Annotated in this window: 49 protein-coding genes and 5 tRNA genes (1 of these 54 running past the window's edge); 46 read left to right on the top strand and 8 right to left on the bottom strand. The window is 41.1% G+C overall.

The window, feature by feature from the left end; all coding sequences use genetic code 11:
* Window positions 1–173 carry the 5' portion of an adenine nucleotide alpha hydrolase family protein gene (locus CSV79_RS03810; protein WP_099687700.1) on the bottom strand. 502 nt of this gene lie to the left of the window's left edge, so 173 of the gene's 675 nt are visible here — the first part of the coding sequence; its start codon is at window positions 171–173; its stop codon lies beyond the left edge, outside the window.
* A gap of 203 nt (window positions 174–376) precedes the next feature.
* On the opposite strand from CSV79_RS03810, the gene CSV79_RS03815 reads away from it, so the two are divergent.
* The 9 genes from CSV79_RS03815 (at window position 377) to CSV79_RS03855 (ending at window position 7,750) form a co-directional block, all read left to right on the top strand.
* Window positions 377–2,794, top strand: coding sequence for a Na+/H+ antiporter subunit A (locus CSV79_RS03815; RefSeq protein ID WP_233201354.1), 2,418 nt, complete (start codon window positions 377–379; stop codon window positions 2,792–2,794).
* Complete coding sequence (locus CSV79_RS03820) at window positions 2,781–3,206, top strand: Na(+)/H(+) antiporter subunit B (RefSeq protein ID WP_099687701.1); 426 nt, start codon at window positions 2,781–2,783, stop codon at window positions 3,204–3,206. The genes CSV79_RS03815 and CSV79_RS03820 overlap by 14 nt, the downstream gene beginning before the upstream one ends.
* Window positions 3,206–3,538 carry a Na(+)/H(+) antiporter subunit C gene (locus CSV79_RS03825; RefSeq protein ID WP_099687702.1) on the top strand — a complete coding sequence of 111 codons (333 nt, stop codon included), beginning with the start codon at window positions 3,206–3,208 and terminating at the stop codon, window positions 3,536–3,538. The genes CSV79_RS03820 and CSV79_RS03825 overlap by 1 nt, the downstream gene beginning before the upstream one ends.
* Window positions 3,531–5,015 (top strand): Na+/H+ antiporter subunit D, encoded by a 1,485-nt coding sequence (locus CSV79_RS03830; protein WP_099687703.1) that lies wholly within the window; start codon window positions 3,531–3,533, stop codon window positions 5,013–5,015. The genes CSV79_RS03825 and CSV79_RS03830 overlap by 8 nt, the downstream gene beginning before the upstream one ends.
* Before the next feature lie 15 nt (window positions 5,016–5,030).
* Entirely contained in the window at window positions 5,031–5,513 is a 483-nt protein-coding gene (locus CSV79_RS03835) for a Na+/H+ antiporter subunit E (RefSeq protein WP_099687704.1), read from the top strand.
* The gene (locus CSV79_RS03840; RefSeq protein WP_099687705.1) at window positions 5,510–5,794 is read left to right on the top strand and encodes a Na(+)/H(+) antiporter subunit F1; all 285 of its coding nucleotides are present in this window, start codon (window positions 5,510–5,512) and stop codon (window positions 5,792–5,794) included. Before CSV79_RS03835 ends, CSV79_RS03840 begins: the two co-directional genes overlap by 4 nt.
* Complete coding sequence (gene mnhG, locus CSV79_RS03845; RefSeq protein ID WP_099687706.1) at window positions 5,772–6,143, top strand: monovalent cation/H(+) antiporter subunit G; 372 nt, start codon at window positions 5,772–5,774, stop codon at window positions 6,141–6,143. The genes CSV79_RS03840 and mnhG overlap by 23 nt, the downstream gene beginning before the upstream one ends.
* Before the next feature lie 92 nt (window positions 6,144–6,235).
* Window positions 6,236–6,598 (top strand): ArsR/SmtB family transcription factor, encoded by a 363-nt coding sequence (locus CSV79_RS03850; protein ID WP_099687707.1) that lies wholly within the window; start codon window positions 6,236–6,238, stop codon window positions 6,596–6,598.
* Window positions 6,599–6,652: 54 nt separating this feature from the next.
* The gene (locus CSV79_RS03855) at window positions 6,653–7,750 is read left to right on the top strand and encodes a GNAT family N-acetyltransferase (protein WP_099687708.1); all 1,098 of its coding nucleotides are present in this window, start codon (window positions 6,653–6,655) and stop codon (window positions 7,748–7,750) included.
* 34 nt (window positions 7,751–7,784) lie between these two features.
* Here the strand turns inward: CSV79_RS03855 and CSV79_RS16545 are convergent, their stop codons facing one another.
* Window positions 7,785–7,940, bottom strand: coding sequence for a lmo0937 family membrane protein (locus CSV79_RS16545; protein WP_143560535.1), 156 nt, complete (start codon window positions 7,938–7,940; stop codon window positions 7,785–7,787).
* A 109-nt stretch (window positions 7,941–8,049) separates the two neighbouring features.
* Between CSV79_RS16545 and mntR the strand changes: the two genes are divergently transcribed.
* The 5 genes from mntR to CSV79_RS03880 all read left to right on the top strand — a co-directional run bounded on the left by mntR (window position 8,050) and on the right by CSV79_RS03880 (window position 11,206).
* Window positions 8,050–8,457, top strand: coding sequence for a transcriptional regulator MntR (mntR, locus tag CSV79_RS03860; RefSeq protein WP_099687709.1), 408 nt, complete (start codon window positions 8,050–8,052; stop codon window positions 8,455–8,457).
* Between the two features lie 14 nt (window positions 8,458–8,471).
* Window positions 8,472–9,326: a CvfB family protein gene (locus CSV79_RS03865; protein ID WP_099687710.1), complete on the top strand. Its 855-nt coding sequence runs from the start codon at window positions 8,472–8,474 to the stop codon at window positions 9,324–9,326.
* A gap of 64 nt (window positions 9,327–9,390) precedes the next feature.
* Entirely contained in the window at window positions 9,391–10,275 is an 885-nt protein-coding gene (locus CSV79_RS03870) for a DUF1002 domain-containing protein (protein ID WP_099687711.1), read from the top strand.
* A gap of 56 nt (window positions 10,276–10,331) precedes the next feature.
* Window positions 10,332–10,649, top strand: coding sequence for a GNAT family N-acetyltransferase (locus CSV79_RS03875; protein ID WP_099687712.1), 318 nt, complete (start codon window positions 10,332–10,334; stop codon window positions 10,647–10,649).
* Window positions 10,650–10,738: 89 nt separating this feature from the next.
* The gene (locus tag CSV79_RS03880; protein WP_099687713.1) at window positions 10,739–11,206 is read left to right on the top strand and encodes a DUF4064 domain-containing protein; all 468 of its coding nucleotides are present in this window, start codon (window positions 10,739–10,741) and stop codon (window positions 11,204–11,206) included.
* Between the two features lie 39 nt (window positions 11,207–11,245).
* Here CSV79_RS03880 and CSV79_RS03885 read toward each other — a convergent pair whose 3' ends face one another.
* Window positions 11,246–11,743, bottom strand: a complete 498-nt coding sequence (locus tag CSV79_RS03885) for a GNAT family N-acetyltransferase (protein ID WP_099687714.1) — start codon at window positions 11,741–11,743, stop codon at window positions 11,246–11,248.
* 314 nt (window positions 11,744–12,057) lie between these two features.
* Here CSV79_RS03885 and CSV79_RS03890 point away from each other — a divergent pair, with 314 nt between their 5' ends.
* From CSV79_RS03890 to CSV79_RS03910, 5 genes are all read left to right on the top strand, one after another.
* On the top strand, window positions 12,058–12,408 hold the full coding sequence (locus tag CSV79_RS03890; protein ID WP_233201355.1) for a hypothetical protein: 351 nt from the start codon (window positions 12,058–12,060) through the stop codon (window positions 12,406–12,408).
* 210 nt (window positions 12,409–12,618) lie between these two features.
* Window positions 12,619–13,401, top strand: a complete 783-nt coding sequence (locus CSV79_RS03895) for a helix-turn-helix domain-containing protein (RefSeq protein WP_158232459.1) — start codon at window positions 12,619–12,621, stop codon at window positions 13,399–13,401.
* A 57-nt stretch (window positions 13,402–13,458) separates the two neighbouring features.
* The gene (gene yidC / locus CSV79_RS03900; RefSeq protein ID WP_099687717.1) at window positions 13,459–14,265 is read left to right on the top strand and encodes a membrane protein insertase YidC; all 807 of its coding nucleotides are present in this window, start codon (window positions 13,459–13,461) and stop codon (window positions 14,263–14,265) included.
* Window positions 14,266–14,327: 62 nt separating this feature from the next.
* Window positions 14,328–14,576 (top strand): hypothetical protein, encoded by a 249-nt coding sequence (locus tag CSV79_RS03905; protein WP_099687718.1) that lies wholly within the window; start codon window positions 14,328–14,330, stop codon window positions 14,574–14,576.
* Between the two features lie 298 nt (window positions 14,577–14,874).
* Window positions 14,875–15,777: a M15 family metallopeptidase gene (locus CSV79_RS03910; RefSeq protein ID WP_099687719.1), complete on the top strand. Its 903-nt coding sequence runs from the start codon at window positions 14,875–14,877 to the stop codon at window positions 15,775–15,777.
* A gap of 47 nt (window positions 15,778–15,824) precedes the next feature.
* Here CSV79_RS03910 and cls read toward each other — a convergent pair whose 3' ends face one another.
* Window positions 15,825–17,276 carry a cardiolipin synthase gene (gene cls, locus CSV79_RS03915; protein WP_099687720.1) on the bottom strand — a complete coding sequence of 484 codons (1,452 nt, stop codon included), beginning with the start codon at window positions 17,274–17,276 and terminating at the stop codon, window positions 15,825–15,827.
* Between the two features lie 128 nt (window positions 17,277–17,404).
* The gene (locus CSV79_RS03920) at window positions 17,405–18,580 is read right to left on the bottom strand and encodes an MFS transporter (protein ID WP_099687721.1); all 1,176 of its coding nucleotides are present in this window, start codon (window positions 18,578–18,580) and stop codon (window positions 17,405–17,407) included.
* Window positions 18,581–18,913: 333 nt separating this feature from the next.
* Here CSV79_RS03920 and CSV79_RS16730 point away from each other — a divergent pair, with 333 nt between their 5' ends.
* On the top strand, window positions 18,914–19,063 hold the full coding sequence (locus CSV79_RS16730; RefSeq protein ID WP_158232460.1) for an Lmo0850 family protein: 150 nt from the start codon (window positions 18,914–18,916) through the stop codon (window positions 19,061–19,063).
* A gap of 65 nt (window positions 19,064–19,128) precedes the next feature.
* Here the strand turns inward: CSV79_RS16730 and CSV79_RS03925 are convergent, their stop codons facing one another.
* Both CSV79_RS03925 and CSV79_RS03930 read right to left on the bottom strand, forming a co-directional pair.
* Window positions 19,129–19,473 (bottom strand): zinc ribbon domain-containing protein YjdM, encoded by a 345-nt coding sequence (locus CSV79_RS03925; protein WP_099687722.1) that lies wholly within the window; start codon window positions 19,471–19,473, stop codon window positions 19,129–19,131.
* Between the two features lie 73 nt (window positions 19,474–19,546).
* Complete coding sequence (locus CSV79_RS03930; RefSeq protein WP_099687723.1) at window positions 19,547–20,731, bottom strand: FtsW/RodA/SpoVE family cell cycle protein; 1,185 nt, start codon at window positions 20,729–20,731, stop codon at window positions 19,547–19,549.
* A 222-nt stretch (window positions 20,732–20,953) separates the two neighbouring features.
* On the opposite strand from CSV79_RS03930, the gene CSV79_RS03935 reads away from it, so the two are divergent.
* From CSV79_RS03935 to CSV79_RS03960, 6 genes are all read left to right on the top strand, one after another.
* On the top strand, window positions 20,954–22,015 hold the full coding sequence (locus CSV79_RS03935; RefSeq protein ID WP_099687724.1) for a D-alanine--D-alanine ligase: 1,062 nt from the start codon (window positions 20,954–20,956) through the stop codon (window positions 22,013–22,015).
* 14 nt (window positions 22,016–22,029) lie between these two features.
* Window positions 22,030–23,397 (top strand): UDP-N-acetylmuramoyl-tripeptide--D-alanyl-D-alanine ligase, encoded by a 1,368-nt coding sequence (locus CSV79_RS03940; RefSeq protein ID WP_099687725.1) that lies wholly within the window; start codon window positions 22,030–22,032, stop codon window positions 23,395–23,397.
* Complete coding sequence (locus tag CSV79_RS03945; RefSeq protein ID WP_099687726.1) at window positions 23,394–24,086, top strand: alpha/beta hydrolase; 693 nt, start codon at window positions 23,394–23,396, stop codon at window positions 24,084–24,086. Before CSV79_RS03940 ends, CSV79_RS03945 begins: the two co-directional genes overlap by 4 nt.
* Before the next feature lie 428 nt (window positions 24,087–24,514).
* Entirely contained in the window at window positions 24,515–26,029 is a 1,515-nt protein-coding gene (gene cshA / locus CSV79_RS03950; RefSeq protein WP_099687727.1) for a degradosome RNA helicase CshA, read from the top strand.
* Window positions 26,030–26,163: 134 nt separating this feature from the next.
* Complete coding sequence (locus CSV79_RS03955) at window positions 26,164–26,643, top strand: PH domain-containing protein (RefSeq protein ID WP_099687728.1); 480 nt, start codon at window positions 26,164–26,166, stop codon at window positions 26,641–26,643.
* On the top strand, window positions 26,636–28,147 hold the full coding sequence (locus CSV79_RS03960; RefSeq protein WP_099687729.1) for a PH domain-containing protein: 1,512 nt from the start codon (window positions 26,636–26,638) through the stop codon (window positions 28,145–28,147). Before CSV79_RS03955 ends, CSV79_RS03960 begins: the two co-directional genes overlap by 8 nt.
* 310 nt (window positions 28,148–28,457) lie before the next feature.
* On the opposite strand, the gene CSV79_RS03965 is transcribed toward CSV79_RS03960, so the two are convergent.
* Complete coding sequence (locus CSV79_RS03965) at window positions 28,458–29,066, bottom strand: rhomboid family intramembrane serine protease (RefSeq protein ID WP_099687730.1); 609 nt, start codon at window positions 29,064–29,066, stop codon at window positions 28,458–28,460.
* Between the two features lie 68 nt (window positions 29,067–29,134).
* On the opposite strand from CSV79_RS03965, the gene acpS reads away from it, so the two are divergent.
* The 20 genes from acpS to CSV79_RS04065 all read left to right on the top strand — a co-directional run bounded on the left by acpS (window position 29,135) and on the right by CSV79_RS04065 (window position 41,291).
* On the top strand, window positions 29,135–29,491 hold the full coding sequence (gene acpS / locus CSV79_RS03970; protein ID WP_099687731.1) for a holo-ACP synthase: 357 nt from the start codon (window positions 29,135–29,137) through the stop codon (window positions 29,489–29,491).
* Between the two features lie 95 nt (window positions 29,492–29,586).
* The gene (locus CSV79_RS03975) at window positions 29,587–30,636 is read left to right on the top strand and encodes a LolA family protein (RefSeq protein ID WP_099687732.1); all 1,050 of its coding nucleotides are present in this window, start codon (window positions 29,587–29,589) and stop codon (window positions 30,634–30,636) included.
* Window positions 30,637–30,723: 87 nt separating this feature from the next.
* The gene (alr, locus tag CSV79_RS03980; RefSeq protein WP_099687733.1) at window positions 30,724–31,839 is read left to right on the top strand and encodes an alanine racemase; all 1,116 of its coding nucleotides are present in this window, start codon (window positions 30,724–30,726) and stop codon (window positions 31,837–31,839) included.
* A gap of 154 nt (window positions 31,840–31,993) precedes the next feature.
* A complete protein-coding gene (locus tag CSV79_RS17360) occupies window positions 31,994–32,299 on the top strand; it encodes a transcriptional regulator (protein WP_099687734.1) in 306 nt (101 codons plus the stop codon).
* A gap of 4 nt (window positions 32,300–32,303) precedes the next feature.
* Window positions 32,304–32,654: a type II toxin-antitoxin system PemK/MazF family toxin gene (locus CSV79_RS03990; RefSeq protein WP_099687735.1), complete on the top strand. Its 351-nt coding sequence runs from the start codon at window positions 32,304–32,306 to the stop codon at window positions 32,652–32,654.
* 185 nt (window positions 32,655–32,839) lie between these two features.
* Window positions 32,840–33,664 (top strand): RsbT co-antagonist protein RsbRA, encoded by an 825-nt coding sequence (locus CSV79_RS03995; protein WP_099687736.1) that lies wholly within the window; start codon window positions 32,840–32,842, stop codon window positions 33,662–33,664.
* Window positions 33,665–33,668: 4 nt separating this feature from the next.
* The gene (locus CSV79_RS04000) at window positions 33,669–34,031 is read left to right on the top strand and encodes an STAS domain-containing protein (protein WP_099687737.1); all 363 of its coding nucleotides are present in this window, start codon (window positions 33,669–33,671) and stop codon (window positions 34,029–34,031) included.
* 2 nt (window positions 34,032–34,033) lie between these two features.
* A complete protein-coding gene (locus CSV79_RS04005) occupies window positions 34,034–34,435 on the top strand; it encodes an anti-sigma regulatory factor (RefSeq protein ID WP_099687738.1) in 402 nt (133 codons plus the stop codon).
* Between the two features lie 13 nt (window positions 34,436–34,448).
* Entirely contained in the window at window positions 34,449–35,453 is a 1,005-nt protein-coding gene (locus tag CSV79_RS04010) for a PP2C family protein-serine/threonine phosphatase (RefSeq protein ID WP_099687739.1), read from the top strand.
* A gap of 95 nt (window positions 35,454–35,548) precedes the next feature.
* The gene (locus CSV79_RS04015) at window positions 35,549–35,890 is read left to right on the top strand and encodes an STAS domain-containing protein (RefSeq protein WP_099687740.1); all 342 of its coding nucleotides are present in this window, start codon (window positions 35,549–35,551) and stop codon (window positions 35,888–35,890) included.
* Window positions 35,877–36,350, top strand: a complete 474-nt coding sequence (gene rsbW / locus CSV79_RS04020; RefSeq protein ID WP_099687741.1) for an anti-sigma B factor RsbW — start codon at window positions 35,877–35,879, stop codon at window positions 36,348–36,350. Before CSV79_RS04015 ends, rsbW begins: the two co-directional genes overlap by 14 nt.
* Window positions 36,325–37,113, top strand: coding sequence for an RNA polymerase sigma factor SigB (sigB, locus tag CSV79_RS04025; protein ID WP_099687742.1), 789 nt, complete (start codon window positions 36,325–36,327; stop codon window positions 37,111–37,113). Before rsbW ends, sigB begins: the two co-directional genes overlap by 26 nt.
* Complete coding sequence (locus CSV79_RS04030) at window positions 37,110–37,706, top strand: PP2C family serine/threonine-protein phosphatase (RefSeq protein WP_099687743.1); 597 nt, start codon at window positions 37,110–37,112, stop codon at window positions 37,704–37,706. The genes sigB and CSV79_RS04030 overlap by 4 nt, the downstream gene beginning before the upstream one ends.
* 96 nt (window positions 37,707–37,802) lie before the next feature.
* Window positions 37,803–39,959 carry a Tex family protein gene (locus tag CSV79_RS04035; protein WP_369824911.1) on the top strand — a complete coding sequence of 719 codons (2,157 nt, stop codon included), beginning with the start codon at window positions 37,803–37,805 and terminating at the stop codon, window positions 39,957–39,959.
* 15 nt (window positions 39,960–39,974) lie between these two features.
* Window positions 39,975–40,427, top strand: a complete 453-nt coding sequence (locus CSV79_RS04040; protein ID WP_199171865.1) for a SprT family protein — start codon at window positions 39,975–39,977, stop codon at window positions 40,425–40,427.
* Between the two features lie 253 nt (window positions 40,428–40,680).
* A tRNA-Glu gene (locus CSV79_RS04045) sits at window positions 40,681–40,752 on the top strand.
* Between the two features lie 53 nt (window positions 40,753–40,805).
* A tRNA-Gln gene (locus tag CSV79_RS04050) sits at window positions 40,806–40,877 on the top strand.
* Between the two features lie 83 nt (window positions 40,878–40,960).
* Window positions 40,961–41,036: transfer RNA gene (locus CSV79_RS04055), tRNA-Lys, on the top strand.
* A 67-nt stretch (window positions 41,037–41,103) separates the two neighbouring features.
* Window positions 41,104–41,190, top strand: a tRNA-Leu gene (locus CSV79_RS04060).
* A 27-nt stretch (window positions 41,191–41,217) separates the two neighbouring features.
* Window positions 41,218–41,291, top strand: a tRNA-Gly gene (locus CSV79_RS04065).
* Window positions 41,292–41,472: the final 181 nt, after the last annotated feature.

Consider the following 41,472-nt stretch of genomic DNA (forward strand, 5'->3'; position numbering starts at 1 on the left):
GACTTCTCCACATCAAATTCATCAAGTGGTGCTGGGTCCACGGTTAGGATATAGAGTGGACAGTCCATAATTGCTGCGATTTTATATCCTCTTTGAATGAGACGTTCACCATTTGGACCGTAATACACACAAACGAGAATACTCTCGTCCATACGGCTTTTCATTTTGCCCATAATGATTCTTCACCTCTTTGAATTCTATAGTACTCTTATAAAAGAGTAGTTGTTACACGTGATTGCGAACAGTATAGTGACCGCGCATTCTATGCGATTTCTTATAAAGTAGTGTATACTTTCGAGTAGAGAATGTACTCCCTGCTTAGAGTCTCATTATGCATAACGTATAGTGTTCAGTCAAGGGGGTCACAGGAGGTGTAATGTTGATAACCATCTTGCTGGCAATTTTCATTCCATTTATCGCAGCATGCCTGGTACCATTGATACATACGTTTTTGACGGGCCGGCGGATTGGTTGGTTTGTGATCGCGGTACCGTTAATACTATTCATTTTACTTTTTCGGTTAGTACCCTCGCTCTCAGATGGAACTACTTATTTATATACATTTCCATGGATACCTTCAGCAGGTGTCTATTTTTCCACGCATGTAGATGGTTTGAGTATGATTTTCGCGTTGTTAATTACGGGAATTGGTAGTCTTGTTGTCTTGTATTCCATCTATTATCTTTCTGAACGTGAAGCTATTGGTCGCTTTTATACGTATTTATTGCTGTTCATGGGTGCTATGCTCGGTGTAGTCTTATCGGATAACTTGATCGTTTTATATGTGTTTTGGGAATTGACTAGTATTTCTTCGTTCTTGCTGATCGCTTTCTGGTATCACCGTAAACAATCAAGATATGGTGCGAAAAAGTCTATGCTGATCACGGTGACAGGCGGCATTTTCATGTTGGCTGGATTTTTAATGCTTTATAAGATCACAGGAACGTTCAGTTTACAAGAATTGATTGGTATGCGAGAAATAATCGCTGCAGATTCGCTATTCATTCCTGCACTGCTGTGCGTATTGCTCGGTGCATTTACGAAGTCTGCGCAGTTCCCATTCCATATTTGGTTGCCGGACGCGATGGAGGCTCCAACGCCAGTCAGTGCCTATTTACATTCCGCCACGATGGTTAAGGCGGGAATTTACTTAGTAGCTCGCTTTACACCTGTATTTGCGGGGCATGCGTCTTGGTTCTATATTGTTTCCTGTGTCGGGCTGTTGACGATGTTGTGGGGATCCGTCAACGCGGTCAAGCAGACGGATTTGAAAGCGTTGCTGGCATTTTCGACGATTAGTCAACTTGGGATGATTATGAGTATGCTTGGTATCGGATCGCTTGCGTTCGCGTCGTCTGAAAGTACACATATTGCACTTTACACAGCCGCAACGTTTGCGGCATTATTCCATTTGATCAACCATTCCACTTTTAAAGGGTCCTTGTTTATGGTTGTTGGGATTTTGGATCATCAGCTTGGGACACGGAATATTAATCGATTAGGTGGCTTGGCGACTATCATGCCGATTACGTTTACGATTGCATTGATCGGCAGTTTTTCAATGGCGGGATTGCCTCCATTTAATGGGTTTTTAAGTAAAGAACTATTTTTCGAAGCAATGCTATCGTTGCGTGATGCAAACTTGCTAACTATGAATTCACTTGCTTTGTTGTTCCCGATCGTTGCATGGATCGGTAGTATCTTTACATTTATTTATTGTATGGTCATCGTCTTTCAGTCCTTTATGGGGAGAGTCCCTGCACCATTCCCTGGCCAGCGACCTGCTCATGAAGCACCAATTCAGATGTTGATTGCGCCAATCGTGTTAGGTAGTTTGGTGTTATTGATTTTCTTCTTTCCAAATACGCTCGGTACGTATATTTTAGGGCCGGCGATGCTCGCGGTCTATCCGCACTTAGAACAGATGGAAGGCCTAGTGCCGGAAATTTATGCGTGGCACGGCTGGAAACTGCCGATCTTCATGACGCTTGGTGTAGTCATCGCGGGGATTTTGATGTATCGCTTCTTACGTTATTGGAAAGGTGTCTACCGTTTGGGGATTTTGCAATTTACGTTAGATCGTTTTTACAATACATTTTTAATGTGGACTGAACGGATGGCGTCGGTAATTACCAAGTCATATATGACGGGTTCTGTGCGGGATTATGTTGCCTATATCATGTTGTTTTTTCTTGCATTCATTGGGATTGGTCTTATAGGTTTTCAACAGTTCATTTTCGACTTTTCGAATGACGCCCCAGTTGGAAGTAATGAAAGTCTCATTATTTTTGTCATGATGTGTTCAAGTATTGCGATCTTATTTGCTAAATCGCGTATTACAGCGATCATTTTGAATGGTGTTCTTGGCTATTCCATCGCGATATTATTTGTTGTATTCCGTGCACCAGATTTGGCGTTAACACAGATTATTGTGGAAACTGTGACGACGGTATTGTTCTTGTTATGCTTCTACTATTTGCCCGAGTGGCGGTCAGAGCGTCAGTCCGCCTCTGTGAGAGTGCGTAACGGAATTCTTGCTGTCGCTTCAGGCGTAGTGGTTACGGTAGTAGCCCTGTTAGTGCAAGGTCATTCGTTTTACCCTTCCATTTCCACTTATTATGAGACAACATCGCGCGTTCTTGGTGGTTTGAATGTGGTTAACACGATACTCGGGGATTTTCGTGCCTTTGATACGATGCTTGAAGTATTAGTATTGTTTATCGCGGGACTTGGTGTCTACTCACTCGTGAAGCTACGGCGAAAGAAGGGAGTGGATCAACCTGAAGAAAAATGATGTGATTTTACAAACAGTGACCAAAATCGTTTTCTTCATTATTTTGACATTTGGCGTGGAATTATTTTTATCTGGCCACAGCAATCCAGGTGGTGGATTCATCGGCGGATTGGTGCTCTCTTCTGCGTTTGTTCTGTTGTATTTAGTCTATGATATCGAGACGGTCCACCGTGGGACACCTTTTGATTTTAAGCGAGTTGCTGCATTAGGCGTGTTGTTGGCGGTTGGAACTGGGTTATTGTCTTTCGTTTTCAAGTTACCTTTTTTAACACAAGCGACATGGGTAGTTGATCTGCCAGTTTTCGGTGAAACGGAACTTGGAACGATGACGATTTTTGAAGCAGGAGTTGCACTGACCGTACTCGGTGTAGTAGTGACGATTATTTTGGGAATCAGTGAGGATGTGGAGTAATGGAGACATTAATTACCCTTCTGGTTGGTGTGCTTGTGGCGGTAGGGGTCTATTTGCTCCTAGCAAAAGAAATGTTACGGATTATTTTAGGGACAGCGATTCTTTCTCATGCGATCCATTTATTAATATTGACGATGGGTGGTTTGAAGAAAGGGGATGTACCACTTTTACAAGAAGGCGCAGCACAGTATACGGATGCCTTACCGCAAGCTCTTATTCTAACGGCGATTGTTATCAGCTTTGGGGTAACGGCATTTTTATTAGTATTATCTTATCGCGTCTATCAGGAATCTGGTCGAGGACCTGGATTGCGAGGGCCACGGGATGAATAATTTATTAGTGCTACCAATGATCCTGCCTGTTTTGGTAGGTGTCATCTTAGTCTTTATAAAGCCTTATATCCGATTGCAGCGACTAATAAGTGTATTGACGACAATCGCTTCTGCGGCTATCGCAGCTTATTGCTTGGAGCGCATTCATCGTACGGGTATTATGCGCTTGGATTTCGGAGATTGGTTACCGCCACACGGAATTTTGTTCGTAGGTGATTCGTTTGCAGTGCTGCTAGTACTAGTAGCTTGTGTAGTATCAAGTATTATTTTACTTTACGCGTTTGCTACAACTGGACTCGAGGCGGAGACGATGTTTTTCTATCCGTTCTTTCTGTTTTTACTGGCAGGCGTTAATGGTTCGTTTTTGACAGGTGATTTATTTAATCTATTCGTTTGTTTTGAAGTGATGTTACTTGCTTCGTATGTCCTGTTGACGCTTGGTGGACGCAAAACGCAATTGAAAGAAGGCATTACATATGTATTGATCAATGTGCTTGCTTCGTGGTTCTTCTTGCTAGGCATAGCGTATTTATACGGTGCACTTGGAACGTTGAATATGGCGCATATTGCAGTTCGTGTAGCGGAAGTTGGTCAAGGCCCATTGCTGTCGTTGATTGGTATTATATTCCTATTGGTATTTAGTTTAAAAGCGGGCTTGTTGCTGTATTTCTGGCTACCTGGCTCATATTCGGCACCGCCTACAGCAGTAGCTGCTCTATTTGGTGCATTGCTGACGAAAGTTGGTATATATGCGCTTTATCGGATGTTTACACTAATATTTGTCCATGATCCTTTGATTTATAAAATGATTGGCGTACTTGCAGTCGTGACGATGGTTGGCGGTTGCTTAGGAGCCATTGCCTATTCGGATATTCGACAGATCGTTTCGTATAACGTCATCATTTCAGTCGGTTTTGTACTGACGGGCCTTGCGATTGCTACAACTACCTCATTCCAAGGTGCTAGTTATTATTTGATACACGATATGGTCAGTAAAGCCTTGCTGTTTTTATTGGTAGGAACTGTTGTGTATTTGACTGGTCGTTCGAAGGTTAATGAAATCAGTGGACTCATTCGAAATTATCCGCTAGTTGGTTGGCTATTTTTCTTAGCTATGCTGGCAATTGCCGGAATCCCACCGTTAAGTGGTTTTATCGGCAAAGTGTATATGGGTTTAGGGGCTATTGAAACAGGCTCTTACGTTTTATTGGCTGTTGCATTTTTATCTAGTATAGGTGTGTTGTATTCATTACTCCGTATTTTCCTGAATAGTTTTTGGGGAGAAACAACGATCAGTGAAGATGATCAGAAACCATTTAAAAAGGCGATCGGATTACCGCTTGTGTTACTTGCGGTATTGAATGTTGGAATGGGTGTAGGTGCAGAGTTGCTTGCACCGTATATTCAAGATGTAGCGAATACTTTGGCTGATCCGCAACAGTATATCCAAGCAGTTCTCGATGAAGATGTGAAATAGGGAGGAGGAGACAGCATGCCAGTACAGCTTCTGCTGAATTTGTTCATCGCTTTTTTATGGATGACATTGATGGATGAAGACGAACTGAAATTTACGACGTTTTTCATGGGATTCTTAGTTGGGCTTGGCATTATCTTTGCTATGAGCCGTTTTTTCGGAACCCGCTTTTATTTGCGCAGAGTGTACGCTGCGTGTAAACTTCTGCTCATTTTCATACGAGAATTGACCGAGTCTAGTATCGTAGTCATTTCGCAAATTGTACGACCGACATTACGTATCAAACCAGGCATTTTTAAATACGAAACAATTTTGAGTAGTGATGTAGAAGTGACGATGCTGTCTATGTTACTGACATTGACACCAGGATCCGTCGTTATGGAAGTTTCTCCTGAAGGCAATGAACTCTATATCCATGCGATGGACGTTGAGGAATCGCGTGACGGCCTGATCAAGCAATTGAAGAACTTCGAGAAGGCCATTATGGAGGTGACACGATGATTGCAGGTATGCTTATGATTTCTGTAATACTATTTGCGTTGACGATACTAGTAGCCGTTATACGAATCATTTTAGGCCCATCATTGCCTGACCGTGTGGTGGCGTTAGATGTCATTGGCGTGAATTTGATCGCAACAATTGCAGTTGTGTCAGTTATGATGAACACGAAAGCATTTTTGGAAGCGATTTTGATTTTGGGTATTCTGTCTTTTATCGGTACCATTGCATTTTCGAAATTTATTGAGAGGGGGAAAATCGTTGAACGTAGGCGAGATGGGTGAATTTGCAGGAGCTTTGTTAATCTTGACAGGTGCGATTGCGAGTATTATTAGTGTGTTTGGCTTAATTCGTTTACCGGATGTCTATACTCGATCACATGCAGCGACTAAGAGTTCAACACTCGCTGTCCTATTGACTTTGTCGGGTGCATTTGTATTTTTTTTATTCTCGGAAAATTTTATCAGCGTCCGATTATTACTCGGTATCGGTTTTGTCTTTTTGACTGCACCTGTAGCAGGTCATGTAATTATTCGCGCAGCATACCGTTCGAAGGTGAAGCTTGCAGATATTTCAACGGAAGATGAATTATACGAAAAAATTCATGGGGAAAATGCAGATAAAGCGTTATGAACACAATTCAAACAGTTATTTGAATGAATGGTGTTTTCTTGCAAGTTTCTATATAATTACCTTAAATGAAGACGTCGAAATGAGGTGACGAAATGGTTAACCAAGATGCATGTGAAGTGACGATTGTACATGAAGATGTAGTCCGAAAAATTCGGAAAGAGCTCCCGGATGTAGCGGAGATGGTGCAAATATTTAAAGCGTTAGCAGATGAAACTAGACTGCGTATCGCCTATTCCTTAACATTGGAATCTGAAATGTGTGTCTGTGATGTAGCGGCGGTCATTCAATCTTCATCAGCCACTGCTTCCCATCATCTGCGCTATTTGCGTGAACATTCATTGGCCAAGTCAGAAAGACGTGGAAAAATGGTATACTATTCTTTAGCAGATAAGCATGTTGAAGATTTGGTTAAAATTGCGTATGAACATGCGATTGAAGTACAACAAACCACGTAAGTTAATGAGCTAGTAGGGCGCTTGTCGAACGGCAATCACGATGGAGGAATTTTAATGCGATTACAAGAGTGGACGATACAAGAACAAGATTTACTCATCCAGTTTATGACAACGAATTCTTGGCCGTATCATGATATTAGCAAGCCGGGTCGTGAGTTATTGGAAAAATCGATTGAAGAAGGCGGCTATGCATCTGATGATGTAAAGACGTTTTGGATAGAGAATAATGAGAATGAAAAAGTAGGAATAGTCAAAGTCTACGACTTACAAGAAGACGTCCCATTATTTGATTTGCGAATAGCAGATCATTTCAGGGGATATGGCTATGGCTCACGTGCCTTAAAGAAGCTAACGCAATATGTATTTGAACTACCTGAACAGAAAATCCGTATAGAAGGGCATACGCGACATGACAATGCAGCGATGCGTAAAGCTTTTGAACGCGCGGGCTTCGTCAAGGAAGCTCATTTACGTCAAGCATGGTTCTTGCCAAAAGAGAATACGTATTATGATGCAGTGACGTATGGTATGACGCGGGAAGATTATTTGGCTGGTACGACAACTCCTGTATGTTGGGAAGAACGAGCGCTTTATGAAAAGAGTATTCCTGGTTTCAAAGAAGAGTTTGAGACAGAGCGGTTATTGATCCGAGCACCAGAGTTGCATGATTCGATGGATGTATGGGGTGCAATTTCTCGTTCGATGTCCGGTTTACGTCGCTTTACGACATGGGCCCAACATGATCTAACGATTGAAACGACTGAGGATTATGTTCGCCAAGCAGTAGCTGAATTCATTGGCAGAAAAAGTCTTCGTTTCCATTTGTTTTTAAAAGAAACAGGCGAGTTTATCGGTTGTGCTGGGTTTCATATGATTGATTGGGAAATTCGTAAGTTTGATTTGGATTTTTGGCTTGATACAAAACTTGAGGGACAAGGCTATATGACAGAAGCTGTAAAGGGACTTACTGATTTTGCTTTCGAGTATTTACAGGCAGAACGAGTGGAGTTTCATTGTGATGAAAAACATAGTAAAGGTCGCGCAGTTGCGAAACGCTCAGGTTTTGAACTAGAAGGAATTTTACGGAAAAATGCACCTTCTGCAAACGGACGCGACTTGCGCAATACGTGCTTATACGCAAGGATCATCTGAAAGCAGAAGGAGCATAATGGGTGTGTGTATAGTACTATACCGATCGTCTTCCTGTTAGTAACTGAAGGATGAAAACAATCCCGGCTACTACTAAAAGTAGGTGGATAAATCCGCCACCGATTTTTGCGACTAATCCGATTAACCATAATGCTATGAGGACTACAATAACAAGCCATAATAAACGTGCCATAGTGGATCACTCCTTTTCTTTGTTGTGTAATTAATTTACCCAACCAATAGAATCCTAAACTTTTTATATGGTTTTATGTATAGTGAAAGTCAAATGAGGGGGCGATGTTTTGGCTACACCGAGTATGGAAGACTATATCGAACAAATCTATTTGCAATTAGAAGCAAGAGGTGAGGCGCGCGTGTCAGATGTGGCGGAGGCGCTTTCTGTACTTCCATCATCTGTTACGAAAATGGCACAGCGACTGGACCGTGAAGGGTATGTCCATTATGAAAGATACCGTGGTCTAGCCTTGACCGATCGTGGCTTACGTTTCGGAAAAAAACTTGTGCATCGTCATGAATTACTAGAACAATTCCTGCGTATCATTGGGGTGGAAGAAGAAAATATCTATGGCGACGTAGAGGGTATTGAACATCACCTAAGTTGGAATGCTATGGATCGTATTACGGATTTAGTAGAAACATTAGAAGAAGATCCGGAATTTATTAAAAAACTGAAAAGCAGAGCACACTAAAAGGGGCTATCATTATGACACTATTACAATCAGGCACGCTTGCTACACTAGAAATTCTTCGTCAAGAAGGTTCGAGGTGGGTACTGAACGCTGCTGGAGAAGAAATTTTTATGAACGTTTCAGAAGCACCCGACTTAAAAGAGCAACAAACCGTCGAAGTTTTCCTCTACATCAATAGAAGAGGTGAGTTAACTGCAACTGCTCAACTACCAACACTTACTGTTGATACATTTGGATGGGCAAAAGTCATTCGCCTAGAAAGAGAAGAAGGTGCTTATGTAGATATCGGTGCTTCGTTTGAAGTGCTAGTCAATCGAGCGGATTTCCCGCAAATGAAAAATCTTTGGCCACAGCCGGGTGATCAATTGTATATGACATTACGGACAGATCCAGGTGGCAATTTATTTGGACGTCTTGTTACGGAAGAACGTGTACAAGAGCATTTTACAATCGCTGATGAAGAGATGTACAATCAAAACGTTAAAGCAAGAGCTTATCGTCTATTGCCTGTAGGATCATTCCTTTTGACGGAGGATATCAAACGTATTTTCGTCCACGAAACAGAGCGTCAACACGAGCCGAGATTAGGGGAAGAAGTAGACGTACGGATTATTGGCGTGCGTGATGACGGTACGTTAAATGGTTCATTATTACCTAGAAAGCAAGATCGCCTACAGACTGATGGCGAACAGATTCTATTGTATTTAGAACAATCTGGCGGTAAAATGCCATTTACTGATAAATCTACTCCAGAAGAGATTGATGAGATGTTCCAAATGAGTAAAGGTGCATTCAAACGCGCGCTTGGGACGTTGATGAGGGAAAGAAGAATCGTGCAACAAGATGGATGGACTACACTAAAATCATGAGTCATACGCAACTTTTTGATTTGCCTAAACGTATCTATTGTATAGAACAAGGAGGCGAGACTGAATGAAAAAAGGGTTGGCTTATGTATTAATGGCCATTTTGATGGTAGGCATGATTACACCTTCAGCTTTTGCAAATGGCGTCATCAATGAAAAATTAGGCGTACCCATTGTTGTCTATGGCGCAAATTTATCCGACGGTGAAAAAGATCGTGTAAGAACAGATCTGAAAGTGGCAAATGAAGCAGAAGTAGAAGAGTTGTCCGTAGATGGGAACGACTTGATCAAATATATTCCAGGCGGAGACCGTAATGCGCGGATGTATTCCTCTGCGAAAATCACGAGACAAGAACAAGGCGAAGGACTCGTCATTAACGTCGTGACGCCAGATAATATCACACAAGTGACCGCGGATATGTACGCGACTGCAATGTTGACCGCTGGTATTGAAGACGCAATCGTAGAAGTAGCATCACCGAAAAAAGTAACGGGGCATTCAGCACTCGTTGGGATTTATAAAGCGTACGAAGTGTCTGGTGAAGTACTCGACACAGAACGAACCGATACAGCGAATGATGAACTGAGTCTTGCGACAAAGCTCTCTGATAAAGCGGGCGTTGATAAAGATGAAGTTGCAAAGTTATTAACGGAAATAAAAAGGCAAATAGCTGAACAAAAGCCAGCGACAAAAGAAGATGTCGAAAAAATTGTTAGTGAACAGTTAAACAAGTTCAATATCCAACTAAGCGATGCGGATCGTCAATTATTAATTGATTTGATGGATCGAATTTCAAAATTGGATATCGACTTTACGAAGTTGAATGAACAGCTAACAGATATGGCTTCAACAATAAAGGATAAGCTAGGGGAGATTGACCCGGGTTTCTGGGAAAAAGTAAAAGAGTTCTTCCGTAATATGGTCGATTCATTTAAATCGTTGTTTAGCTAAGTATAAATCGTGGTACGTTAATGGATAGAAGACGAAACGACAAAGGAGAGACATATATGGGTGAGAAAAAAGACATGAAGTTGCCTCGGGAATTAGATTTGGAACTTGTGGAGCTAGGTGGAACGAAATACGCTTATCAACATAAGAGCAATGGTGATGTCACTGCTGAAATCGAATGGACTGAAGATCAAGGCGTCATGACGATGACACATACGTATGTAGATGACTCACTGCGGGGCCAGGGGGTAGCTAAAAAGCTACTCGATCGAGCGGCAACAAATGCACGTGAAAAAGGACTGAAGATGAAAGCGGTCTGTTCCTATGTAGTGAATGCCTTTGACCGAAGCGATGAATACGATGATGTGAAAATTTAATTACTAATCCACATCACTTATGAAACATTTTCATTTGCTGAGCGTATAGGTAAGAGGAGAAGTAAATTTTTAGAATTGGGTGATGTGGGATGATTAATCGAACGGCAGAAAAAGTGCTTGCTATTATAGCAGCAGTCTTTACTTTTATCGGAATGGCGATGCTTACAGTGTTCGGAATTTTTGTCAATATGGCAAATAATGATTCAACCGTAATGGAACAATTTCGTGAAGTAATGTTGAGTGATGGAGAATTAACGCTTTCCGAAGTGGATATGTTCATGGAATTCTTTGATGTATTTGCCGTGTTTATTTGGGTTGGTGTGGCTGTAGCGTTTATTGGTTTTGTGCTGAATATTATTGGCTTGGTGAAGTTACGTAGTAATGCCAAGGCTGCAGGGACGTTGTTTATCATAGCAGGCCTATTTAACGGTATTCTGTCACTGACGTCTATCTTGCTGTACATTGCAGGTATCCTCTGCTTCACAAAAAAGCCTCCAGTGGCACCTGGACCAACACAAGGTGAATACGTGGAAAATCAGTCGAACTGGATGAATTAATACTAGTAACCCCCTTTTCTAAACGAAAAGGGGGTTTGTTCACATATGAGCGTGCTGCTTCATCGGCAATGAATAATGAATCGTTTCAACAGGGAGTCCTTCAAACTCCTCTTTGATAGACTCGACCAAAACAAATCCTTGATTAACGTAAAACTCTTGCAGGTCATGAGAACGCTCGTCCACGTAAACATCTACATTTTGTGCCTCGCTTAATGACTGCAAAGCCTCGGCTAACAGTAGTTCCTCATATCCACTATCCAAATGCGAAGGAAGCATATGAAGGGCCGTCACTTCGCTCTCACCGTCTTCATCTATCGTTGTATAACTAATATAGCCTACGGGAAGACCTTGTGGATCTATAGCGAGCAGAACCGTCGTTTTTTCTATTTGTTTTTTTAGCATTAAATCGGAATACGTCCGATCTATAAATGCTTCGAGTACCTCTGCTGGAATAAATTCTCCAAACATATATCGCCAAGACGTAAGAGCGATTTGTTGAACATCTTTAATATCATCTACCGTCATTTTTCGGATCATAATAGGTTCACTCCTAACATTCTTTCTACATAGTATAGCAAATTAGCTTTCTTAAAACTACGATGTTAGCTAAATGAAATATACTATCCTACCAATCCACCTTATATGGAGTTGTTCTATTTATACGGGTTACAGCATAAGTTGGCTATGTTGGTGACCGTCATTACGACAGTAGTATAAGAAGCGTAGTTGACAAAAATATAATCGTACAAAATGAACTATGTCAGACGTACGTTTGAAAAATACAGCTGTCGGGTATAGTAAGCTATAAGTAGACAACCACTACAAATTATTTATTACGGAGGATGGTATTCATGGCAGGTAAAAAAACAAATGGATTATTTATAGCAACATTGGCGGCGGGAGCGTACGCGTATTTCAGTAAAAAAGAAAACCGTGACAAAGCAATGGAGACGGTTGGTGTCTTAAAGGAAAAAATGGATACACTCATAAATAATAATACACTCGTTGATCAGACGGTAGAAAAGGTTGGTCATTCAGATCCAGAAGATATAGCAGATAACAACATGGTATCTGAAGGCGCACAAACAAGCGTTCATTATTATAACCAAGAAGTACAAGATCCCGATAAAAATTCTTCAGAAAAAGATGGTCTCTACAAGAAAAATTCTGGCGACTCAGTGAATACTCCTCAAACTAACTAATTCAAAATCATAAAAGACTAGAAAAGAATAACAACCCCAAGGTAGCACATTTATACTAAAAAGCACCCCTATCATAGGGGTGCTTTATCCTATATATATCAGTAACTATATAAACTATAGCTAATTGTTTAAGATAAGGTAAAATGATTTACATATAGTAGTGCGTCATGGATAGACTGATATACATATAGAATGAGTGGGGTGAAACTCATGACTAGCAAAAATATAGAAATTTCTAAGATAGAATTAATCGACGCTATTCAAAATAAACATAGCACACAAGAAGCTGAAGTTTTTTTTCGATTGGAAAAAGAATTACTGAAACAAATATTTAGTCTAGAAAGAGAATATGCTCGCCTAACACTCAAAGAGATTCAAGTTATTTTAGCTGAAAACATACCCGGATTTACGATGAAAGTTATCCAATATTATTTAATTATACTATCGTCCATTGTCACTAGAAAAATGAAGGAAGACCATATTTTAAGTGAAGAAAACGCGTTTAAATTTAGTGCTAAATGTATGGTGTTGATTGAGCGAAACTTAACAGCCGATAATGCCTGTGAATTTGGGGATGTGCTGATTGAATTCTATTACTATATCCTTAAAGAACAGAAAAAGCCAACGCTTTCTCACGATACAGTAAATGAAGTCATTCAATACATTAATCAAAATGTAGAAAAACAACTAATAGTTGAAGAGATTGCCAAACGATTTAATGTTAGTACTAGCCATCTTTCACGCATTTTTCGTGAATATACATCCGTGACGCTAGTGGAGTTTATCATGATAAGGAAGATTGAAGAAGTGCAATATTATTTGCGCTTTACAGATCAAAAGATAGCAGAAATCGCCGGAAAGTTCCATTTCTGTAATCAAAGTTACTTTACTCGTGTGTTTAAAAAGTATACTGGAGTAACACCGATGCGCTTCCGTAAAGATTTGAGTGGGAATTACTTTCAATTTAATCTTAAGCAAGATGATTCACTGTAACTTTTACGCTGTTTGCTGTATAATTTTCTTTAGTTTGAGATAGCGTAGGTGAAATCATTGAAGAAAAGAATAGGGTTCGTAAGTTTGTTAGCAATTACCGCTGTATTTTTAAGTGGCTGTTCGGGAGTAGAGAATAAAACAGGCTTATTTTACAGCGCGTTTGTTTATCCGATGGAATGGCTTCTACATTATCTAGGTGAGATGTTTAACGGTAACTATGGTTTTGCAATTGTCCTCATCACAGTAGCAATTCGTTTAGTATTGATGCCGTTAATGTTGAAAAACTATAAGGCTCAGCAAGAGATGAAAATTAAAATGGACGGTCTTCGGCCTGAAATGGAAGATATCCAAAAACGTATGAAAGCTTCTAAAGAGGCTGGAGACAAAGAAGAGCAGATGAAATTGCAGCAAGAAATGATGGGTCTATATTCAAAGCACGGTGTCAATCCATTAAATATGGGCTGTCTACCACTTATAATTCAAATGCCGATCATCATGGGTCTATATTTCGCGATTCTTTATGCTCCGCCAGAAGTAAAAAATCATGAATTTTTATGGTTCAAACTAGGAGAACCGGATATCATTATGATGTTGGTTGCAGGAGCAGTTTACTTTGTTCAAGCTCGTGTATCTTTATGGACGATGCCGGAGCAACAGCAGCAACAAATGAAGTTATTTATTTACATGTCACCAATTATGATTATGTTTATTTCTTATACGGTCATGGCAGCACTTCCATTGTATTGGGCAGTCGGTGGATTACTTCTAATCTTCCAGACGTATCTTGGACGTAAGTTCTACTATAAACATGTAGATCCTCCAGCAGACAAAGAAATAGATCCTCCAGTAGCTAAAGAAAAGTAAGTCACATGGAAAGCTGGTGCATACCAGCTTTTTTATTTTGTAAAAGGGAAGGGGTGTCATATATGAAAGCTAAATGGATCATGGGCTTAGCGATTGCCACATCTGCCGCTGCTTCGCTTTACTTTATTATTAAGTTAAATCTGGAGTTCGCAATTTTGTCCATGCTTATCATGTTTACCTTAACAAACGGAGCGCGTACAGTGATGTATAGAAAGCAAGGGTTGGTTCGTGAGTCTAAATGGATGCTTTGGATGGCTATGTTCTTCGCAGCAGGATCGCTTGGCACCTTGATATACATATTAATGTTTTAATAGTGTCTGGGACAAAATTCAATAAAATTAACAAACCGCGTGATTCCAAGGTACAAGAACCTTGGAATCACGCGGTTTTAATTTTGACCTTTTTGTTAATTACACTAGAATAAACACCCCAAGTGAAGAAGAATATAAAAGTTCAAAGCAAGACATCGTTGAGTATTTACTTGTAAAACTTCGCAATTAATTCATGAATTGATTTTAATAAACAGTAACATAGACAGACGGATAAGAAAAATAATGATACACTATAGTACAAGATAGGCGATTTAGAAAGAGGGCAGGGTAACACGTTATGGGAAAAAGAGGTAAGAAATCCGGACTAGGACGCAATAGAACATATATAGCAGCAGGGTTTGCATTCGTCTTACTTGTAGGAGCGATAATTTGGATTGGTTCAAATGATCGAAATGTAAATCAATTGATAGAGAGTCTAGACCAAGGTGATGAATTTCAAAAAATTGAACTGAGTCTAAACGAAGACAAATCAGCAAATCATGTAGAAGAAAATCCACAAGGAACAAACGGGCCTGACGAGGAGCCGCTTAGAGATAGAGAAAAAGTACCTTTTACAGGTGAAGTTTCGGAAGAAGTAGATCCGACTGAACAATCAAAGCCGGTTCAAGAGAAGTCACCTAATCCAAGGGATTATCTAGATGAACAGGACTTACCAAAGGAACCGAAATATGTCCGGGGAATTTTATTAGCTAATAAGCAATATCCGCTTCCAAAAGATTTTGCTCCTGGAGAAAGTCAAAGTGCTAGAGAAGCATTCAATGAACTAGCGGCTGCAGCTGTGACGTCAGGTATTAATTTGCAGGCATTCAGCACCTATCGTTCTTATGACTATCAAGTAACCTTATATAATAGATACGTGGAAAGAGATGGTCAAGAGGCCGCAGACCGCTACAGCGCACGACCTGGCTATTCCGAACATCAAACGGGTCTAGCGTTCGATATTGGAGAAGTCAATCATGAGAAACATTGGGCGTCTACATCGTTCGGTGATACAGAAGCCGCTAAATGGTTGGCGGCCAATGCATATGAATATGGTTTCATCCTTCGTTATCCAAAAGGTAAGGAAGAAGTGACGGGGTATATGCATGAATCTTGGCATTATCGATATGTCGGGAAAGATCTAGCGGAGAAAATTTTCAAGCAGAATATTACATTAGAAGAGTATTTAGGTATTCATTAATGAAACTAGCCGGCAAAGGACGAAAAGTCCTTTGCCGGCTAGTTTTTTTATAAAATTGGTGAAAGTAACCGTGAAATCGATTCCTTCACCTTGATCATTCGTGCACGTTCAAGATAATTTTCATACGTTAATTCGGTACAGCTTTGAATATCCTGTTCAAAGATTTCTGCTAGCTCGTGGGATATTTCTCTATCATAAATAAATGCATTCACTTCAAAATTTAAACGGAAGCTACGAACATCGATATTTGCTGTACCAACAGTGGATACCTGATCATCTACAACAATTTGTTTTGCATGAATGAAGCCGTTGTCGTAAATATATACTTTGGCACCTGCCTTAAGTAATTGACCGACATTCGAATACGTTGCCCAGTAAACAAACATATGATCAGGTTTATTCGGAATCATGATTCGAACATCAACGCCAGATAAGCAAGCGATACGTAATGCATCAAGAACACTAGTGTCTGGAATGAAATAAGGGGTTTGAATATAAATATAATCCTTCGCAAGGAAAATCATTTTTAAGTAACCGTCTTTGATGTCTTCCCATTCAGAGTCCGGTCCACTAGAAACGATTTGAACACCGACATCCCCTTTACGAGGAATAGCAGGGAAGAAATGCTCGCTATATTGAATATTTGTTTTAGCGGATGCTTGGTTCCAATCTAGAATAAAGCGCGTCTGTAATGGATGTACAGCGCTACCTTCCATACGCAAATGAGCGTCACGCCAGTAGCCGAACTTTTTGCTGAGACCTAAATATTCATCACCCACATTAAATCCGCCGATATAGCCGATACGACCATCAATAATGACGAGTTTACGGTGATTACGGTAATTTAGCCGCGGATTTATCAGTGGTAAAACGGCAGGGAAGAATGCGGCCACTTCACCACCATTTGCTGTTAGCTCGCGGAAATGCTTCACATGCAATCCACGTGAACCAATGTCATCAAACAATACCCGTACCTTCACGCCTGCTTTGGCTTTGCGTATTAGTATATCTACGATTTGTTGGCCAATCCCATCTAAACGGAAAATGTAATATTGGATATGAATATGGTCTTTTGCATGTTCTAAGTCATGTAGTAAAGAACTAAACTTTTTATTACCGTCCGTAAAGATTTGCAAATCATTATCTTGCGTAAGAACAGAGTGGTTATTACGTAAATGTAGGTATATCATATCGTGATATGTTTCTGTGTCAGGCTTTAAAAATTCAAACGATTCATCTTCAATCGCTTCAAGTTGATAAGCAATCAGCTTCTCGATCCCAATCTTACTTCGACCTTCCCACCGGAATAAATGCTTTTCGCGTAACTGGCGACCTAGTAGCAAGTAAATTATAAATCCGCCAATGGGTACAAAGAATAAAACGAGGAGCCAAGCCCATGTACTCGCTGGATCCCTACGTTCCAAAAAGATTAAAACAATAGCTAAAAAGATGTTAATAATTAAAGTGCTTGTGACAATTAAACTAATCACTTGCGTCATATAGTTCCTCCTGCAGCTAATATACTATTCCTTTAGTATAGCGGAGATGCGAATCAAAAGCGAAAAGTACCGTGAAGCTCAACTGGCACTTGTGAATTACTTCCCTCCCTGAATATACTATGCAAGTTTCACGCAACAGGATCCTGTACGTTTTTTAACGAGTGTATGGATTTTCTAAAGGCAAACACGAGACCTATTGATAGTACGGCCAATATGGCTGAAATAAAATACATACTGCCCGCTTGCATCGTGAAAATCCAAGTAAATAATAACGGTCCAATAATCCTCCCCATATTATCCATGGAGTAGGATAATCCGGCAGCAGTTCCGTACATCCCGCCAGCTTCCTTCGTAGTAAGCGATACAAGCACAGTTCGCACTAGAGCATTTCCAGCGGTGAAGACACTCATCGCAAAGCCTGCCCAAAGTAAATTCATCGAAAATGGTATGAGTACTAAACCGATAGCTGTAACAATTTGTGCTACGATAATCCACGAAGTCTCTGTCCCGTTTTTTACACGACGAACGACACCGCCTTGAATTGCAGCGTCAACTAAGCCGCTAGCCATGAATAAATAACCAAGCTGCAAAGGCGTAATATGAATTTTATCAATTTGGAATAGCTGGAATGTAGCTTCTACCCCTGCAAGTAAAAATGTAATGATGAACGAAGTGATAAATAAATAACGTATTCTATACTGCCACATCGTGGAGGCACCTTTTGGAAGAAGTGCTCGTTTATTCGCTGAATTATGTCTGTCGGGTTCTTTCAGAATTAAAAATGCATAGACAATTAAGAACAGTGTTAGCGTACCAGAAGCGATAAATGGAATTTGCAATTGAATATCGCCAAGAATCCCGCCGATTGCAGGGCCAAAAATAAATCCGAGTCCAATCGACATACCGAGAAGTCCCATATATTTATTGCGATTCTCTTCCGTAGTCAAGTCCGCCACAAATCCAGTAACTGCAGTATATAGCGCACCTGAGAATATGCCGCCTACAATACGGGAAACGTATAGCATCAATAAATGATGCATGAATATAGCGAATAAGAAAAAGCTCAAACTGAAACCAATTAAACCGATCATGATCAGTTTTTTTCTGCCTGTTCGATCAGACAGAGCACCCCATAATGGAGCCGTAAAGAAAGAGGATATTGCATAAATGGTCAGCAATCCGCCAACATGCACTTCCGAATAGCCTTCGGCTAAAATGACTTCAGGTAAGATGGGGATGATGATGCCGAATCCAAGATAAACGAAAAATTGCACAGACATCAATAATAATATGGTTTTCTTCATATGTAACCTGCTTTCTTCATAAATAGATTCCCTCATATCGTACGATGAATAGAAGAACCATTCAAGTTTTGGGAAACCCAAAAGACTCTTTGTAGTGTTTGAACTTTTTTGGCCGGTGATCAGAACTAACCGTAGTAGTAATATACGCATATGGGGTATGTGAGAAATATGATTTTAGCATTGTAAGCTAAAATACTTGAAAAATTTTCATTTGTAACATAAATGAAAGATTTAAATTGCTTTCAGAGTGGTATGATAGGAATAACAATACTTTTTTAAAAAGAGAACTTCATGAGCTGCTAAACGTCTATATAACTAACTAGGAAGGTTGAGGTGGAAGAAGTGGCTAAAGAGATGGACATAAAGAAGATTATTTCCAATTTGGCAAAGCTTGGTGTTTCCGCAACACTCACAAAATCTAGAAGTGACATGTTACAAGCATTGACACCTGTCGTGCAAGCACCGCCTGTACAAACAAATTGATAGCGCATCGTAACGAAAAGATCACCCCCGAATGAATCGGAGGTGATCTTTTCGCTTTTCAGTAATTAAATTTTCTTAACGAACTCGGATTTTAATTGCATGGCACCAAAGCCGTCAATTTTACAGTCGATGTTATGATCCCCATCAACCAAGCGAATACTTTTTACTTTTGTCCCCATCTTTAGCGCATTGGAGCTTCCTTTAACTTTCAAATCCTTGATAACAGTTACGGAATCTCCATCTTGCAAGACATTCCCGTTAGCGTCTTTTACTTCTTGAGTAACTTCCGTTGCTGATTCATCCATAGATTCAAGTGTCCATTCGTGTGCGCACTCTGGACAAACGAGAAGGTTCCCATCTTCATATGTATATTCAGATTGGCATTTTGGACAATTTGGTAAAGTTGACATAAAAAAACCCCCTTTCCTATACAGTTTACACGACTTGTACCTACCGGGAAAGGGGACCCTACGTTATTTGCAATTAGTTATTATCGTCCGATGCGAACAAATACGTTCGTTGATGGAATTTCATACTGAAGATTAGACCAATCGCCAGCATATTACTAAACAAGGAACTACCACCATAACTAATAAACGGTAACGGGATTCCTGTGATTGGCAACAACTGAATGTTCATACCGATATTTTCAAATACATGGAAAGCAATCATCGCAATAACACCTACGCAAACATAGATGCTGAATGAATCGTGTAAAGATAGTGCGACTTTCGTTAAATGGTAGATTAGAATGAAGTATAGTGTGATCACTACACATGCCCCGATAAAGCCATACTCTTCACCAATAACGCTAAAGATAAAGTCTGTGTGATTTTCCGGAATATAGACATTTCGTCCGAGAAACCCTTTTCCTGTTAACTCGCCAGACCCAATAGCAGTCATTGCTGTAATCAGGTTATATCCTTCATCTGTTGGGTAAGAGTACGGATCAAGCCACGAATACACACGTTTAAACTGATACGGAGCAAAACCAATCTTATCCATTACATCCTGCGCATAAAGTGCCATCCACAGCAAACCGCCTGCAGAAGCTGCACCAACTGCGAAAAGTGGAGCGAGAATCTTCCATGATATACCTGAAACGATGACTACGGCTGCTGTAATCGAAATAAAGACGAGCGATGTACCTAAATCTGGCTGCTTCATAATAAAAAACAAAGGAACGATTAGCATTAAGGCAATTTTACCGAGCAATAAAAAGTCCGTTTTAGACGTGCGGTGCAGAATGCGTTCATTATGTGAACTTACCATTCGTGCAAGACCGATGATGAAGAATGTTTTGATGAACTCGGAAGGTTGAATCGTACCGATAACCGGTAGATGCAACCAACGTTTCGCACTGTAACGCATTTCTGCAATCTGACCTGGACCTCCGGGTGCTAACATAAGGAATAGCAATAAGAACATTCCGAAACCGTAAAAGAACCATGCCATCTTTTTATAGTGATCAGGTTCGAAATACATCACCATCGCGACAATGAGGGAACCTAACGCATACCATCGAACTTGTTTAATAACGAAGTTTTGTGTATATTGCTCTGATGTTTGAGCCGAACCGATGACGAAAAAACTAATAATCGCGAATAATAAAATGATAAAGGCAAGCGTCCAATCGAATCGTTCACCTAGCCTATTTGATTGTTTCAATTATGCACTCACCTTTTCTAAAGTAATCTATCTCCTAGCTACTATAATCTCCTATTATATCGTAAAACTTTTTAAGAAGTACACTCATTAATTGACGCATTGTGAAATGTTTAGTTTCTTTAATAAGTAAAAAGAATGTCTATCATTGGTTTTTCATTCATGAATTGGCTCCATTCATGGTAAACTGTAGGAATGAAAATAACGGAATGTGAGGAGATTAATATGAAAAAGCGATTAGGTTTAGTATATGGCGGGAAATCAGCAGAGCACGAGGTGTCTCTTTCTACAGCGCGAGCAGTGACACAGGCGCTAGATTTAACTAAATATGAAGTATTGCCAATCTACATCACGATTCAAGGGCAATGGATAAAAGGTGCACCACTGACTGGACCGGTAACGGATATTAAAACGCTACGCTTATCAGCAGAAAAATCAAAACCAGATCATATCGATAGCTTTCTGCAAGGGGATATGCCGGAAGTAATATTACCGCTTCTTCATGGGACGAACGGCGAAGACGGTACGGTACAAGGATTATTTGAAGTGTTGAATGTTCCGTATGCAGGAAACGGTGTGCTTGCTTCATCTGCAGGTATGGACAAAGTCGTCATGAAACAATTATTCGCACAGGCTGGTTTAGCGCAAGTAGAATATGTCCATTTTGTACGTAGTGAATGGCAGCAACGGGCGGGGGCGTTAATGAATGAAGCAGAGAAAAAATTAACTTATCCGATGTTCGTTAAACCTGCGAATCTTGGTTCAAGTGTAGGGATTAGTAAAGTGCAAGATCGTGAATCACTTCAACAAGCAGTTGAACTGGCATTGAAATTTGACCGTAAAATTATTATCGAACAAGGGATTACTGCACGTGAAATCGAAATGGCCGTTCTTGGAAACGATTATCCTGAAGTATCTGTCGCAGGAGAGATTCGTCCAGTAGCTGACTTTTATGACTATGAGGCGAAGTATCAAGACCAAAGCACAGAGTTATCTATTCCGGCAGAAATACCAGACAACACGGCGCAACATATGAAAGACATGGCAATCCGCGCATTCAAAGTGCTTGATTGTGCTGGACTTGTGCGTGCTGACTTTTTCGTAACGCAAGATGATGAAGTGTTGATCAACGAAGTAAACACATTGCCTGGATTTACACCAACGAGTATGTTCCCATTACTATGGCAAAAGACTGGCCTAACGTATCCAGAACTTATTGACCGTCTAATCGAACTAGCTATTGAACGCCACACGGAAAAACAGCAATTGCAATATACAATGGACTGAGTGGAGGATATAACGTGAAACGAAACTTATCGACGATTCAGCAATGGTTACAAGTGGAGGGCCAACAAATTGCACAGCAACTAGTAACAGGTGTCTGTATAGATTCTCGCCACGTGCAAAATGGTGATCTTTTCATCCCTTTTCGTGGAGAGCAAGTCAATGGCCACCAGTTTGTTAAAGATGCTTTTGAACAAGGAGCTGTAGCCGCTATTTGGCTAAGAGATGAACCGAATCCACCAGCAAACGTCCCGCTTTTATTTGTCGATGATGCAGAGCGAGCTTTGCAACAGATGGCTCGTAGTTATCGTAACGAATTGAACTGTACGGTCGTTGGCGTAACAGGTTCTAATGGTAAAACATCTACCAAAGATTTATTGGCGGGTGTGTTATCGCCTTATTTCAAAGTGAAGAAGACAGAAGGCAATTTCAATAATGAATTAGGACTGCCATTGACGTTGTTAGCTGTGGAAGATGATACGCAAGTTGCAATTCTTGAGATGGGGATGAGTGGATTTGGCGAGATTTCCTTCTTATCTACACTGGCAGCACCTCATTTTGCGATCATTACAAATATTGGAGAAGCACATATGCAAGATCTAGGCTCTAGGGAAGGTATTGCCAAAGCGAAGTTTGAAATCATTGATGGCTTAGCGAAAGATGGATTACTTCTTTATGATGGTGACGAACCGTTATTGCGTGATCTTGTCTTTAATCAGTCATCTCTTCGTACAGTTTCATTCGGTTATGAACAGGCGGACTTGACAGCGGATCAAATTCAATCAACTAGTAAAGGAAGTACATTCACTGTACATGGCAAGGTGGAAGGAACATTTACGATTCCAGTCTACGGTGCACACCAAGTGAAAAATGCATTAGCAGCTGTCGTTATTGCAGTGGAACTAGGCTTGACTGAAGCGCAAATCAAAACTTCATTGGAACAGACGAAGTTGACTGATATGCGTATGCAACCAATGGCTGGTGTAAATGGTTCACTACTCATTAATGATGCATACAATGCAGCGCCAACTTCTATGAGAGCGGCTTTCCGTTTCATGGGAGAGACAACAGTGCGTAAGGATAAATGGCTTGTTCTAGGTGATATGCTTGAACTTGGGCCTGACGAGCAGAACTACCATGAAGGACTGGCTGATGATTTGAAGAAGTTAGAGCTACAAGGGGTTGTGCTGTACGGTAGTCGAATGAAATGGTTAGCCGATCAACTGACCGATTATCCTGGAGAAGTTATGTGGACAGCAAGAGACGCAGAATTAGTGGTAGAAGCATTGCGCCCGAGATTAACAAAGGATACAGTCGTGTTGTTTAAAGGCTCTCGCGGCATGAAGCTAGAGCGAATCATGGGGCCGCTACAGGGTATATTGTGACGACAGGCGTATTATTCATCCATGGCTTCACAGGTGGACCTTTTGAGGTTGCTCCCTTTAGACACTTTTTGAAAAGTCATACCGATTGGCAAATTGCGGTTCCCGTTTTACCAGGGCATGAACTAGGTAAGGGTGTACAAAAAGGTTCTATGGAGTCATGGGTGATGGCGGCGGAACTCGAATTGCAACGCCTATTGAAAGAAGTAGATCAAGTCATCGTTATTGGTTTTTCGATGGGTGGCTTGATCGCAATGTATTTGACTTTACGTTATCCGATAAAGAAACTGGTGCTTTTAAGTGCAGCTGCAAAGTATATTAGTCCGCGGATCTTAGCGGAAGATGCGAGGATCATGATAAAAGTATCTAGACGTAAAAATTATCCCACAGATTCGTTCTATCATTTATATAACTATAAGCTGACACATACACCGATTCGTGCTGCGATAGAGTTCTTACGTGTCGTGCGTTTAGTGAAACCGTATCATCATGAAGTCAAAACTCCGGTTTGTCTTGTGCAAGGAAAGCAAGATGGAATTGTTCCAGCCATCACTGCAGACGTTTTATACGAACAACTAGGGTCAGCACGAAAGCAACTAATTTATTCTGAACATGGTAAGCATCATATTTGCTATAGCGATGATCGAAATATCTGGTTTGAAAAGGTACTGCATTTTCTGACAGAAGACTGATTAATGCAACATAAGCGGATTCGTTGCAGTAAGTTGTAAGCCGTGTTAGAATGATGAAAGGAATTGGATACATTTACAACAGCACTCTTCCATTTTTGTGAAGAGTACTTTTTTTTGAATAAAACGGTGGATATGTAGGCAAACTAGCAATGATTTGCCGATCTCACCGCTCGGCAAGGACCGAGCTTTCCTTGTATGTCACAGGTTTTACATTGTGCTGCATAAAAATCTGGACGCAATTACGCTAGGTGTAATTGATATGACCCCTCTGCACTCGCAGGAATCCTTCCAAAAGATTTCCTCCATAAATCAGAGATGGAACTATCGGAAATGCTCCCAACTTTCAAAGTACATGGCTCGAATTTGCCGCGCTTTCATTTGCGAATGTAACCAATTGTCAAATGAAGAAATAAAGGAGAATGAATAATTTGACGAAGTTTTCAGAACTAAATATTAGTGAAACAACACAAAACGCTTTGCTACGCATGGGGTTTGAAGAGGCAACACCAATCCAAGAAGGTACAATTACATTTGGAATGGAAGGTCGCGACGTAATCGGGCAAGCACAGACGGGTACTGGGAAAACGGCAGCGTTCGGTATTCCTATCATCGAAAAATTGGATCCGAAAAGCCAAGCAGTTCAAGCATTGGTCATCGCACCAACTCGTGAATTAGCAATCCAAGTATCAGAAGAAATCTATAAAGTAGGTTTCGGTAGCCGTGCGAAAGTTCTTTCTGTTTATGGCGGACAAGAAATTGGACGTCAAATCCGTGCGCTACGCAACAATCCCAATATTGTAGTGGGTACACCAGGACGTATTTTGGACCATATTAACCGTAAAACATTGAAACTTGATAATGTTCAAACGCTTGTACTAGACGAAGCTGATGAAATGTTAAACATGGGCTTTATTGAAGATATTAATACAATTCTTGCAGCTGTACCGGCTGAGCGCCAGACATTGCTATTCTCAGCAACTATGCCAGCTCCGATCCGTAAAATTGCAGAAACTTTCATGAAGACTCCTGAAATCGTAAAGATTAAGTCTAAAGAAATGACTGTTGAAAACATTGAGCAGTTCTTTGTAAAATCACACGAACGTGAGAAATTTGATGTATTATCAAGATTGTTGAACGTTCAACAACCTGAACTTGCTATCGTATTCGGTCGTACTAAGCGCCGGGTAGATGAGCTGGCTCACGCACTAAGCATTCGCGGCTATATGGCTGAAGGAATCCACGGTGACTTGACGCAAGCGAAGCGTATGTCAGTATTACGCCAGTTCAAAGATAATAAAATTGATGTACTAGTAGCAACAGACGTAGCTGCTCGTGGATTGGATATCTCAGGTGTAACGCACGTTTACAACTTCGATATTCCACAAGATCCAGAAAGCTATGTTCACCGTATTGGACGTACAGGCCGTGCGGGTAAAAGTGGAATGGCTGTTACATTTGTAACGCCACGTGAAATGGGTTACCTTCGAATCGTTGAAGAAACGACTAAGAAGCGTATGACACCTTTGCGTCCACCAACATCTGACGAAGCATTGCTTGAACAGAAGAAAATTGCGGTTGATGCTTTAACCGAAGCTATTGAACAAAATAATTCAGAAGATTACACTGGATTAGCAGCACAATTACTTGAAAAATTCGATCCAAAAGATATCGTAGCAGCAGCTCTTCGTTCATTAACGAAAGATGTTGACGAAACACCAGTCAACATCACGGAAGAGCGTCCACTACCTTCACGTAAGCCTTCATCACGTGATCGTGGCGGCTACAAAGGTGGGAACCGCAGCGGTGGCGGTCGTTCTCAAGGTGGACGTAGCAGAAGCTTTAGCGGTGGTGGCACTGGCGGTTCAAGACGCAGTGGAGGACGTGAAGGCGGCGGCAGAAGAGATGGCGCATCACGTCGTAGTAGCAGTCGTTCAGAGAAATAAAAATAATTAATTCAGATCCGGGCTTGCTTTTAGCAGCTCGGATTTTTTTAATGGTATGATAGGATCAAGTGGCGTGAAACGTTTTGTATGCTAGAACGTATACATAATAGGAATTGTGAAATGAGGTGGGTGGGTTGAGACGACAACCAGCAAATCAAATCTCTAGGAAAGGATTGTCGGTCTGGAGAGTCTATGGGAGTATTCAAAGTTTGATAGTACTAGCTGTTGGGATTGGTTTAGGCTTTCTGGCGTACCATTTCGAGTGGTCGATCTGGATTATGGTAGTAGTCGGAGTGTGCGTCGTTTTACATGCATTTTTCTCTATTTATCTGTTTCCGAAAGTTCGTTGGGAACGTTGGCGCTATGAGGTACGCGAAGCGGAAATTGAGCTACAGCACGGCTTGTTCATCGTCAATCGCACGTTGATTCCGATGGTACGTGTACAGCACGTTGATACAGCGGAAGGACCGATTTTACGTAAATACGGTCTGGCATCGATTACCATTTCAACCGCAGCAACGAACCATTCAATTCCGGTTTTAGTGACGGAAGAAGCGGATGAACTTCGTAATCGTATTTCAACGTTCGCAAGGGTGGCGAAAGACGATGTCTGAACAACGTTATAAATTACACTGGATCACAGCGGTAGTTGAAACGGTTAAGGCGTTAAAAGACTTAATTGGACCATTCATTATCGTAATTTTAGTTAATGGATTCAAAAGCGAAAGTTCGGGTCCTTGGTACTTCCAGTATTGGTCCGCAATATTTTTTAGTCTGTTACTCATCTTTACATTAGTATCTGGTATCATCAAATGGCGCCGTTTTGATTATTGGTTTGAAGACCAAGAATTGCGTATGGAGTCTGGGTTATTCGTGCGAAAAAAGCGTTATATTCCGTTTGATCGAATACAGAGCCTTGATTACACAGAAGGGATTTTTCATCGACCCTTTCAATTGGTGAAAGTAAAAGTGGAGACAGCAGGCTCTTCGTCGGGTAAAGACGCGGAAGCCGAGTTGACTGCAATCACCAAAGAAGCCGCTGGACGAATTGAAGAAGAGATGCAGCGTGCGAAGAAAATGAAAATCATCGGACCAGTGCTACACCAATATGAAAATGAAGAACTAGTATTAGTGAAGAAACATGAAGACTTGGTAGAACACACAACCCCCGTACCAGTAAAATTTACGATGAAAACAAAAGATTTGCTGATGCTGGCAACTACGTCTGGCGGAATTGGCGTTATTTTATCAGGTGCCTTTGTTTTCCTATCGCAAATAGAGGAACTCATTCCGTTTGATTGGTTATTTGGCGAGTTGGAGTCCTTTGTTAAAATTGGTGTCTTCGTCATTGGTATTATGATTGTGCTAGGCTTGCTGCTTGTCTGGTTACTATCAGTCGTCATGACGTTCGTGGCGAATTATGATTTCAAAGTAGCGCTTGATAAAAATGATTTAGTGATCACGCGTGGATTACTTGAGAAAAAGCGCGTTACGATTCCGTTAAATCGTGTACAAAATATTACCGTTGTAGAAAACCCGTTTCGTCAGCTCTTTGGCTATGCGACGGTGATACTTAATAGTGCAGGGGGGACGGGTGAAAGTTCACGCATCAAACTATTCCCTTTGGCAAAACGCAATCGCATCATCGAACCATTGCAAGAACTATTTCCGAATGTGGACTTCAGTGAACCGAGCGAAGTGATCGGCAAACGTGGGAGGTACTTCTATTACAGGTTGAAATTGTTTATTACGTTACTCATCGTAGTGGCGGTATCTTACTATCTATTCCCGTACGGATTGTTTGCGGCATTACTGTTGCCCGTCGTGTTTATACACGGCATCTGGCAATATAAAACTGCCGCTTATACGATCTTGCCAAAACAACTAACGATGCGCTTTAGAGGGATTAGCCGCCATACCGTCTTTACGGTGAAGGAGCGTATTCAGTCGATGGAGATGGATCAAAACTATTTCCACCGAAGAAAAAAAGTTGCCACACTCACCATCAACGTAAAATCCGGCATGTCTTTAGATGCTTCGGCTATCCGCCATATGTCAGAAGAAAAGGCGGAACAGTTCTTAGCGTGGTATGAATATCACCCCGAAAGTAAAGAATAAAAAAGCCAGACAAGTTTATACTTGTCTGGCTTGGTTTGTAGAAATAGGAAGTTTAGTATAAGTGAAATTACTTTATGAGTAGTCCGGGATTTAAAGCAAAGACGTGCTCCTAACGCTACGCTTTTACTCGCAAAAGCCGTACTTCGCAACGGCTCTCGCTACAGAAGGGGGCGCTTTCCGGAGGGTGTGGCTTGAGCCGCTTCCCTCACTACGTTCAGTCCAGGGTCTCAAGGCGCACACTGATCCTCCCGAACGCGTCCGCCTGGAACGCAGCGAAACGGTATACTTTCCGATCCTTCTTTATCGTCGACTACCGTTTCTTCCGCCAGCTAACAATGTTCTTAGGGTTAAAGTAGCTAAGCCCGATCAAGAAACCGGTAATAATTCCTGCGATGTGGGCAGTGACGTTAATGTTGGACCCTAAAAACGTCATCACGACACTAATCACAATAATCGGCAGGATTACTTGCTTCAATTGTGGGAAAACGTGCTTCGTGTAATAGACAAGCGCACCAAATGCACCGAAGACACCGAAGATTGCACCGCTCGCTCCAACATGCGTATATTCAGGACCTTGCAGGAAGAACGTAGCAATATCACCGAAAATACCAGCAAGCATATAGATTGTGATAAACCGTGCTTTCCCTGCAATTTTTTCTAACTCCGGTCCGAATATAAATAACGAGAACATATTAAACAGTAAATGCATAAACCCGCCATGTAAAAACATCGGTGTAAGTAATCGCCAATACTCTCCATTGGCGATAAGGAAGTTATTCCCTAGACCATATAAAAATATCTGGTGGCCAATGCCGGGAATCCACGTCAAAAGATAAATCCCGATATTCAGTGCCAGCAAAAATGTCACGACAGGATAAGCGCGAACATATTGTGAAAAGTTTTCAGTACGTATAAACATAGTTTCACCTCAATCTTCTATAATGATTATACCTATTTTTCACGTCAATTGGAAAGGAGACGTTTATTTTGATACAAGGAATTGGATTAGATATCGTCGAACTAGATCGCGTCGCGCGTTTGGATGGACGTAACGCAAAGTTTCGCGAACGGATTTTATCTCTAAGGGAACTGAAAATCTATGAAAGTTTAAGTGGTCATCGTAAAACAGAGTACTTGGCTGGCCGTTTTTCCGCAAAAGAAGCATTTTCAAAAGCGCGTGGGACAGGAATTGGCACGGATTGTGGCTTTCTTGACATTGAAGTCATTGCGGAACCAAGTGGTCGTCCGGTACTATACTTTCACGGGCGACCTGTAAGTGGATTCGTCAGTATCACGCACACGCAAACGGTCGCCGCTGCGCAAGTTATTTTAATGGAAACTTAAACGTGATCTATCACAATTTTACACAAGCTCGCATATTCAATACATCCCTCTCATAAGATAAGCTACCCGAATTGATTGGAGAAAGGATGAATTGAATGCGGAAACAGTTTTGGTTGTTAGTTGTCGTAGCGGTCATGCTAGTACTAGGAGGATGCGGTAAACCTTCTAAAGAGGATGTCATGAAGAAGCTCAGCGCAAAATGGAATGAAACGAAGGGCTATGAACTAAATGCCTCAATGGAAATTAAAACAGGTGCAGAGCCACGGGTGTATGACGTAGAAGTATGGCACACTAAACCGGAATTCTACAAAGTGAATGTAACACAATCGGGGAACGAAGAGTCACAAATGATCGTTCGTAATGAGGAAGGCGTTTTTGTTATAACACCATCTATAGGCAAGACCTACAAGTTCCAAAGTGATTGGCCGGCGCAAAATAGTCAAGGATATTTAATTGGAACATTAGCTGAAGATATGAAGGCTGACAAAGCAGCCACGATGGAAGAGAAAGAAAAGGAATACGTTTTTGAAACAGCAACCCGCAATAATCATAAGACCCTGTTGCCAACGCAAAAGATTCATATTGATAAGAAGACATTATTACCAAGCAAAGTAACCATTCACGACGAGACGGGTGCAGAAAAGATTGCGATTACATTCGCGAAGATTTCTCTCGGTGTCGAGCATAAAGTAGCTGATTACAAGGTAAAGGAAATGGAAAAACCGAAAGCTGAAAGCGATCAAGCAGAGTCGGATGATAAAGCAAAAGAAGATGATTCCGCTAATGAAGAATCAACAGGAGAAGAAACAGATTACCAAACGTATTATCCAGCAGTTAATTGGGAAGGTACTACCTTATCAGATGAACAAGTCATGAAGACAGAAAATGGGCAGCGTATCTTGATGACATTTAGTGGTGAGAAAGAATATGTCGTGATCCAAGAGCCGGCAGCGCAGCCGATGAATCAATTACCTGTATCTATAGAAGGTGATCCAGTGGATTTAGGATTTGCGGTAGCGGCTTTGACAGAGCAATCGATTCAATGGGAAGTGGACGGTGTGGCATTCTTCGTAGCATCTGATACATTAAGCAAAGAGGAGTTACTCACTGTTGCCAATTCAATGACTGTAACGGAAGCAAAATAATCAATGATTCAATCAATTGACTAACCTCTGCTTTCGGATGGATAATAAATTTTAGTAGATAGTCTATCCAAAACGAGGTGAAGCAAGGTGTTCAACGAGACGGATTATCGACCGACAAGGGCAATAATTGATACAAAGGCCATTAAGCATAATGTGGAACGTGTCATGTCCTATCTTCCGAAAGAAACTCAGCTAATTGCTGTAGTAAAATCGGATGGCTATGGACATGGGGCGGTACGTATAGCCCTTGCTGCATTACAAGCGGGGGCGGGAATGCTAGCTGTGGCTACACCGGATGAAGCGATGACCGTAAGAAAACATATTAAAAATGTCGATATTCTTGTGTTAGGAACTTCACCTAGTTCATTTGTAAAAGTGGCTGCGGAGCAAGATATTGTGTTGACAGTTACGAGTGATACCTGGGTACAACAAGTGAATAAACAGCCACCATACGAAAAAAAATGTAGGGTCCATGTAAAAATCGACAGTGGAATGGGCAGAATAGGGGTACGGACTGAAACAGAGCTCGCGAAAATAGTAAAATACATCAATCAGTCCAACCACCTATCGATTGATGGTGCATTCACTCACTTCTCGCGTGCGGATGAAAAGGACGTGGGGTTGACGAAGAGACAATTTCATCACTTCATGCAACTAGTTGGCTGTTTTCCTGAAAAACCACGCCTTGTTCATGCGTCGAATAGCGCTGCGATATTAGTATTTCCGGAATATGCGCTTGATGCTGTTCGTTACGGGATTAGCCTATACGGTATTGCGCCGTCCAAAGTGGTAGAGGAAAGATTACCGTTTGCGCTTGAGAGAGCGATGACGATTGAAACGGAACTCGCATATGTCAAGAAATTGGCGGCTGGTCAACCGCTGGGTTACGGTGGGAGATACGTAACGAACGAAGAAGAATGGATTGGCACGTTGCCGATAGGTTACGCGGATGGTTTGAAACGTGGTCTTACGGGGCAAGAAGTATTAATAGGAGGCAGGCGTGCTCCAATCGTTGGAACGATTTGCATGGATCAATGCATGATTAGGTTACCGCATGTATTCCCGGAAGGTGAAAAAGTAGTGTTAATTGGTAAACAAGGGGATGAAGAGATTGCGGTAGAAGAATGGGCGAATCGACTAGACACCATCCCATATGAAATAGCCGTAACATTTTCATCTAGGATACCTAGAATTTATAATTAAATAAGACTTATGTATAGAAGGAAAGTGTCGTCGCAACTATCGTGCATTTCGACAAACTAGCGAATAAACTTGTGTATCTTGTCATAAGAGTTCAATCCTTGTCTATTCTTATTAGAATATAAATGGTAAGATAGACTTGATATAGAATAAAGGGATGGGTTTGTCGGAGGTGCTCAAGTTGCGTACAGATAAAAACAATAAAAGAATACTAGGTATACCCTCAACAAAATCGCTTCAGCAAAATGAAGATGCGACCTTTAAACGGGAGCAGTTGCAAGATGATTTCGTTTATATGACAACAGCGAGACATATGGAAAATGGTGAAGCTTCTTTATTGCGGGAAGCTATGATCAGGGGTTATGTTGAAATGTCGCAGATTAATCTTAACATAGCGGCAGAGTGTTTATATGCGGAATTTGAAGCTCAGCATACCGTGGAACGTTGCGTCAGCGGAGGTTGAAAAGTTGGCAATAAAACGTGGAGACGTCTTTTTTGCAGATTTGTCGCCTGTAGTCGGTTCTGAACAGGGAGGGACGCGGCCGGTACTGATCATACAAAATGACATCGGCAATCGGTTTAGTCCTACAGTAATCGTGGCAGCTATTACTGCGCAAATACAAAAAGCAAAATTGCCGACACATGTCGAAATTACGGCGGCACGGCATGGTTTCGAGCGGGATTCAGTCATCCTGCTCGAGCAAGTCCGCACAATCGACAAGTCTAGGCTAACAGACAAAATTACGCACTTAGATGATACGTTAATGAAACAAGTCGATGGAGCATTACAAGTCAGCTTCGGGCTCATTAAGTTTTAGCATACATATTCTAACTACAGTTTTTGCAAACAAGCGCCAGTATGGCTGCTCACTATAAAACACTATAGCCAAAAGGCTATAGTGTTTTTTTGTAGTATTTTCAAGGAACGTCGCGAAAAACATGTAGTTTATGTAGATTTTCGTTACAATAGAGACAACTGAAGAAATAGGGAGGACGAAACTGGATGAACGAAGTCATGAGAAATAGTATATTTGATAACATTGAAACTATTACTACGCGCTGGATAGAGAGGATGAAAGACCATTCAGATGAACGTTTTCTAGATATAATGCCGGCTCCAGTAGTGGCAACGATGAGTAGGGAATTCACTGAATTGATGACATCAAATTTATCCACTAAAGAGCAAGTAGATAAAGACCGATTGGACGAGTTTACAAAGAAAATCATTCATTTTGGATGGTCGATAAAATTTATCAACCGGGCAATCGACGCATTTTCTTCCGTTATATATGAATTGTTTTTCGAGAATGGGATTTTAACAGACAAAAACCTCCGCGAAGGAGTCAATATCTTCGCAAGTTGGATTAATCCGTTGCGTGAAAGTATTATTGAGGAATACTCCGTGAAATGGGAGCGTACAGATAGCTTGCAGAAAATAGCGTTACAAGAACTTTCTGCATCACTCATTCCCGTATTCGAAAAGATTTCTGTCATGCCTTTAGTGGGTACGATTGATACGGAGCGTGCGAAGCTGATTATGGAGAACTTGCTAGAAGGTGTCGTGAAGCAACGTGCAGAAGTAGTATTGCTAGATATCACAGGTGTACCAGTCGTAGATACGATGGTCGCACATCATATTATACAAGCGGCAGATGCGGTCCGTCTTGTAGGGTCGAAATGTATGTTAGTGGGTATTCGTCCGGAAATTGCGCAGACAATCGTGACGCTTGGCATTAATCTAACAGACTTTTCAACGACGAGTACGTTGAGACGCGGCATGCAAAAAGCATTGCAAATGACAGGGCGTACTATTGTGGAGGAGGAATAATAGGATGAAGATGCGAATCCCGATTCTAAAGCTGAAAGAAACATTGATTGTATCGATTCAAGTGGAGTTGGATGATCAGACCGCTTTACAGTTCCAAGAGGATTTATTGAATGAACTGCATAAGACATCCGCTCGTGGCGTTGTTATTGATTTGACACCTATCGACTTCATTGATTCCTTTATCGCAAAAGTACTTGGTGACGTCATTCATATGACAAGTTTGATGGGTGCGAAAGTGGTCATTACAGGTATTCAACCATCTGTAGCTATCACATTAATCGAACTTGGCATCCGCCTAGAAAATGTAATAACTGCATTAGATCTGGAGAACAGGCTTGAGAAATTGACTAGAGAATTGGAGGCCTGACCATGGAACACAGGTCTTCTATAGATATAAATACGGAATGGGATATTGTTGCTGCAAGACAATTGGGTCGTAACGAAGCAAAAAGCACGGGCTTTGGAACGGTGGATCAAGCGAGAATTACAACGGCCATCAGCGAATTAGCACGAACTATCTATCTGTATGCTGGAAAAGGGCGAATCGAGATTCAATCCATTACAGTCGGACAGCGTGTAGGTTTAGTTATCATTGCTTCAGATGAAGGGCCGGGTATAGCGGATTTACAGAAAGTTATGACGGATGGCTATACAACTTCAGGTGGATTAGGCGCAGGTATGCCAGGAGTTAAACGGTTAATGGACGACTTCCGCATTGAAACGGAAGTTGGAGTCGGAACTACGATTACAGCGACGAAATGGTTGCACTAGGAGTTGAGCTACAATGCCACAAGAGGCGGGTAAGCAGTATAAGCAAATGCTGGAGAATTATCTGCACTCTAAAGGAGAGGAAGATCTCTATTTAGGTCAGCAGTTCAGCCGTAGTTTTATAGAGAAGAACATAGCACCGGAAGATGTCATTAGTATTCACAAAAACTCTATTGAAGAATTGATTGAAGATTTGCCGGCAGATGTTGGTGTTTCGTTTGATTTCTTAATTGAAATGATGATTCATTATGGACTTGCACTAAAAGAACATCAGAGTCTTATACGTAAACAAGAGTCCATCCAAATGGAGATGGACATTGCGGTAAGAGTGCAAAATACTCTACTACAGACGACCACTCCGGAAGTGATTGGGCTGGACGTTGGCTGGATCTCAAAACCAGCTAAACAAATGAACGGGGACTACGTATACTTTTTGAACGAAACTTCAAATGAAGTCTGCTTGGCGGTTGCAGATATCATCGGTAAAGGTATGTCAGCGGCTATGCATATGTCCATGGTGAAATTCGGTATGGATAGTTTACGTTATGAACAGAGAAGTCCTTCAGAAGTTCTTAGTTTCATTAATAATATGATTGAAAAAAGTATTTCTGATTCTATGTTCATCTCTATGTTTTATGGGAAATATGATACGGATACTTCTACGTTCCGATATGCATCAGCTGGACATGAACCAGCACTCCTTTACCGTGCGGCGGAAAAGAAGTTTTTGCTATTAGAAAGCAAAGGGCTCTTACTTGGCGTACAGGAAGGTGCGAAATATGAAGAACGCATCGTTAGATTAGAAGAAGGGGACTTCATAGCTGTTATGACGGATGGTGTCACTGAAACGAGAACAGAAAAAGGCTTTATTGAGCTAGATATCCTTGAAAAGTTATTGCACGATGTAAAGTGTGAAAAAGCACAGACGATGGTTGACTTTATATTTAACCAACTATCTAAAATGCAGGATTATGTGTTGCATGACGATTTCACATTAGTTATTTTAAAGAAAGTAAATTAAAGGTTTAGTTTGTTCAGAAATGGGTATAAAACAAAAGGTGTGCAGAAAAATGTACATGCAATGAAAAAAATAAAGAAACTAATCGGGGTGTCGATATGAATTTACAAGTAGAGCAAATAGATAAAGATTTGGTTCATAATTTTAAGATTATCGGGGAAATCGATATATATACAGCGCCAAAACTAAAGGAACATTTAGCTAGTTTAGAGCAAGCAGAAGGAATGGAAGTTGAGTTGGACTTATCTGAAGTGAATTATATGGACAGTACAGGCCTGGGTGTTTTTGTTGGCTTTTATAAAGAAGTAACAGCTAATAATGGTAGTTTAGTAATCAAAGGTTTGAATCAACGTCTGTACCGACTGTTTGAAATCACTGGTTTAAATGAAATTATGCAGATAGAACAGGCTGAAGGTGGCGAAGATGATGCAAGTGTTTGATTATATCGAAGTAAAAGTTCCTGCTAAGCCACAATATGTAGGTGTTGCACGTCTTGCGATATCGGGTCTTGCGAGTCGTGTCGGCTTTACATATGACGAAATCGAGGATTTGAAAATCGCAGCAAGTGAAGCGTTGACGAACGCGGTGCAGCATGCTTATGATGATGGGAAAGCGGGCGAAGTCATTTTAGGTTGTGCCATCTACGAAGATCGTTTAGAGATTGTTGTTACAGATCACGGACAAAGTTTTGATTTTGAAGAAACGAAAAAGAAAGTCGGACCTTATCAAGATTGGAATGAAGAGTCACCGCTTAGAGAAGGTGGCTTAGGTCTTTATCTGATGGAGACGCTGATGGATGAAGTAAAAGTTGATCATGGGGAGGGCGTCATTGTTTTCATGACCAAATATTTGGGCAGAGAGCGGGGAGAAGGGCATGTCAAATCAACAGTCTTCTCGTGACAATGAAACGAAACAACAAGTGATTGAATGGATACACGAATATCAGGAGAATAATGATGAGGAAGCGCAGACGCAACTGGTCCTTCATTACGAACGACTCGTTCACTCGATTGCTCGTAAATATTCTAGGGGTCAATCGCATCACGAGGATATTGTGCAAGCGGGAATGCTTGGCTTATTGGGCGCTATTCGTCGTTTTGATCCGGAACAAGGGCGGAGTTTCGAGGCGTTTGCTGTACCGACAATCATTGGTGAAATTAAACGTTTTCTTCGTGATAAGACATGGGCTGTTCATGTGCCGCGCCGCATTAAAGAATTGGGACCGAAGATAAAAGCGGCTGTTGAGGTCTTGACGACAGAGTTTCAGCGTTCACCTATGGTGTATGAAATCGCTGAATACCTAAATACAGACGAAGAACTTGTACTTGAAGCGATGGAGATGGGCCGGAGTTATCAGGCATTGTCGATAGATCATACGCTAGATGCTGATTCCGAGGGCGGTACGATTACGTTGCTTGATATTATAGGTGAAGTTGATGATGGGTTTGAAAAAACAGATCAGCGAATGCTTGTGTTAAATGCCCTTAATGTCCTAAACGAGCGCGAAAGACAAATTATCCAGTATACATATATTGATCAGATGAGTCAGAAAGAAGCTGGGGAATTATTGGATATATCTCAAATGCATGTCTCTAGGTTACAGAGGAAAGCGATTAAAAAACTGCAGGAAGTTATTCTTACGAGCGGTGGTGCAAAACAGTGAAAACTTTTGAGAATGAATATGTAGAAGCTTGTATTTATCAACAGTCGAAAAAAGGAAATAAAGATTCTGGGGATGCTTACTACATTCATTCAGAAGAAGATTATTTCATTTGTGCAATTGCAGATGGCTTGGGGAGTGGGTTACTTGCAATGGAATCTGCTGAAGTGATCCCGGAAGTTCTGGAAGAATATCATCATGAATCACCTGACGATTTGTTACTGCGTTGCAATAAGGAGATGTTCCATAAACGTGGCGCCGCGGTCGGTATTGTAAAAGTTTATTATGCACAACAAACTTTGGAGTATAGTTGTGTCGGCAATATCCGTCTATATATTTTACAATCAAATGGTCAGATGATTTATCCTCTGCCGGTCATGGGTTATTTATCTGGACGTCCACAATTGTTGCGCACACAACGCTATCCGTATCATAAGAATGATCGTTTTTTCCTTCATTCGGATGGTGTGAACTTGCGCAGTCCGAAAAAGTACTTGCAGGAAAATTCAACACCATATCAGTTGTACAAGAAGGTTGAAAGTACGATTGAAGATCATGATGACGCGACATTTATCGCGGCAAGCCTGCTTCATTAAGTTGAGGCAGTTTTTTTATGTATAAAAATAGAAGGCGTAGGAAGGAAAGCGCTATCAATATATGCTATTATATGGAAAGGAGAAAGGGTGGTTGAAATGTCGAGAGATCTTATGGAAGCAACTGCGAGTCGAGCAGGAATTGACAAACGTCAAACTGCAAGTGTTATCGCACTTTTAGAAGAAGGCAACACAGTACCTTTTATTGCCCGTTATCGTAAAGAGGCGACGGGATCATTAGATGAAGTACAAATTAAGGATATTGAGAATGCGTATCATTATGTGAAAGCATTAGAACAACGGAAAGAAGAAGTGCTTCGTTTAATAGAAGAACAAGGAAAATTAGATGATTCATTAAAAGCTGAAATTGAACGTGCTACAGTATTGCAAAGAATTGAAGATTTATACCGCCCGTATAAGCAAAAACGCCGGACGAAGGCGATGATTGCTATTGAAAATGGTCTGGAACCATTAGCGGATCAGTTGATGCAGCAAACATCTGCGTCAATCGAAACGGTAGCACAAGCGTATATTAATCCTGAAAAAGAAGTCAATACAATTGAGGATGCTATAGAAGGTGCAAAATTCATCATTGCTGAACGTGTATCCGAAGATGCGTCTATGCGTGAGAGAATTCGTAAAATCACATGGTCCACTGGTAAATTGACTGCAACTCTGAAAAAAGATGCGGAAGACGATCGTAAAGTATTCGAAAACTACTATGAATATGAAGAACCGCTAAATAAAATCGTACCCCACCGAGTGCTAGCAATCAATCGTGGAGAAAAAGAAGATGTTCTGCGCGTAGGCGTAAGTTTCCCATCTGCTCGTATTGTTGGCGATTTAGAAAGAACCTATCTAAAGCATACTGCGACCCCAGCGGCTTTCTATATAAAAGAAGCATTGGAAGATTCGTTTAAACGATTAATCGCCCCTTCTATTGAAAGAGAAGTGCGAACAGCGCTCACTGAAAAAGCAGAAACGCAGGCGATTCATGTATTTTCCGAAAATCTAAGAAGTCTTTTATTGCAACCGCCGTTAAAAGGTAGAACCGTTCTTGGTGTCGATCCTGCCTTCCGTACGGGATGCAAGCTAGCAGTAGTAGATGAAACAGGGAAGCTACATGATATCTCTGTGATTTATCCGCACCCCCCAAAGCCGCAAAAAGAAGCTTCAAAAAAAGTAATACTAGATTTATTGAAGAAGTATCCAATATCGATCATCGCAATCGGTAACGGAACGGCTTCGCGGGAAACCGAGAAGTTCATCGTAGATCTGATTAAAGAAGCGACAGAACCAGTTTCCTACGTCATTGTCAATGAAGCGGGAGCGAGTGTGTATTCAGCATCGCCACAAGCTAGAGAAGAGTTCCCAGATTTACAAGTTGAACAACGTAGTGCGGTGTCCATAGCGCGTCGTTTACAAGATCCGCTGTCCGAGCTAGTAAAAATTGATCCAGAATCTATAGGTGTCGGGCAATATCAACATGATGTGGCGAAGAAGAATTTGACGGAATCTTTATCGTTCGTCGTTGAAACGGCAGTTAACCGGGTTGGAGTCAACGTCAATACAGCTTCATCATCTCTTTTGCAATATGTTTCGGGCCTATCTAAAACAGTCGCAGAGAATATAGTTAAAGCAAGAGAAGAAGCGGGTATGTTCACGAAGCGGACAGACTTGAAGAAAGTTCCTAGACTCGGTGCGAAAACATACGAGCAAGCTATAGGTTTCTTGCGCATACCCGAATCTAAAGAACGTTTTGATTCAACGGGAATTCACCCGGAAAGTTATAAGACTGCAGAATTGATATTAAAAGAATTAGGGTTACAGAAATCCCAACTAGGAACACCAGAAGTTACAGCTGCACTTGAAAAAGTAGATACTGCACAACTCTCATCTCAACTAGATGTAGGAGAAATTACACTTCAAGATATTATCCAAACGTTGCAACGACCAAATAGAGACCCGCGTGACGATTATCCTCAGCCGTTATTGAAAGCTGATGTGCTGGATATCAAGGATGTGCATGAAGGAATGGAACTGCAAGGAACCGTCCGAAATGTGGTTGATTTTGGTGCTTTCGTTGATATAGGTGTTTCTGAAGATGGGTTAGTCCATATTTCAAAACTGAAAAAAGGATTCGTCAAGCACCCACTAGATGTTGTGGCATCGGGTGATATTGTAACCGTCTGGATTGATTCAGTCGATCGTCAAAAAGGCCGTATAGCATTAACGATGCTACCTCCAACTAAATAAAGGAGGAAATTGAGTATGTCGGACGAGGAACTACAACAACTGGTCGAGTGTATTTCACAAGATATTTTTTATAAACCATTTGGACATCGTGCGATCTTCAATAAAAGGCTACGTACAACAGGTGGCCGTTATAAGTTATCCAATCACTTCATCGAGATCAATCCTCTCGTCATACAACTCTATGATGAAGATGAATTAATCGGAATCATTAAGCATGAGTTGTGTCATTACCATCTTCATATAGAAGGAAGAGGGTATAAACATGGGGATGATGATTTTAAACAGTTATTGCAAAGCACGAATTCACCACGTCATTGTAAGCCACTTGCACAACGCCGAGCCAAGAGTTCTGTCATTCATATCTATCGTTGTGTAAGTTGTGGTCTAGAATATCAAAGAAGAAGAAGAATGAATTGCAGAAAGTATCGCTGCGGTAAATGTGCAGGTGAAATTACCAAGGTGAATTAATAGGACGACCAAGTCGTCATGATTTGGTTGTCTTTATTATTGAAAGTAATAAGTTCAGCTGTCAATTAAATTAAAATGAAAAACAAATACGAGGTAAACGTTGTTAAATCAAGGTTTCCAAGGTGTTTAAAAAGTATTTTTAAAAACTTTAACGAAAACAGTTGACGAAATGAATGAGTCTGTCTATAATAGTAAAAGTCGAGTGAGACAAGCGAAACAAATTGCTTGCATGTTCGACAGACATTATAACGAAGGCCCCTTGGTCAAGCGGTTAAGACACCGCCCTTTCACGGCGGTATCACGGGTTCGAATCCCGTAGGGGTCACTTTTAGTAATCACAAACGAATGCCTAGAGATTTGGATTCAAATCATCATTAGTGGGGTATAGCCAAGCGGTAAGGCAACGGACTTTGACTCCGTCATTCGTTGGTTCGAATCCAGCTACCCCAGTCATTTTATTACAGTCGTTTCTAACGGTTGTTATAGAATCTAAAGAAGGTATTTGGTACAATTCGTTTCATTACTACTGAAACGAGCCGTTAGCTCAGTTGGTAGAGCATCTGACTTTTAATCAGAGGGTCACAGGTTCGAATCCTGTACGGCTCACCACTTTTTTTAAAAAAGTTGTTGACATCGTAGATCAGTCATGTATAATAGAGTTTGTCGCTAAAACAGAGCGGTAGTGGCGGAATGGCAGACGCGCTAGGTTGAGGGCCTAGTGGGGGTTAACCCCGTGGAGGTTCAAGTCCTCTTTACCGCACCAAACATTCTAACCAATACAATTTTATATGCGGGTGTAGTTTAGTGGTAAAACCTCAGCCTTCCAAGCTGATGATGAGGGTTCGATTCCCTTCACCCGCTCCATATTACTTAATAAACTGAACCTTGAAAACTGAACAGCAAAACGTTAGCGAAATAAACGTTTGTGCATCGACTCTGTCGGTGACATAAACAAAATGAGTATCTTAATTGATGCCAGCAAATGAAACTCGAGCTAATCGAATTTCTCTTTTATGGAGAGTTTGATCCTGGCTCAGGACGAACG

The organism is Sporosarcina sp. P13, assembly GCF_002743055.1.
Classification (GTDB): domain Bacteria; phylum Bacillota; class Bacilli; order Bacillales_A; family Planococcaceae; genus Sporosarcina.

Bases quoted from the DNA above. Each gene is read 5' to 3' on its own strand.
- CSV79_RS03815 (WP_233201354.1), top strand. From the start codon at position 377: ATGTTGATAACCATCTTGCTGGCAATTTTCATTCCATTTATCGCAGCA.
- CSV79_RS03825 (WP_099687702.1), top strand. From the start codon at position 3,206: ATGGAGACATTAATTACCCTTCTGGTTGGTGTGCTTGTGGCGGTAGGG.
- CSV79_RS03830 (WP_099687703.1), top strand. From the start codon at position 3,531: ATGAATAATTTATTAGTGCTACCAATGATCCTGCCTGTTTTGGTAGGT.
- CSV79_RS03835 (WP_099687704.1), top strand. From the start codon at position 5,031: ATGCCAGTACAGCTTCTGCTGAATTTGTTCATCGCTTTTTTATGGATG.
- CSV79_RS03840 (WP_099687705.1), top strand. From the start codon at position 5,510: ATGATTGCAGGTATGCTTATGATTTCTGTAATACTATTTGCGTTGACG.
- CSV79_RS03850 (WP_099687707.1), top strand. From the start codon at position 6,236: ATGGTTAACCAAGATGCATGTGAAGTGACGATTGTACATGAAGATGTA.
- CSV79_RS03855 (WP_099687708.1), top strand. From the start codon at position 6,653: ATGCGATTACAAGAGTGGACGATACAAGAACAAGATTTACTCATCCAG.
- CSV79_RS16545 (WP_143560535.1), bottom strand. From the start codon at position 7,940: ATGGCACGTTTATTATGGCTTGTTATTGTAGTCCTCATAGCATTATGG.
- CSV79_RS03865 (WP_099687710.1), top strand. From the start codon at position 8,472: ATGACACTATTACAATCAGGCACGCTTGCTACACTAGAAATTCTTCGT.
- CSV79_RS03870 (WP_099687711.1), top strand. From the start codon at position 9,391: ATGAAAAAAGGGTTGGCTTATGTATTAATGGCCATTTTGATGGTAGGC.
- CSV79_RS03875 (WP_099687712.1), top strand. From the start codon at position 10,332: ATGGGTGAGAAAAAAGACATGAAGTTGCCTCGGGAATTAGATTTGGAA.
- CSV79_RS03880 (WP_099687713.1), top strand. From the start codon at position 10,739: ATGATTAATCGAACGGCAGAAAAAGTGCTTGCTATTATAGCAGCAGTC.
- CSV79_RS03885 (WP_099687714.1), bottom strand. From the start codon at position 11,743: ATGATCCGAAAAATGACGGTAGATGATATTAAAGATGTTCAACAAATC.
- CSV79_RS03890 (WP_233201355.1), top strand. From the start codon at position 12,058: ATGGCAGGTAAAAAAACAAATGGATTATTTATAGCAACATTGGCGGCG.
- CSV79_RS03895 (WP_158232459.1), top strand. From the start codon at position 12,619: ATGACTAGCAAAAATATAGAAATTTCTAAGATAGAATTAATCGACGCT.
- CSV79_RS03905 (WP_099687718.1), top strand. From the start codon at position 14,328: ATGAAAGCTAAATGGATCATGGGCTTAGCGATTGCCACATCTGCCGCT.
- CSV79_RS03910 (WP_099687719.1), top strand. From the start codon at position 14,875: ATGGGAAAAAGAGGTAAGAAATCCGGACTAGGACGCAATAGAACATAT.
- cls (WP_099687720.1), bottom strand. From the start codon at position 17,276: ATGACGCAAGTGATTAGTTTAATTGTCACAAGCACTTTAATTATTAAC.
- CSV79_RS03920 (WP_099687721.1), bottom strand. From the start codon at position 18,580: ATGAAGAAAACCATATTATTATTGATGTCTGTGCAATTTTTCGTTTAT.
- CSV79_RS03925 (WP_099687722.1), bottom strand. From the start codon at position 19,473: ATGTCAACTTTACCAAATTGTCCAAAATGCCAATCTGAATATACATAT.
- CSV79_RS03935 (WP_099687724.1), top strand. From the start codon at position 20,954: ATGAAAAAGCGATTAGGTTTAGTATATGGCGGGAAATCAGCAGAGCAC.
- CSV79_RS03960 (WP_099687729.1), top strand. From the start codon at position 26,636: ATGTCTGAACAACGTTATAAATTACACTGGATCACAGCGGTAGTTGAA.
- CSV79_RS03965 (WP_099687730.1), bottom strand. From the start codon at position 29,066: ATGTTTATACGTACTGAAAACTTTTCACAATATGTTCGCGCTTATCCT.
- CSV79_RS03975 (WP_099687732.1), top strand. From the start codon at position 29,587: ATGCGGAAACAGTTTTGGTTGTTAGTTGTCGTAGCGGTCATGCTAGTA.
- CSV79_RS17360 (WP_099687734.1), top strand. From the start codon at position 31,994: ATGGGTTTGTCGGAGGTGCTCAAGTTGCGTACAGATAAAAACAATAAA.
- CSV79_RS03995 (WP_099687736.1), top strand. From the start codon at position 32,840: ATGAACGAAGTCATGAGAAATAGTATATTTGATAACATTGAAACTATT.
- CSV79_RS04000 (WP_099687737.1), top strand. From the start codon at position 33,669: ATGAAGATGCGAATCCCGATTCTAAAGCTGAAAGAAACATTGATTGTA.
- CSV79_RS04005 (WP_099687738.1), top strand. From the start codon at position 34,034: ATGGAACACAGGTCTTCTATAGATATAAATACGGAATGGGATATTGTT.
- CSV79_RS04010 (WP_099687739.1), top strand. From the start codon at position 34,449: ATGCCACAAGAGGCGGGTAAGCAGTATAAGCAAATGCTGGAGAATTAT.
- CSV79_RS04015 (WP_099687740.1), top strand. From the start codon at position 35,549: ATGAATTTACAAGTAGAGCAAATAGATAAAGATTTGGTTCATAATTTT.
- rsbW (WP_099687741.1), top strand. From the start codon at position 35,877: ATGCAAGTGTTTGATTATATCGAAGTAAAAGTTCCTGCTAAGCCACAA.
- sigB (WP_099687742.1), top strand. From the start codon at position 36,325: ATGTCAAATCAACAGTCTTCTCGTGACAATGAAACGAAACAACAAGTG.
- CSV79_RS04035 (WP_369824911.1), top strand. From the start codon at position 37,803: ATGTCGAGAGATCTTATGGAAGCAACTGCGAGTCGAGCAGGAATTGAC.
- CSV79_RS04040 (WP_199171865.1), top strand. From the start codon at position 39,975: ATGTCGGACGAGGAACTACAACAACTGGTCGAGTGTATTTCACAAGAT.